The organism is Kiloniella litopenaei, from assembly GCF_000982415.1.
GTDB lineage: Bacteria > Pseudomonadota > Alphaproteobacteria > Kiloniellales > Kiloniellaceae > Kiloniella > Kiloniella litopenaei.
Window position 1 is genome coordinate 229,693 of sequence record NZ_LANI01000002.1, and the last position, 57,671, is coordinate 287,363.

General features: G+C 46.7%; 52 protein-coding genes (2 of these 52 only partly in view). 17 read left to right on the forward strand and 35 right to left on the reverse strand.

All coding sequences use genetic code 11. The annotated features are described in order from the left end of the window. The 3 genes in view from WH95_RS02705 to WH95_RS02715 are tightly spaced (at most 18 nt apart) and all read right to left on the reverse strand, a layout consistent with a single transcriptional unit that may run on beyond the window. Positions 1-1,101 carry the 5' portion of a hypothetical protein gene (locus WH95_RS02705; protein ID WP_052741740.1) on the reverse strand. 204 nt of this gene lie to the left of the window's left edge, so 1,101 of the gene's 1,305 nt are visible here — the first part of the coding sequence; the start codon lies at positions 1,099-1,101; the stop codon falls past the left edge of the window. 12 nt (positions 1,102-1,113) lie between these two features. Then, positions 1,114-1,935, reverse strand: coding sequence for an outer membrane lipoprotein-sorting protein (locus tag WH95_RS02710; protein WP_046502620.1), 822 nt, complete (start codon positions 1,933-1,935; stop codon positions 1,114-1,116). Positions 1,936-1,953: 18 nt separating this feature from the next. Beyond that, positions 1,954-4,296 carry an efflux RND transporter permease subunit gene (locus WH95_RS02715; RefSeq protein ID WP_052741741.1) on the reverse strand — a complete coding sequence of 781 codons (2,343 nt, stop codon included), beginning with the start codon at positions 4,294-4,296 and terminating at the stop codon, positions 1,954-1,956. Positions 4,297-4,563: 267 nt separating this feature from the next. On the opposite strand from WH95_RS02715, the gene WH95_RS21240 reads away from it, so the two are divergent. Together WH95_RS21240 and WH95_RS02725 are read left to right on the forward strand one after the other, a co-directional pair. Then, entirely contained in the window at positions 4,564-5,313 is a 750-nt protein-coding gene (locus tag WH95_RS21240; protein WP_046502624.1) for a TetR/AcrR family transcriptional regulator, read from the forward strand. Between the two features lie 429 nt (positions 5,314-5,742). Next, positions 5,743-6,645, forward strand: coding sequence for a hypothetical protein (locus WH95_RS02725; protein ID WP_052741742.1), 903 nt, complete (start codon positions 5,743-5,745; stop codon positions 6,643-6,645). A gap of 138 nt (positions 6,646-6,783) precedes the next feature. Here WH95_RS02725 and amaB read toward each other — a convergent pair whose 3' ends face one another. Next, positions 6,784-8,289 (reverse strand): L-piperidine-6-carboxylate dehydrogenase, encoded by a 1,506-nt coding sequence (gene amaB / locus WH95_RS02730; RefSeq protein WP_046502626.1) that lies wholly within the window; start codon positions 8,287-8,289, stop codon positions 6,784-6,786. 365 nt (positions 8,290-8,654) lie between these two features. Between amaB and WH95_RS02735 the strand changes: the two genes are divergently transcribed. Then, a complete protein-coding gene (locus WH95_RS02735) occupies positions 8,655-9,188 on the forward strand; it encodes a hypothetical protein (RefSeq protein ID WP_046502629.1) in 534 nt (177 codons plus the stop codon). A 121-nt stretch (positions 9,189-9,309) separates the two neighbouring features. Here the strand turns inward: WH95_RS02735 and WH95_RS02740 are convergent, their stop codons facing one another. The 3 genes from WH95_RS02740 to WH95_RS02750 form a co-directional block, all read right to left on the reverse strand. Then, a complete protein-coding gene (locus tag WH95_RS02740; RefSeq protein WP_046502631.1) occupies positions 9,310-10,083 on the reverse strand; it encodes an ABC transporter ATP-binding protein in 774 nt (257 codons plus the stop codon). Beyond that, the gene (locus WH95_RS02745) at positions 10,080-11,225 is read right to left on the reverse strand and encodes a FecCD family ABC transporter permease (protein ID WP_082113951.1); all 1,146 of its coding nucleotides are present in this window, start codon (positions 11,223-11,225) and stop codon (positions 10,080-10,082) included. Before WH95_RS02745 ends, WH95_RS02740 begins: the two co-directional genes overlap by 4 nt. A 122-nt stretch (positions 11,226-11,347) precedes the next feature. After that, positions 11,348-12,505 carry an ABC transporter substrate-binding protein gene (locus WH95_RS02750; RefSeq protein ID WP_113771979.1) on the reverse strand — a complete coding sequence of 386 codons (1,158 nt, stop codon included), beginning with the start codon at positions 12,503-12,505 and terminating at the stop codon, positions 11,348-11,350. A 269-nt stretch (positions 12,506-12,774) separates the two neighbouring features. Between WH95_RS02750 and WH95_RS02755 the strand changes: the two genes are divergently transcribed. Continuing rightward, on the forward strand, positions 12,775-13,659 hold the full coding sequence (locus tag WH95_RS02755) for a DMT family transporter (RefSeq protein ID WP_046502633.1): 885 nt from the start codon (positions 12,775-12,777) through the stop codon (positions 13,657-13,659). Positions 13,660-13,671: 12 nt separating this feature from the next. Here WH95_RS02755 and WH95_RS02760 read toward each other — a convergent pair whose 3' ends face one another. From WH95_RS02760 to WH95_RS02815, 12 genes are all read right to left on the reverse strand, one after another. Continuing rightward, complete coding sequence (locus WH95_RS02760) at positions 13,672-14,406, reverse strand: substrate-binding periplasmic protein (protein WP_046502635.1); 735 nt, start codon at positions 14,404-14,406, stop codon at positions 13,672-13,674. 243 nt (positions 14,407-14,649) lie between these two features. After that, positions 14,650-15,348: a substrate-binding periplasmic protein gene (locus WH95_RS02765; RefSeq protein ID WP_157845871.1), complete on the reverse strand. Its 699-nt coding sequence runs from the start codon at positions 15,346-15,348 to the stop codon at positions 14,650-14,652. A 157-nt stretch (positions 15,349-15,505) separates the two neighbouring features. Further along, on the reverse strand, positions 15,506-17,446 hold the full coding sequence (locus WH95_RS20380) for a methyl-accepting chemotaxis protein (RefSeq protein WP_052741743.1): 1,941 nt from the start codon (positions 17,444-17,446) through the stop codon (positions 15,506-15,508). 73 nt (positions 17,447-17,519) lie between these two features. Continuing rightward, the gene (locus WH95_RS02775) at positions 17,520-17,933 is read right to left on the reverse strand and encodes a rhodanese-like domain-containing protein (protein WP_052741744.1); all 414 of its coding nucleotides are present in this window, start codon (positions 17,931-17,933) and stop codon (positions 17,520-17,522) included. Between the two features lie 656 nt (positions 17,934-18,589). Beyond that, the gene (gene ppdK, locus WH95_RS02780) at positions 18,590-21,250 is read right to left on the reverse strand and encodes a pyruvate, phosphate dikinase (RefSeq protein WP_046502639.1); all 2,661 of its coding nucleotides are present in this window, start codon (positions 21,248-21,250) and stop codon (positions 18,590-18,592) included. An 8-nt stretch (positions 21,251-21,258) separates the two neighbouring features. After that, a complete protein-coding gene (gene glyS / locus WH95_RS02785) occupies positions 21,259-23,412 on the reverse strand; it encodes a glycine--tRNA ligase subunit beta (RefSeq protein WP_046502642.1) in 2,154 nt (717 codons plus the stop codon). Between the two features lie 4 nt (positions 23,413-23,416). Continuing rightward, complete coding sequence (locus tag WH95_RS02790; RefSeq protein ID WP_245622930.1) at positions 23,417-24,436, reverse strand: glycine--tRNA ligase subunit alpha; 1,020 nt, start codon at positions 24,434-24,436, stop codon at positions 23,417-23,419. A 92-nt stretch (positions 24,437-24,528) separates the two neighbouring features. Continuing rightward, the gene (locus WH95_RS02795; protein WP_046502645.1) at positions 24,529-24,780 is read right to left on the reverse strand and encodes a hypothetical protein; all 252 of its coding nucleotides are present in this window, start codon (positions 24,778-24,780) and stop codon (positions 24,529-24,531) included. Positions 24,781-24,887: 107 nt separating this feature from the next. Beyond that, on the reverse strand, positions 24,888-25,784 hold the full coding sequence (locus WH95_RS02800; protein ID WP_046502648.1) for a S49 family peptidase: 897 nt from the start codon (positions 25,782-25,784) through the stop codon (positions 24,888-24,890). Positions 25,785-25,892: 108 nt separating this feature from the next. Continuing rightward, complete coding sequence (locus WH95_RS02805; protein WP_046502650.1) at positions 25,893-26,663, reverse strand: tRNA1(Val) (adenine(37)-N6)-methyltransferase; 771 nt, start codon at positions 26,661-26,663, stop codon at positions 25,893-25,895. Next, positions 26,663-26,971, reverse strand: a complete 309-nt coding sequence (locus tag WH95_RS02810; RefSeq protein ID WP_342667114.1) for a putative signal transducing protein — start codon at positions 26,969-26,971, stop codon at positions 26,663-26,665. Before WH95_RS02810 ends, WH95_RS02805 begins: the two co-directional genes overlap by 1 nt. A gap of 42 nt (positions 26,972-27,013) precedes the next feature. After that, positions 27,014-27,955 carry a LysR family transcriptional regulator gene (locus WH95_RS02815; RefSeq protein ID WP_046502653.1) on the reverse strand — a complete coding sequence of 314 codons (942 nt, stop codon included), beginning with the start codon at positions 27,953-27,955 and terminating at the stop codon, positions 27,014-27,016. A 158-nt stretch (positions 27,956-28,113) separates the two neighbouring features. Between WH95_RS02815 and WH95_RS02820 the strand changes: the two genes are divergently transcribed. The 6 genes from WH95_RS02820 (at position 28,114) to WH95_RS02845 (ending at position 35,042) form a co-directional block, all read left to right on the forward strand. Beyond that, positions 28,114-28,818: a glutathione S-transferase family protein gene (locus WH95_RS02820; RefSeq protein ID WP_204247679.1), complete on the forward strand. Its 705-nt coding sequence runs from the start codon at positions 28,114-28,116 to the stop codon at positions 28,816-28,818. A 415-nt stretch (positions 28,819-29,233) separates the two neighbouring features. Beyond that, on the forward strand, positions 29,234-30,265 hold the full coding sequence (locus tag WH95_RS02825) for a polyprenyl synthetase family protein (RefSeq protein ID WP_046502657.1): 1,032 nt from the start codon (positions 29,234-29,236) through the stop codon (positions 30,263-30,265). 320 nt (positions 30,266-30,585) lie between these two features. Beyond that, a complete protein-coding gene (locus tag WH95_RS02830; protein WP_046502659.1) occupies positions 30,586-31,203 on the forward strand; it encodes a LysE family translocator in 618 nt (205 codons plus the stop codon). A gap of 153 nt (positions 31,204-31,356) precedes the next feature. Then, complete coding sequence (locus WH95_RS02835; RefSeq protein ID WP_046502661.1) at positions 31,357-32,013, forward strand: hypothetical protein; 657 nt, start codon at positions 31,357-31,359, stop codon at positions 32,011-32,013. 319 nt (positions 32,014-32,332) lie between these two features. Then, positions 32,333-33,226, forward strand: coding sequence for a DMT family transporter (locus WH95_RS02840; RefSeq protein WP_046502663.1), 894 nt, complete (start codon positions 32,333-32,335; stop codon positions 33,224-33,226). Between the two features lie 112 nt (positions 33,227-33,338). Continuing rightward, a complete protein-coding gene (locus tag WH95_RS02845; protein ID WP_046502665.1) occupies positions 33,339-35,042 on the forward strand; it encodes a methyl-accepting chemotaxis protein in 1,704 nt (567 codons plus the stop codon). Between the two features lie 183 nt (positions 35,043-35,225). Here the strand turns inward: WH95_RS02845 and WH95_RS02850 are convergent, their stop codons facing one another. The 5 genes from WH95_RS02850 to WH95_RS02870 all read right to left on the reverse strand — a co-directional run bounded on the left by WH95_RS02850 (position 35,226) and on the right by WH95_RS02870 (position 39,698). Beyond that, positions 35,226-35,468, reverse strand: coding sequence for a hypothetical protein (locus WH95_RS02850; RefSeq protein WP_046502667.1), 243 nt, complete (start codon positions 35,466-35,468; stop codon positions 35,226-35,228). 367 nt (positions 35,469-35,835) lie between these two features. Next, positions 35,836-36,945 carry a DUF2336 domain-containing protein gene (locus tag WH95_RS02855; protein ID WP_046502669.1) on the reverse strand — a complete coding sequence of 370 codons (1,110 nt, stop codon included), beginning with the start codon at positions 36,943-36,945 and terminating at the stop codon, positions 35,836-35,838. A 258-nt stretch (positions 36,946-37,203) separates the two neighbouring features. Continuing rightward, the gene (locus WH95_RS02860) at positions 37,204-38,040 is read right to left on the reverse strand and encodes a substrate-binding periplasmic protein (RefSeq protein WP_046502672.1); all 837 of its coding nucleotides are present in this window, start codon (positions 38,038-38,040) and stop codon (positions 37,204-37,206) included. A 206-nt stretch (positions 38,041-38,246) separates the two neighbouring features. Further along, on the reverse strand, positions 38,247-38,936 hold the full coding sequence (locus WH95_RS02865; RefSeq protein WP_082113953.1) for a class I SAM-dependent methyltransferase: 690 nt from the start codon (positions 38,934-38,936) through the stop codon (positions 38,247-38,249). A gap of 228 nt (positions 38,937-39,164) precedes the next feature. Continuing rightward, complete coding sequence (locus WH95_RS02870; protein WP_052741745.1) at positions 39,165-39,698, reverse strand: DUF302 domain-containing protein; 534 nt, start codon at positions 39,696-39,698, stop codon at positions 39,165-39,167. Between the two features lie 450 nt (positions 39,699-40,148). Here WH95_RS02870 and WH95_RS02875 point away from each other — a divergent pair, with 450 nt between their 5' ends. Continuing rightward, on the forward strand, positions 40,149-40,667 hold the full coding sequence (locus WH95_RS02875; RefSeq protein WP_046503296.1) for an adenine phosphoribosyltransferase: 519 nt from the start codon (positions 40,149-40,151) through the stop codon (positions 40,665-40,667). Between the two features lie 18 nt (positions 40,668-40,685). On the opposite strand, the gene WH95_RS02880 is transcribed toward WH95_RS02875, so the two are convergent. From WH95_RS02880 to WH95_RS20385, 6 genes are all read right to left on the reverse strand, one after another. Continuing rightward, on the reverse strand, positions 40,686-41,237 hold the full coding sequence (locus WH95_RS02880) for an MOSC domain-containing protein (protein WP_046502674.1): 552 nt from the start codon (positions 41,235-41,237) through the stop codon (positions 40,686-40,688). Positions 41,238-41,284: 47 nt separating this feature from the next. Then, positions 41,285-42,529 (reverse strand): amidase, encoded by a 1,245-nt coding sequence (locus WH95_RS02885; protein ID WP_046502676.1) that lies wholly within the window; start codon positions 42,527-42,529, stop codon positions 41,285-41,287. A 111-nt stretch (positions 42,530-42,640) separates the two neighbouring features. Continuing rightward, positions 42,641-43,018, reverse strand: a complete 378-nt coding sequence (locus WH95_RS02890; protein ID WP_046502678.1) for a hypothetical protein — start codon at positions 43,016-43,018, stop codon at positions 42,641-42,643. 140 nt (positions 43,019-43,158) lie between these two features. Beyond that, on the reverse strand, positions 43,159-43,749 hold the full coding sequence (locus WH95_RS02895) for a hypothetical protein (RefSeq protein ID WP_046502681.1): 591 nt from the start codon (positions 43,747-43,749) through the stop codon (positions 43,159-43,161). 158 nt (positions 43,750-43,907) lie between these two features. Next, positions 43,908-44,624: a GcrA family cell cycle regulator gene (locus WH95_RS02900; RefSeq protein ID WP_052741746.1), complete on the reverse strand. Its 717-nt coding sequence runs from the start codon at positions 44,622-44,624 to the stop codon at positions 43,908-43,910. 361 nt (positions 44,625-44,985) lie between these two features. Further along, positions 44,986-46,059 carry an ankyrin repeat domain-containing protein gene (locus WH95_RS20385; RefSeq protein ID WP_162199371.1) on the reverse strand — a complete coding sequence of 358 codons (1,074 nt, stop codon included), beginning with the start codon at positions 46,057-46,059 and terminating at the stop codon, positions 44,986-44,988. 221 nt (positions 46,060-46,280) lie between these two features. Here WH95_RS20385 and WH95_RS02910 point away from each other — a divergent pair, with 221 nt between their 5' ends. Further along, positions 46,281-46,706, forward strand: coding sequence for a hypothetical protein (locus WH95_RS02910; RefSeq protein ID WP_046502683.1), 426 nt, complete (start codon positions 46,281-46,283; stop codon positions 46,704-46,706). 16 nt (positions 46,707-46,722) lie between these two features. Continuing rightward, positions 46,723-47,631 carry a glutamate racemase gene (locus WH95_RS02915; protein WP_157845872.1) on the forward strand — a complete coding sequence of 303 codons (909 nt, stop codon included), beginning with the start codon at positions 46,723-46,725 and terminating at the stop codon, positions 47,629-47,631. A gap of 51 nt (positions 47,632-47,682) precedes the next feature. On the opposite strand, the gene WH95_RS02920 is transcribed toward WH95_RS02915, so the two are convergent. The 3 genes from WH95_RS02920 to ada form a co-directional block, all read right to left on the reverse strand. After that, positions 47,683-49,407 carry a methyl-accepting chemotaxis protein gene (locus tag WH95_RS02920; protein WP_046502687.1) on the reverse strand — a complete coding sequence of 575 codons (1,725 nt, stop codon included), beginning with the start codon at positions 49,405-49,407 and terminating at the stop codon, positions 47,683-47,685. A 228-nt stretch (positions 49,408-49,635) separates the two neighbouring features. After that, a complete protein-coding gene (locus tag WH95_RS02925) occupies positions 49,636-50,388 on the reverse strand; it encodes a 2OG-Fe(II) oxygenase (protein WP_082113954.1) in 753 nt (250 codons plus the stop codon). Then, positions 50,385-51,464 (reverse strand): bifunctional DNA-binding transcriptional regulator/O6-methylguanine-DNA methyltransferase Ada, encoded by a 1,080-nt coding sequence (gene ada / locus WH95_RS02930; RefSeq protein ID WP_113771972.1) that lies wholly within the window; start codon positions 51,462-51,464, stop codon positions 50,385-50,387. The genes WH95_RS02925 and ada overlap by 4 nt, the downstream gene beginning before the upstream one ends. A 242-nt stretch (positions 51,465-51,706) precedes the next feature. Between ada and WH95_RS02935 the strand changes: the two genes are divergently transcribed. Next, the gene (locus WH95_RS02935; RefSeq protein ID WP_046502692.1) at positions 51,707-52,471 is read left to right on the forward strand and encodes an SDR family oxidoreductase; all 765 of its coding nucleotides are present in this window, start codon (positions 51,707-51,709) and stop codon (positions 52,469-52,471) included. A gap of 67 nt (positions 52,472-52,538) precedes the next feature. On the opposite strand, the gene WH95_RS02940 is transcribed toward WH95_RS02935, so the two are convergent. Further along, entirely contained in the window at positions 52,539-52,958 is a 420-nt protein-coding gene (locus WH95_RS02940; protein WP_046502695.1) for a DoxX family protein, read from the reverse strand. 98 nt (positions 52,959-53,056) lie between these two features. Here WH95_RS02940 and WH95_RS02945 point away from each other — a divergent pair, with 98 nt between their 5' ends. Continuing rightward, a complete protein-coding gene (locus WH95_RS02945; RefSeq protein WP_046502697.1) occupies positions 53,057-53,503 on the forward strand; it encodes a MarR family winged helix-turn-helix transcriptional regulator in 447 nt (148 codons plus the stop codon). A 129-nt stretch (positions 53,504-53,632) separates the two neighbouring features. Here WH95_RS02945 and WH95_RS02950 read toward each other — a convergent pair whose 3' ends face one another. After that, entirely contained in the window at positions 53,633-55,642 is a 2,010-nt protein-coding gene (locus tag WH95_RS02950) for a bifunctional metallophosphatase/5'-nucleotidase (RefSeq protein WP_204247683.1), read from the reverse strand. A gap of 396 nt (positions 55,643-56,038) precedes the next feature. On the opposite strand from WH95_RS02950, the gene WH95_RS02955 reads away from it, so the two are divergent. Further along, positions 56,039-56,665, forward strand: a complete 627-nt coding sequence (locus WH95_RS02955; RefSeq protein WP_046502700.1) for a helix-turn-helix domain-containing protein — start codon at positions 56,039-56,041, stop codon at positions 56,663-56,665. Positions 56,666-56,782: 117 nt separating this feature from the next. Then, positions 56,783-57,671, forward strand: partial view of a GcvT family protein gene (locus WH95_RS02960; protein WP_046502703.1) — the 5' end (the start) only. The gene runs 1,598 nt beyond the window's last position; only the first 889 of its 2,487 coding nucleotides appear in the window; the start codon lies at positions 56,783-56,785; its stop codon lies off the right edge, out of view.

The window sequence follows — 57,671 nt, forward strand, 5'->3', positions numbered from 1 at the left end:
AACATCGTTAAGGGTTATACGCGCACCAACAAAAATATCATCATCCAGCACAGTACCCGGTGCTTCGTCTTCATCCCTTCCGTCATAATGATATTCTGCCAGTAAACCTAAATCCCCGGAATCCCCAATGATCCCAAAAAAGGTATATTCAACACCACCGGAAAAGGCGACAAAGTCATCCCCCTGTCCGCGACGATAAATCCCCTCGCCTTTCCAGAGCCATTCATCAAAAGTGGCCTGAACATCAATTGAGCTCTGATTAATGATATCGTAAAAAGGGACAAGCTTTGGCTGGCCATTACGATCAGATCGCACAACGAACCTTGGTTCACGGCTGGTCCCATAGAAATGAGCAAGGCCAAGATCCCAATCACCCAGGACTGTTGAATAGCGTAGCGCAAAATCCGGATGGAATTCTTCCATGTCAGATTCATATTCTGCACTATCCGTATCAACGGTTATAGAAGACCGAAGCCTGCCTTTGCGTCCCGGGAAAGTTCGTTCACGAAAATAGGGCATCGCAAAGATATTGAAATCACCCCAATCATTCTGGATCCCCAGATTGACCATAGGTTGACCCAGCTTGTCTTCGCCATCAACATCTTCGACAGCATCAGTCTGATTGATTATATCGACCAGGTGTCGAGATTCTGTTACACCCCAAAAAACTTTATCAAAACCAACCTTTAGATCCCACCCATCATCAATATGTTGATATTTTAGCTCTCGAATATCCCCATGACGACGTTCGTCATCTTGCGCATCAAGTCGCAGGAAGGGTTTAAAATCAATACGATCATCCCCATCATTCCATTCCACCAGAAATTCGGGTTCCAGAACAACGGATGGGTTCAAATGCTGATCCCTCTGTCCGCTATGCAAAGCTGAATCAGGAAATACCCTGAGGTCCAAACTCGCCGAACCAGAGTATTCCCAGTAGAATTCACTTTCGTCTTCCTCAGACACGTCCTGTGCATTTGCCTTGCTGGCAGATACAGCGGAAATAATAGATGCCCCCAATGCGACGGCCCCGGTTACAATAACCAGGGCTGTCAACTTGACCAGCTTCACTTTTGTAAAAAGTATGAAACGCGATCTCATCTCTGAACTTTCTTATCTCACACGCTTGAGTGTATTCTTGGTAAGCTCGCTATCTTTGAGACCCTTTTGGAATTCTATCTTTGAGAAAACCAAACGTGTCTTTTTGCCTGTCTGATGGTTTTCCATATACATGTCATATGGACGCCAGTATTTATCCAGATGTTGTTTGAAATCTGACGACGTCAGGGTTTTAAGCAGCTCCCCTTTACGATCATAGTAATCAATTTTCTGCTGACGATATTCGGACAGATCGTACCAGGTGATCATCTTGGTATAACCAGAATTCTCATAGGTGGGAATCTGCTCAACAACAGCACACTGTAACTCGCCACAAGGCTCATCACGCAGCCATTTATAGGTATATTTCTTCAACTCCTGCGCAGACAAATCTTCATACGCAAATTCCGATCCCAAAAAAGGCCCAGATTTGTTTTTTGAAGAAATACGTTTCACACGCTTCACAGCAGGCAAATACATCCATTGATCATCTGGATCAAAGATCTTGGCAAAGCTGAGGAAAGCAGTTCCCTTGACGTCCCGTGGTTTATCAAAAATTGTCAAACTTTTATCACCAACGTCATGCCCCGGAACTTCCAGCGTTTTTTGACGCATTTCACGGATAGATTTATCACCATGACGGTTTTCCAGCTGCATTTCCATATAGGATTCAGTATCGCCAAATCCCCAATCACGACGATCCCACTCTTCGGCGATTGCCGTCCCCTTTGCAACAGCCTCTGTATCATCAGCCAGTGCAGCGCCCGAAAGCGCTGTACCGGAAGTGAAAGCCACAAGTGAAAGCGAGAAAATGGTCGATAGTAATTTTTTACTCATTATAAAAACTCCAACTTCTTATTCTGCAGGCGCAGCAGGTGCTGTGCTGGCGGCTGTTGCCTTTTCGCCGTCAAACAACATCAACAATGGCGGTAACAGTAGGAAATCAATGAACAATGCCAATGCAATTGTTATAGCCGTCAGCAAGCCCATGTCTGCATTCACCGAGAAGGTCGACAGAGACAGAATGGCAAACCCGGCAACCAGTACAGCCGTTGTAATCCACAGTGCACTTCCCACGGTTTTGAAGCCATAACGCACCGCATCGGCCGATGTTTCACCCCGTTCTTTACGGGCACGGTTGTATTTGCTGAGGAAGTGAACAGTCGCATCAACGATCAATCCCAGTGAGGTCGCGGCAATAACAGACACCGCCAAGCCGACCTGGCCAACAAACAGTCCCCAGACACCAAAGGCCATGATGGCAGGTACCATATTCGGGATAAGACTGATCAGCCCCAGTTTCACGCTGCGTAAAGCAAAGACCAGAGATAAGGATATCAAGACAAAGGCCAACGCCGTACCGCTCAACATTGATTTGATATTACGATCAGCAAGGTGGGCAAACATCACTGATGCACCAGACCCGTCAGCTTCCATATACCCCGGAGCATTATCCCGCAGCCACTGGGTTGATTCCAACGCTATTTCACGCATGTCATTGGATGAAACATTATCCAGTGTCACGGTCATACGTGATGCAGATTTGTCGATGTTGATCTGGCTGTTAAGGTCCAAACCATAAGGCAGGGACATTTCGTACAATAACAAATATTGGGCCGCCAGATCGCGTTCTTCCGGCAGTTTGTACCAACGTTCATCATCACCATGCATGGATTTGTTCAGGCGCTTTAGAATGTCCGTGATTGAATTTACATGCACGACTTCTGGTTTGGTTCGCAACCAGTTTGCGAAATCTTCCAGATGTGCCAAGTAAACAGGACTGGAAACGCCACCTGATTCTTCGGCATTGATTGAAAATTCAACCTGATAGACACCGGTCAGATTATCGCGTGTAAAGTCACTATCAACGCGGAAAGGAACGGTCGTATCAAAGTATTCGATAAAACGGTCATCAAGCTCGATCTTTGAAATGAATGATGACGTACCGACCACGATGAGCCCCATACCTAACAACAGCTTTGTTCTGTGACCGATAACAAACTCGCCCAGACGTTCCATCACAGATGATTTCCCTGTGGCCACAGGCTTAACCCGAACGGGCATCACCGCAATAAAAGCCGGCAGGAAGGCAATAGAAATTAACCAGGCCGCGATAACACCGATAGCTGCGATATTCCCAAGGTCATGAAAGGGAGGGGCTTCGGAAAAGTTTAAACTCAAAAAACCGATTACCGTTGTCAAAGACGTCAGGAAAACGGGCTGCATATTCACCCGCAAGCTTTCAATAATGGCATCTCGTTTTGCTGTGCCATGTCGCATTTCATGGAACATAGTCACCAGAATATGAACACAGTCAGCAATGGCGATCGTTAAAATAATTGTCGGGGCCATTGCTGATGGTGGCGTCATTTTGATACCCGCAAATCCCGCAGCCCCCATGGCAACCATTGTTGAGAAAATAGTGACCAACAACGTTCCCAAAGTACCTGTAAAGGAGCGCAGGAAAGTAACCAGAAAAATAATGATCACAAGGAACATCAAAGGCGTAAGGGTGCTCATGTCTGCCATGGATGCAGCCGGGAAAGCGTTACTCAACGGCGCCAGACCGGTAATTGCAACCTCTAGTTCCGGATTAGCCGCTTCTATATTCGCGGCCATGTTTTCGGCATACTTAACGGCCTGATCAAGTGCAACCGCATCATCCGGCGGCAGTTGCAACGTAATTTGCACGCCCGTTGTTGTGCTGTCTTCGGAAATTATGCGCTTTGCCAAGGCTGGTTCGCTTAATGCGATTTGCTCAATCCGGTCCAACCCGGCTTGGCTTAATCCGCCTGTTTCTTCCACAAGATCTGCAACCGTTAAATCGTCTTCGACCGCTTCGGTGTGCTGAAAGTTTGTGATGGAATCAACGCGGATGGAATAAGGGATTTGCCAGGATTCTTCGGTCAGATCCTGGACCACTTCCAACCATTGTGTTGTAAAGACCTTGCCATTATTTGGCTTAAGAACAAAAAGAATATTATCTGTTTTAGTATAGATATCCTGCAAACTTTCGAATGCATTCAATTGGGGGTTATCGTCGCCAAAAAAGACGCGGTAATCACTTGTAAAGGAAAGAAAACGTCCACCCGATGCGACACCCAGTGTCGCCAAAATTGTGACCAGGAGGACGAGCCAGCGCCAACGAATTATGCCTTTTGCATAACTGACTGACAGGCGGTCCATAAAATTGCTCATTTGCCAAGCTCCGAATAGATATCGCTTCCTTCAGGGCAAGTCACGGTTCGTGTAATTTTAGACCGGAGAATAACCTCTCAAAACCACATGCATTTCATTGAATCCAAAATAAATCCAATAAAGAAGCCGCTTTTGCTTTGGAAATCGGACGTTTTTCCGGTATTACCTTACTTGAAACATGGACATCACTGAAGTAAACTAGTCGGTGTAGTTTACTTATTTATAATTCAATGTAAACTACACGGTGTAGTTTATTTGGAGTCGAATTTGGCAAAAGATAATTGTATCCTAGGCGGACTGGGGCGTAGAGCCTCTAAAAAAGAAATAAAAACGGATCAAGACTCGGTTCAAAACCCATCTGTTTGGGACCGGGACCAATGTCTGTTTGCTTCTCTTGGTCAAAAATTGAGCCGTTCGGAAAAGAAAAGAAACGACATTCGAAACGCCGCCAGCGAGATTTTTATCACCCAGGGGTTCGAAGCGGCGAGCATGGACAAAATCGCTGCCCTTGCCGGGGTTTCCAAACGAACAGTCTATAGCCATTTTGGATCAAAAGAAGAACTGTTCGCCCACGTTATTACGAACTTTTGTGACCTGAAACGCGAAGAGCTCGATGTCAAACCAGACCACGAACTCCCCTTGAAAGAATGTCTTGTAAAGCTTGGAACAAAGTTCCTCCATATGCTTCACTATCACGGCAGCGTTTCATTGTTCCGCATTTTGATTTCACAGGCAGAAACAGACCCGTCTCATGGTATAGAGTTCATGAATACGGGTCCAAAAATCTCGCGGGAACTACTTGCCACATATTTGGAAGAGAAAATCGCCGCCGGAGAAATTGCTGTTGATGACCCACTAGAAGCAGCACAGAGTTTTTATTCCATGCTTTTTGGCGCGCGCTATTTAACCTGTCTTGTGACTGGTGCCCCCCCACCCTCGCCCGAAGAAATCGACACGATTGTGGATAGCACGGTAGAACGTTTTATATACGGATTAAAAGTTACCAAAGAACCATAAGAATAACAGGTTACCCCATAGAAACTGGATCAATTATAACGTCCATGATTTTCTACGCTGACCACATAAACCATTTATTCCGGCTCTGGTAATAACACCAAGCAAAGCTTTTGGCAAAGAACGGAACGTTTCCTAACCGGGCAGTAACAAAATCATCACTGCCAGGCCGGATACCCCGCAACTGGAACGGGACTTCACAATAGAAATCCAATCGTCTATTGTATATTTTCATTTCTGATCATGGCCTTGATATAGCACATTGAATAACGGGCATATCTTAGCAAGTGTGATTAATTAAAAAGATACGCCGGACCTTTCCCTACCCAAACACTGTAAAATCTGATCAACCGACACGATTTAACCCATTTTTGTATCGCTTCTAACCGTAAGCTAAACTTGTTGAAGAGCTATACAAAAAGAGAAATATTGATGAAAAAAAGAAACCCTAAGAAAATACAAAAGTGGCTCGCCAAGTATCCCTCGTTAAATGAGCTTCGTACAGAATTTCCTGAACAATGGATCGCCGTCCAGCAAGCTATTTCCCAGGCCGCACAAGATCGGGATGTCACAACACTCCAACAAGGGATGATTCCCCAAAAAAAGGCCTCTAAAGAACTGCCCCCAGAATTAGAGAACTATATCTGCCAACGCATGTTTCAGCTTGTCGTAAAGAACCAGGGTTTGTCAGACGTTACAGGTGTTAAACATGGAAAGGTCAGCTTTAACTGGTTCAACGGTTATATCATCCAAAAGCTATTGTTTCTTGATGACCTGGAAAGAAAACCCGCCTCCCTTTTCTGGTTCCGTTTGTTTTGGCCTCTTATCTGGCAAAAAAACTACCTGATGCCTTTGGTTGAGCCCAAAGGAATTTACTGTTTCTATTCACGCGCCTTTATTGACGAGCTTGTTAAGATTATCGGCTCTCAGTCCTGTCTTGAAATAGCAGCAGGAGACGGAACTCTTTCTGGTTTTTTGCAAGATCAGGGCGTCAGAATAACAGCAACAGACAATCGCAGTTGGGATCACAGTATCGAATACCCGAAATCCGTAATTAATATGGATGCAAAAAAAGCGCTTAAAACCTACAATCCAGAAGTTGTTATTTGTTCGTGGCCTCCAGCGAACAACAACTTTGAGGCAGACGTTTTTAAAACAAATACTGTAAACACCTATATTGTTATTGGGTCTCAGTTAAAATCAGCTTCGGGTAACTGGAATAGCTACAAGGATCAGAACCTGTTCAGCTTTGAAGAGGACAAACATTTAAGTAGCTTGATTATCCCCCCCGAATTAAGTTCCGCTGTCTATATTTTTAGGCGCAAAGCAAAATAAATCGGCAGTTGTGAACACGATCCAAGCACCCAAGAGGTAAAGCAACAGGCCCTGAACGGGCCTGTGCCTATGTTGTGAACATTTGTCTATGCAGCGAATGTTTCCCGCAATCAACATACATCTCAATCGATATTAACCTCAGTTGATATCAAAGGTGATACCCTGTGCCAACGGCAATTCACGTGAATAGTTCACCGTATTGGTTTGACGTCGCATATAGGCTTTCCAAGCGTCGGAACCACTTTCGCGGCCACCGCCCGTTTCTTTTTCACCACCAAAAGCACCGCCGATTTCAGCACCACTTGGGCCGATATTAACATTTGCGATACCGCAATCAGACCCAACATCTGAAAGGAACTGTTCAGCCTCGCGCACATCGGTTGTGAAGGCACAGGATGACAAGCCTTGAGGAACATCATTCTGCATCTCTATTGCCGCATCAAAATCATCATATTTCATGACATATAGAATGGGGGCAAAGGTCTCCGTTTTGACCACGTCATGCTGTTCTGGCATTTCAACAACTGCCGGACGTGCATAAAACCCATTGGGGAAAGCCTCTTCCTGCTCTCGATCACCGCCATGTACAACACCGCCAGATTTTTTTGCCGCCGCCAGAGCACTTTGCATGTTGTCAAAAGATCCCTGATCAATCAACGGGCCGACCAGGGTTCCCTGGGCTAGTGGATCACCGACGCTCACAGTTTCATAAGCAGCAATAACGCGGGGAACAAGCTGATCATAAATGTCTTTGTGCACAATTAGACGGCGCAGCGATGTACAGCGTTGTCCCGCCGTTCCCACAGCAGAGAAAAGAATAGCACGTACAGCCATATCCAGATCTGCGCTAGGCGAGACAATCATCGCATTGTTCCCCCCAAGCTCCAGAATGGAACGCCCAAAACGTGCGGCGACTTTCGGCCCGACCTGACGCCCCATTGCTGTACTGCCCGTTGCAGAAACAATGGGAACATCTTCACTACTGACCAAAACATCACCGACATCGCGACCACCAACAATCACATGATGCAAATCCTGCGGGGCATCATCGCCAAAACGTTCAACCGCCCGTTCAAATATCTTTTGACATGCCAAGGCTGTCAGGGGCGTTTTTTCGGACGGCTTCCAGATAACAGAATTCCCGCACACAAGTGCAAGGGCTGTGTTCCAGGACCAGACAGCAACCGGAAAGTTAAAGGCTGAAATGACGCCGCACACACCGACAGGGTGCCAGGTTTCGCGCATATGATGTCCCGGTCTTTCCGACGCAATTGTCAAACCATAGAGCTGGCGGGAAAGGCCAACAGCAAAGTCACAGATATCTATCATCTCTTGAACTTCGCCCAGACCCTCTTCGTAGATTTTACCACATTCCAGTGTCACCAACCGACCCAGATCTTCTTTGGATGCCCGCAATTCCTCGCCCAATAATCGCACCAGTTCTCCCCTGCGTGGCGCAGGGACTTGGCGCCAGCTCTTGAACGCAGCCTTAGAGGACGCGATAACTTGATCAACCTTATCAGCCGGAATTTCCTGAACCATCCCGATTTCTGCGCCATCAATTGGCGACGTAACCCGAAGACTACCACCAGATGTCATTTCCTTTGTCAGCCCCAGACGTTCCAGAATATCTGAATAACTCATACCAGTCTCCACCACATGAACAGCTTAAATAAATAATGAAATTGTATATTTTCTAAAATATTAAATTAATCATATCAGAAAGTGGTGCAATAGAGGAATAATTCTAACCCTATAACAAAAACTCATGAAGTAGAGCGCAATCGAAAAACTTTAGGGGTATCAAGGAATTCAAGGACAACCAACTTTATCTATATGATTTTTAATCATATATTTCTAACCACACGCTCTACTTTTGATATAAATATTTATTTAAAAAATTAGCTTTTTTGTATAGTTTATGAAAGGATACGTGAAAGCTGCTTACCAAGTATTGTCCTTCTTTTCCTGCCAATCAAATCCCATCCCAAAACATCACAGGTATCCACTTGAAGACTTCAGGCAAACATTCAGATACTTCAGTACCATTAACGAATAATATTGGTGTAAATGCCCCTTCAAGCAATACAGGTGAAGCCGAAGAAAAATACTCAACACCCTTTTTATACAGTGCTGATAATCCCCCCGCCCCTAAACCACCACGGGTCGAATGCTATCTGGATCGGGAAAACCATATCCGGCATATGGTTTATATCGGGACATTACATCATGAACAACTTGTCCCTGAAGTTGTTGAAATCTGGAAAAGCATCGAACATCTGGAACGATATAATAACCTTATTGACCTACGGTTCCACAAAGGCGATGTCGGCTGGCATACAGTGAAAGAAATAGGAAACCAATGGGATATCTTTTTCAATGGCAATGCGCCACGTATTCGCACCGCCTTTATTTCTCGTGACTTTACCTTCAATCTTTTGATCAAAGCGATGCAAGCGCTCGCCCCTGAACATACCTTTCAGGTCTTTAAGACGAAACAACAAGCCCTGGACTGGCTATCAAAGGCACCGCCCGAGCAATGAAAAACAAGCACAATTCTGCCTACCGTTTCATGGCTTGTTGGACAGAGAATTATGCCCTCAGTTCTCTGTAGTGATATTACCTGTATAGATACAAGTAGCCTTGCTTGATAAATACCGGTCCTTACGCGGACAAACGGGCATCCACATACAAAGTGTCACGACTGGTGCGCTCTAGGTTTGTGTGCACACGATAGGTATCATCAATCTCCTGACGTGACAAAACATCTTCGGGCTTGCCATCTGCCAAGACTTTTCCCTCTTTAATAAGCACCAGTCGATCACAGAATTGCGCCGCCAAATTCAAATCATGAAGCGCAGCAATGACAATCATATTCTTGTCTTGCATAAAGGAGCGGATTGTCGAAAGAATTGAAAGCTGATGGTGCAGGTCCAACGCCGAAGTCGGTTCATCCAAAAGCACAAGCCTTGGCTCCCTAACCAGTGTCTGTGCAACAGACACCATTTGGGCCTGACCTCCACTGAGGTTTGAGATCCCGCGATCGGCAAGATGCGATAGATCCAAGGCTTGCAAGACAGAAGACACCTGTTGCAGGTCACTGTCTTTCACCCGCCATCCCGTCGTCTGTTTCAAAGCCAGCAAGACACATTCAAACACCGTAAGAACAGCGTTACAGCCATAGGATTGCGGCATATAGGCCACCACTTTGGAACGTTGTCCCCGGCTGGCACGTCTTAAGTCCCGACCGTCTAGTGTAATTTCGCCCTCTGTTGTCTTTACAGCCCCGGCAATAGATTTGAAAAGGGTCGATTTACCTGATGCATTCGGGCCAATAAGGCCGACGAATTCCCCGCCAGATACTGTTGAGACAGAAACATCCTTCAAAATCTGTTTGTTACCATACCCGGCACAAAGCCCCGAGATTTCAAGCGTCATGATAAGCGTTCCTTTCGGGTACTGAGGATAAGAGAGATAAACACGGGAACACCAATCAGGGCCGTAATAATGCCAATCGGATAGATAATACCGGGTGTAATCATCTTGCTTATGATAGATGTCAAAGAAAGTGTCAGTGCCCCCACCAAGGCAGACAGGGGAATAAAAAAGCGCTGGTCTTCGCCAACAATCAGGCGGGCAATATGGGGACCGACCAAACCAACAAAACCGACCGTCCCGACGAAGGCAACCGCTGTTGCCGCAAGAAGAGAGATCACAATCAACATCTCTACACGCAATCGAGCGACATCAATGCCCAGACTGATAGCCGTATCATCCCCCATTCGCAAGGCCGTCAACTGCCATGTACGATAAAAGCTATAGGGCAGCGCAAAGCATAACAAGATCGCACCCAAAGATATCTTTTCCCAGCTCGCCCGTGATAAGGAACCCATCATCCAGAATACAATACGGGCTAGCTCATCTTCAGAAGCCATATATTGCATCATGGCAAGGGCTGCGTTAAAGGCAAAAAAGATGGCAATTCCGAATAGTATCATCGTTTCGGTTCCCACCCCCTTTATACGGGTAGCAACCAGAATGAAGATGCATGTCATCAAGGCAAAAACAAAGGCATTGAATGTTACCAGCAAAGGCCCAAGATTAGGGACAATGCTCCAGCCAACAACAATGGCGAGCGCAGCACCAAACGACGCCGCAGATGACACCCCCAGTGTAAAGGGTTCAGCCAAAGGATTATTTAAAACCGTTTGCATCTGCGCACCCGCAAGCGCCAAAATGGCCCCCACAAGTACCGCCGTAAGCGCAATCGGCAAACGATAATCCCAGATAATGACCTCTAGCTTTATGCCATGTGCCTTGGCATCCCACAGGGTTTCAAAAACCACAGAAAGAGGAAAGTCCCCCGGCCCATTGGCAACGTCAAAGATAAAGCTGACAAAAAGCAAAAGAGTAACACCAAGCAAAATGAGATAACGTTGCCGAAGTTGACGTCGATACCCCAATTGAACAGGCACATCGGCGATAGAATTAGCAACAGTATTCACCTGTTCCGTATAACTGATTTGTTCTGTTGTCCCCGCCTTGTCAGCACTTTCAACCTTATCTGCACCAAAGGACATTACTGGTCTTTCTGTATATATTCTGAAATTAAAACGTGATCAGTAGAAAAAGCAAAATACCCGCGAGATGTGCCCCCTGAACATCAGGACGGACAACAACCTCGCGGGCTTCATTTCAGGTGTTACTGTGTTGCTGGTAATGAGCCCCAGAACACACCGCTATAGTCAATCGGGAGAAACTTGTCGTGTAACTCGACAAAGGTCGCTTCCGGATCGAGATCCGCAAATTTCTCTGGATAGAACCATTTGGCAAAAGTTTGTAACGCCACGAAATGATAAGGGCTGTTATAGAACTGGTGATAAATTGAATGGAACCGCCCGGACTTAACCGCTTTTAGCTCGCTCCAACCCTTACGACCTGCCAGGGCAACCAATCTTTGATTAACTGCGTCCTTATCAGCTTCATAGCCAAACAGAACCGCCATGGTGCCTGGTTGAGCTTTGGACCAGTTTGCTCCGGTTCCCAAAATCACATCGGGATCATCGGTAAAAATAACCTCTGGATTAACTTTACCACGAAGGCCCGGGAATTTTTTAGTTCCCCAATTCAAGCCCCCAGCAAGGTCGACTAGGCGACCAAGGTTGGCACTACCGTAGGTGCTACAGCATTTGTCAGGATTATAACCAGCAGCATTTTCGATAAAGACAACGGGCTTGTCTTCGTCTTTGATTGCTTCAACACGTGAAAACACAGTCATCATGTTTTTCAAATAATAATCGACGAATTCATCAGCATTATCCCGTTCGTCAAAAATACGTCCCAGAATTTGTAAACTAGGAACAGTATGCTGTGTTGGACGTTGACGGAAATCGAGGAAGACAACGGGAATACCAGCTTTATCAAGCTTATCCAGAATACCGCTTTCCTGTGCCTTTAAAAGGTTGCCCAAGTTCAGGAAGACAACATCAGTATCCAGTGAAATCACCGTTTCAAGACTATATTCAGCGGCATAGGGACTGCCCAGATTTTCAATTTTCTCTACTTCGGGAAAGCGTGCTTTATATTTTTGATAAGCATCAGGATCGTAATTGATCAGGTCATCTTTCCAGCCAACCACACGTTTGAAAGGATTTTCGCGGTCCAGAACAGCGATGGAATAAATCATACGCCCTTCGCCAAGAACAACCTTTTCTGGGTTCTTTTCTACTTCGACAGTACGTCCAGCAATATCCGTAATCGTTACCTTGTCAGCCAAAGCGGCATGCGGGACCACAGCAAGACCGACGGTCATAGCCAAAGTTGCAGCAAAACCGGTTGCCGCAGCTTTTAAATTTGTCATTTTCATTTGATTTCCTCCAACGGGGTCAAATTCCGTATTCAGTGACGGGGAAAAATAGGAATAATTTTTCAACCCAGAGCATCGAATGAAGGCAGAATACTTAAAATAAATGAGAATGCAAATGATTCGCATTTATTTATTTTCTTAAGAAAAAACAATTGGCAAAAAAGTCGGATAATGGCTAATCAAATATCGTATTTTGCCTATATCCAACGACATTTCAGCCTGATACTGTGCTGTCCAATCTCTCTTTTCCGGATCACCCCGTCATGAATACAAATAAGAAACCACTTTGGTTAATACTCGCGCCTGTTGCCTTTACAATATTGTGGGCGGGTGGCTATGGCATTGCCAAGGTCGGATTGCAATACGCCGAACCAATGACGTTGCTTTCCATGCGCTTTTCAACAGTGGTGATTTTACTATTTCCTTTTTTCCTTATCTTTAGGCCTGCCCTGCCCAAGCACCCGAAAGAATGGGGGCATCTGGTTGTTGTCGGCGTGCTGGTCCAGGCAGTCTATTTCGGTTTTTGCTGGTGGGCTTTCAGGTCCGGTGTATCGGCTGGTGTATTGGCAATCTTTATGTCATTACAACCCATACTCGTCGCCATACTGGCGCCCAAACTGGCACAGGAAAAGGTTAGTTGGCTGCGTTGGCTTGGGTTGTTGCTTGGTCTGACGGGCGTTTTCATTGTTATTATTGCCCGATCAGATATTGAGCCACCAACCCTGATCGGTGTCAGTTTCAGCGTTATGGGGCTTTTGGGTATCACCAGTGGTGTTCTTTATGAAAAGCGTTTTGGTGGCGGCCATCATCCGATCGTTGCCAACATGGTTCAATACGCTGCTGGATTTGCCGTGGTTGCCCCTATTGCCCTGATCTTTGAAACGATGGAAGTCACCTGGACAATGGAATTTTTTGCCGCCCTTGCTTATTTGGCAATCGGCAATTCAATTCTGGCGATCAGCTTGCTCCTTGCGATGATCCGCGCTGGTGAAGTATCGCGCGTATCCTCATTAATGTTTCTTGTCCCCCCACTTGCGGCCTTGTTTGGTTGGGTATTGCTTGGCGAAGAAATGCCATTGTTTGCCTGGGTCGGAATGGCCGTGGCTGCAATCGGGGTCTTGATCGTATCAAAAAACAAGACAGTGTAACTTGACCCGTCTTTAATTCGATTTGGTGCGTACATACTTGAAAGCATCAATATAGAGCTTATCAAGTTCGCCGCTTTTACGAAGTGCCTCTATTTCTTTATTGAGGGCGGGTGCCAAATCGGCATGACGTTTATGTAGATAGTGAAATAAAGATACTATTTTAAGTGCGGGGCCATGTGTTCTGATATTCCGGTTAGGAAAGTTCTTTAGAACCTCAAGCCCGCCAATTAGGTCAGTTGCAATAACAACATCCACATTTCCGGCATCCAGTTGTTCAAACAACTCGCCGACTGAATTAAACATTTTTGGGTTTAGCCCTTGCGTCATTTCTTCTGAAATAAGGACCCCCTTTTCAATTCCTATCCTCTTTTCTTTCCAACTATCCATGGTTGGCAAAAAATCAGCATCATGGTTCGTATAAACACGAAACCGCAGATCAACATGGGGGAAAGACAGTTGAACAAGGTTTGGATAGTCCGATGCCAATCCCGGCCGACGCATATTCTCCGCATCTGTTACGCCGGCATTTGCCTTTTCCAGTGATTCTCGCCCCTGATAATCGGCAAAGGAAATCTGATATCCGATCCGTGCGTATATTTTCTCGAGAACATAAGAAATGGCAAGATCACCATCCCCATGGCCCAAGCGGGAAATGACAAGTTTCTTTTCTTCGTCAGCCAGAGCACTGGTATGAAAAAAGCAAACAGCAAGGACCGACAGACAAAAGGACCGAAAACTTTGCGCCATATTACTCTTCCCGCTTTCAAACTGTTTGAGCCTGACTTTGTTCGGCGCACCTTAACGGCAATGCCGCGCCCCGATACCCGAATAAATCAAACATGCGTTCGAACAATCTAGCCAAGAGATATTAATAGATCATTATCCGCGTGCGGTTAAGTTCTGTTACTTTTTTGAGGATCAAACAAATATAGCAAACCAAATCATACCCAATTTTAGATTGTGGGTGGCGATCTGTCCGAATGAAGCTAACTAGTCGCTCGTCTTGGTTTTAGAACGAAGAACTTGAAATCCTTCTACATAGAGTTTTTCCAGACCACCATGTTTACGAAGCCGTGCTATTTCCTTGTTAAGCAAGGGCACAAGGGCCTCATGACGCTTATGAAGATAATGATACAGAGAAATTGTTTTCAGGATGGCTCCGTGAGTTTTTATTTGTTCGCCCTGATGATGCAGAAAAACTTCCAAACCACCAATTAGGTCTGTTGCAATGGCAACATCAATCTGACCGAGGTTTAATTCTTCAAAAAGTTCACCAACAGAATCATACGCAACAGTGTTTAAATCCTTTGTCATTTCTTCTGAGACAATGACCCCTTTTACAATACCAATTTTCGTTTTTTTCCAACTGTCAGTCTCTGGCAAAAAAACATTGTTGCCTTTGATATAGATACGAAAGTTGATATCAACATGCGGTTGGGACAGCTGGATCAAATTAGGATAAATACGTTCCAATCCGGCCCGGCGCATGTTCTCACCATCGGTTTCACCCGCGTTTGCTTTTTCGACAGATTTTTTACCGGGGTAATCCACAAAAGCTATTTCATAGCCAACCTGCTTGTAGATTTGTTCTAACACATAGGAAACAACTTTATCACCATCGGCATTTTTGAAACGTGAAATAAGCAGCTTGTTCTCTGCGGCAAAAGCTGCATCTGAACATAACACCACCCATAAAAAGCACATAGAAACAATGTGTTTCGATCCTAAGGCTATGTATTTTCTTGTCCAAAACAGTACAAATCAATGGCCCCTGGATATCGATAGTTTAATTCGCCAAAGTCGTTATTCTCAATATGTTTGCTACACAACTATAAAAGCCCCTCCTCTACGCCGATTGCGTCTGACGTACGTCCTTTAAAAAATTCTCCACAGCCTCTTGAACCGTTTGAGTATTATCAGACACAATGTTAACAGCTGTGACAACTTTACCAGCTTCTTCACGCGTTTTATTCGCGGCAGTACTAACCTGTTGTATATTGTTGTTAACTTCGGCTGTTCCACCAGAAGCTTGTTCAATATTACGGGCTATTTCCTGGGTTGCAGCGCCTTGTTGTTCAACAGCCGAGGCAATCGCGGTTGAAACTTCTTTGACATTGCTGACGATAGCCGCAATCTCGCTGATACCATCAACTGCCGTTGTAGAAGCGTTTTGAATAGAAGCAATCTGATCTGTTATCTGTTCTGTCGCTTTTGCTGTTTGAGATGCCAGATTTTTCACCTCTCCAGCAACAACGGCAAAGCCTTTGCCAGCCTCTCCCGCACGGGCCGCTTCAATGGTCGCATTTAATGCCAACAAATTGGTTTGTTCAGCAATTGATGTGATTAAATCCAGAACTTTACTAATTTCCTCAGTCGCGACCGCAAGTTGCTTAATATTATCTTCGGTCTTATTAGCTTTCGCAGAAGCATCATCGGCGATCTCAACCGATCCTTGTACCTGTCGATTAATTTCAGAAATTGAAGCATTTAGCTCTTCTGCTGCTGCAGACACTGTCGATACATTGGTCGACGCATCCCCCGCCGAAGTCGCCACAGATTTAGCGAAGCGTCCCGTCTCATCGGATAGCTCACCAAGACTAGACGCAGTTGAACGCATATTCTCGATTTCAGATCCCATTGATTTAATCGCAATACCAATGACGTCATCAAAGTCTTTAATTAATTCATCATTTTTGGCGGCCAGTTCAATCTGTCTTGCTTGCCTATCCTGTTCAGCAGCAGCTAATTGTTCCGATTTAATCATACTTTCGCGAAACAGCACAACTGCTTCTGTGATATTACCGATCTCATCCTTACGAACGGCCTCTGGAATATCAAACTCGCGTTCGCCCTTCATAAGCCTGTGCATAATATTAACAATCGCTGTCAAAGGACGTAGTGAGCGACGTAAATACCAATAAATACTGAACACTAATACCGTTATCATTACAATAAGAACGGCGAGCATTATTTGTCGAATAATTAGCGCTTCAGCGTATGTTTCGGTCACATCAGAAAACGTAACCCATGTGCCTGCTAATGTTCCATCAACAAAACTCAGAGGACGATAAATAACCTCATAGGTAAAATCATCCAGAGAAATTATTTCTGTACCAGTTTGTTTTTTAATATCCAGCTTGTTAACTGCTTGCTCCCATATGCCTTGCGTTGTTTGACTGTAAAGAGATCCATCAGTTTTCAAGAAAATACTGTCGATTAGAGTATCCGTTTTTAATTCGCTAAAAACACTATTTATGTTTTTTTGCAAGATGCCAATACCAATAGGCTTCCCTCGTAAGCTCACCCCACTGGCAACAGAAACATATAGCTGTCCAGATTTATCTTGATCCAGGCCCCTTACAATTTTCCCCGTCTCAATAGCTTCATTTACCAAAAGTGATGCTGTTTGTTGGCCAATGAAACTTTCACCCTGAGAAGAATACCGAAGAATACCGTCCATATCCGTAATTTGAAGACCATCTACTAATCCCCCCGCACTAAAAGCAGTAAATGTCGTCTCTACTGATTCCGGCACTTTATCCCACTGCTTTTTGGAAAGAGCTTTTTTTAACTCTTTATTACGGGCAAGCTTTGGTAAAGCTTCGGCCATTGCCTGTTCGCGGACCGCTTTTGTCTTGTTAAGCAACAAGTTTTGAGACGACATGGCAACATCATCGTACCGTTTTTCAGATGCAGAAAGCGCAATGTACCCTGCCCCCAACATAACAAGCACAACAGATAACATAGCCGCAATAGCAGCAATCAAGACCCTGACGCGCAACAACATACTTATACCCCCGACAAATCATTTACTCATACACGTGAAGAGGTGAGTCGCCTCACCTCTTACATATTCAGATTTATTCAACAGGGTTACCCGCAGCCTTCCATGCAGGAAAGCCATCCCGGTAATAGTAAACATTTGAAAAACCCCACTCGACAGCTTTTGCTGCGGCTTGGGAAGAACGCAAACATTTTTCGCCGTTGCAGTAAATAACAACTTTAGCGTCTTTTTCCACTTCAGCTGTCAGGGTTTCATCACTAAAAACTTTTTTAAGTTCAATATGAATTGCATCCGGCACACGACCAGCTTCCCAATCAGAATCTTTCCTTACATCAACAAAATAAACGCCTTCATCAAAAAGGGCTTTCGCCTCAGCAGTGTTAACCGTTGTTGCACCAGAAACATCTGTCGGAGATACCTCGTCTGCCGATACCGACGTTGTAAGAAAAATTGAAAAAACGATTGTTAAAATACGAGAAACATATTTCATTTTAATCTCCAAATTGATCACACACACTCAATCGAGCACAAGCACTTAACCAAGTGCAGCAAACGGCACTTGGAAATAATCCAGATTATTTTCTATGAAACATTATTATTTTGATGATTATCTATTCAGACCAGAACAGACCGTACTTTTCTTTATACACCAGTAACCACGACAACAGTTACAACACAAAAATAATTACTCAGCTCCATATCCTAACTCTGGACCTAAATTACTTATAAGTTGTTTTTCTTTCTAACTCGTTAACTGATGCAATAGCTAAATCAGGGTGCCAATGTTATCTTTTTTATCCACATTAATCTGCACCTAATCAGGTTTTCTTTCGTAATTTAAACCAATGCAATTACGAAAATGTCGTAGGTATATACTCAAAGAAATGTAAAAAAATCACCTATAACGTGTATAAAACCAAGAGCAACCTGGTGATTACATGAAAAAGAAAAGAGAAAATTAATCCTCTTAATAAAAACTATATTTACATCGGCGCTTTAAGTCAGAATAAGAACGCTAAACAACATAGCTATATTGAGCCTTTTATCCCCTAAAATCTCAAACTTATTACAGGACGGGACATCCACCCAAACAAAAAGGGCGGCCACAGCCACCCTTTTCTAACTGCTTTTCTATAAGCAATATTATTATTTTTTAATCGCCGCCTGTGCTGCGGCAAGACGGGCGATTGGCACGCGGAACGGTGAACAGGAAACGTAGTTCAATCCGACCTGCTGACAGAAGTTGATGGATGCCGGATCACCGCCGTGTTCACCACAGATACCAAGCTTGATATCTCCGCGGGTCTTGCGACCACGTTCTGCTGCGATTTCAACCAGCTCACCCACACCTTCCTGGTCAAGAGAAATGAAAGGATCCTGTTCGATGATGCCATTGCGCTCGTAAGCACCAAGGAAGTTCCCCGCATCATCGCGCGACAGACCAAAGGTTGTTTGCGTCAGGTCATTGGTTCCGAAAGAGAAAAACTCGGCTTCTTCCGCAATATCCCCGGCACGTAACGCGGCACGCGGTAGCTCGATCATCGTCCCCACAAGGTACGTCATCTCAACACCTTCCGCAGCCATTACCTCTTTGGCAACGCGGTCAACCAAAGCCTTAAGGATCTCAAGCTCTTTCTTCATACCAACCAGCGGGATCATCACCTCTGGCTCAACTGTCTGACCTTCGGTCTTTGAAACCTGCGCTGCGGCTTCAAAAATAGCACGGGCCTGCATTTCATAAATTTCCGGATAGGAAATCCCCAAACGACAACCACGGTGCCCCAGCATCGGGTTGGTTTCAGACATCTTTGCAGCACGGGCGTGCAGCTTTTCAATCGGCACACCAGCCGCATCGGCCACGTCCTGCATTTCTTCCTCGCCGTGCGGCAGAAATTCATGCAGTGGTGGATCAAGCAAACGAATTGTTACCGGAAGTCCTGCCATAATCTTGAAGATCTCAACAAAGTCTTCACGCTGCATCGGCAGAATTTTATCCAGTGCTTTACGACGCCCGGCCTCATCATCCGACAGAATCATTTCACGCACAGCAACAATACGATCCGCATCAAAGAACATGTGCTCGGTACGACAAAGACCAATACCCTCTGCGCCAAAGCTACGCGCAGTACGGCAATCATTCGGCGTCTCGGCGTTGGTACGTACCTTCATAGACCGGATACTGTCTGCCCATTCCATCAGGGTCGAAAAGTTGCCAGACATTTCAGGCTGGATCGTCGGAATTTCCCCCGACATTACCTCACCATTACTGCCGTCGATGGTGATAATATCCCCGGCTTTCAGGGTTTCACCGCGAACGATCATGGTTTCGTTTTTGTAATCCATCCGCAGATCACCCGCACCGGATACACAGGGGCGGCCCATGCCGCGCGCAACCACAGCCGCGTGAGACGTCATCCCGCCACGAGAGGTCAGAATACCTTTGGCTGCGTGCATCCCGTGAATATCTTCCGGTGATGTTTCTGTACGACAAAGAATAACGTCCTTACCGGACTGCGCCATCTTCTCGGCCTCATCCGCAGAGAAAACAATCTGCCCGGATGCCGCACCAGGTGATGCCGGCAAGCCGTGACCGATAACATTACGTTCGGCTTTGGGGTCAAGTGTCGGGTGCAATAGCTGATCAAGGGCAGCAGGTTCAACACGGCCAACCGCCTCTTCTTTTGTGATCAAGCCCTCGTCAACCATATCCACGGCGATCTGAAGCGCCGCAGCCGTTGTGCGCTTCCCGGCACGGGTTTGCAGCATAAAGAGCTTGTTGGACTGAACGGTAAATTCAATGTCCTGCATATCGCGATAGTGCTTTTCCAGAATATGGCGCACTTCATCAAGCTGCTTGAATACCTCTGGCATTGTCTCTTCCATGGATGGAAGGTCAGAGTTCTGCTCTTCTTTGCCTTTGATGGTCAGGTTCTGTGGTGTGCGGATACCGGCAACCACATCTTCGCCCTGTGCGTTGATCAGGTATTCACCATAAAAAGCATTCTCACCAGTGGACGGGTTACGGGTAAAGGCAACCCCTGTGGAACAGTCATCACCCATGTTACCAAAGACCATGGCCTGTACGTTAACCGCTGTTCCCCATGCCGCGGGAATATCGTTCAGTTTACGATAGGTGGTCGCCCGGGCGTTCATCCAGGAACCGAATACAGCAGATACCGCGCCCCAAAGCTGTTCTTTTGGATCTTGCGGGAAAGGTTTGCCGTATTCTTCTTCGACAATCTTCTTGTACTGGACAATAATACCTTTCCAGTCTTCAGCAGAAAGTTCTGTATCCAGGATCAGGCCGTTATCTTCCTTGTGAAGTTCCAGAACTTCTTCGAAGAAGTGGTGATCAACTTCGAGAACAACATCACTGTACATCTGGATAAAGCGGCGATAGCTGTCATAGGCAAAGCGTTCATCACCCGATACCTTGGCCAGACCTTCGACAGTAATGTCGTTGAGGCCAAGGTTAAGGACAGTGTCCATCATCCCCGGCATGGACGCACGGGCACCGGAACGAACAGAGACAAGCAGAGGGTTCGCGTTGTCACCGAACTTTACGCCGACGATATCTTCTATCTGGCCAAGGGCTTCATCAACCTGACCGGAAAGATCATCCGGATAGTTTCGATCATTATCATAATAGGCCGTACAGACTTCGGTAGAGATGGTAAAACCGGGCGGGACTGGAAGCCCCAGCGATGACATCTCGGCAAGGTTCGCGCCCTTGCCGCCGAGGAGTTCCTTCATGTCGGCTTTGCCGTCAGCCTTGCCATTCCCGAAACTGTAGACCCATTTGGTCATGTTCTCATCTATCCTTCTATTCGTGAGAAGTCCGCAACCTGCCCCAGGATCACACCAATCCGAGATAGCAAGCACAGACGGTTTTTTCGTAAGGCCGGATCATCGTCGTTCACCGTTACCTTATCAAAAAACGCATCCATCGGTGGTCGAAGTCCGGCAAGTGCCGCCATCGCCCCGGTGAAATCTTCACGTTCCAGTGCCTTTGTGGCTTCCTGGGAAGCTCCTTCCAGAGCTTCGTGCAACGCCTGTTCTTCAGACTGTTGCAACAACACAGTATCGACTGTCGCATCGAATACCGTTTTATCTTTTTTCTCTTCGATCCGAACGATGTTCGCCGCCCGACGATAAGCGGCCAGAAGGTTGGCCCCGTCATCGGTTTTCAGCAATCCGGCAAGTGCATCAACACGGGCCAGCAAACGAACCAGATCGTCTTCGTCCCCAAGGGCAAAGACAGCCGTAATCAGATCGTGACGGACCCCTTTATCCTTCAAGGCGACCTTGAGGCGATCAGCAATAAAGGACATGAGGGTATCAGTGATACCATTCACATTGTCTTTAAAAGCAGAATCGAAGAACGTAATGCCAGCTCCCATATGGGGATCTTGACCTAATGGCTTTGCAGCACTAGCCCCGGTCTTTTGATAAGCTATACAAGCTTCTGAGATCTGCTGCCTCAAATTAATCTGCAAGCCATTTTCAGTAATTAGTCGAATAATGCTCAATGCCGCACGGCGCAGAGCAAAGGGATCTTTGGACCCGGTTGGCAGTTCATCAATACCGAAGAAACCAACCAAGGTATCCAGCTTGTCAGCCAAGGCCACAGCAACGGAAACCGGTGCTGATGGACAGGCGTCAGAAGGGCCAAGCGGTGAATAGTGTTCGGCGATAGCTTCTGCCACTTCCGGGGCTTCACCATCATGTAAGGCATAGTAACGGCCCATGATACCCTGTAGTTCAGGAAACTCATAGACCATGCCAGTGCTCAGATCAGCCTTGGCGAGCTCTGCGGCTCTGCGTGCCTGTTTAGCATCACAGCCCACCTGTTCTGATAGAGCTTCAGCAAGATCCTGTACACGGGAAATCTTTTCAGCCAGTGTTCCAAGCTTGGCCTGGAAAACGATAGAAGATAGCCCTTCTACACGACTTTCCAGTTTGTCTTTTTTATCCTGATCCCAGAAGAACTCGGCATCTGAAAGACGGGATGCCAAAACGCGTTCGTTACCTGCAATAATCGTCTTGCCTTCGTCTGTCGCTTCGGTGTTTGCCGCAAAGACAAACCGATTAGCCAACTTGCCGTCCCCATCAAGGACAGAGAAATACTTCTGGTGCTCTTTCATAGAAGTCGAAAGGACTTCGTGTGGCACCGTCATAAAGCGATCAGCAATACGCCCCATCAACAAAACAGGCCATTCCACCAGCCCCGTGACTTCATTCAAAAGTCCCTGATCATCTTTCAGGCTTAGTCCCTCGGCAGTACACAGCGCCTTGGCCTGGGTCTCGATCAGATCACGGCGTTCGTTTTCATCCACAAGAACCTTGGCAAGGCGCAGCTTATGCAGGTAATCATCCAGGTTTTTAACTTCGAACCAATCTGGTGCCAGAAAACGATGACCACGGGTTTTGTTACCAAAGTCCAGCGTCTGATTGCCAAAATCAAATGATCCCTTGAGGGTTTCACCCTTGAAAACAGCCAAAATGGAATGTAGCGGGCGGACCCAGCGGAAAGAGTTCTTGGACCACTTCATGGACTTGGGCCATGGGAAGACCTTGATGGTCTCTACAACAATCTCGGAAAGAACCTCGGTGGTGTTTCGTCCCTTGATTTCATTGACCACAAAGTAGAAATCGCCCTTGGGCGTATTTCTGACTTCGGCCTGATCAATCGACGTCAGGCTGTTGGCCTTCATAAAACCTTCGAGTGCCTTTTCATGCGCACCGACCTTGGGGCCTTTTTTCTCTTCGCTGACATCAGGCTGTTTTTCGGGCAAGCCATCAACGACCAGTGCCAAACGACGCGGTGTCACAAAAGAGCGCGCGTCAACATAGGCAAGACCGGCCGATTTTAGCTGATCGCATACAATTTTCTTAAGATCAGCCGCTGCCTTTACCTGCATGCGCGCCGGGATTTCTTCGGAATGAAGTTCAAGTAGAAATTCAGACATATCCTTAAACCTCTTCCAACTGGGTTTTATTCCAGGCTTCACAACACGCTTTTGCAAGATCCCGCACACGCCCGATATAGGCCTGGCGTTCGGTCACGGAAATAACCCCGCGTGCATCCAACAGGTTAAAGAGGTGGCTGGCCTTAAGACATTGGTCATAGGCTGGCAAGGGCAACAGGTTACCTTTGGCTTTACCGTTCTTCTCGGCATTGGCTTCGCCAAACTTCAAGATCCGGGCACACTCGGCCTCAGCTTCCTTAAAGTGATCAAAAAGCTCATCTGTCGACGCAACTTCAAAATTATAGGTCGAAAATTCGACTTCGTTCTGATGGAAAACATCGCCATAGGTTTTACCGCCTTCTTCGGCGGGAACCCCGTCCCAATCAAGGTCGTATACATTTTCAACGCCCTGAACATACATGAACAGGCGCTCAAGACCATAGGTGAGTTCCAGAGGAACCGGATTACATTCAATGCCACCAACCTGTTGGAAATAGGTAAACTGGCTGACTTCCATGCCATCACACCACACTTCCCAACCAAGACCCCAGGCACCCAGCGTCGGGCTTTCCCAGTCATCTTCAACAAAACGAAGATCATGTTTGGATGAATCAATGCCAATGGCATCCAATGAACCCAGATATAGTTCCTGCGAGTTTGCAGGGGATGGTTTCATAATCACCTGAAACTGGTAATAGTGCTGCAGACGATTTGGGTTATCCCCATAACGACCATCGGTGGGACGCCGACATGGCTGTACATAGGCTGCGCGCCACGTATCTGGCCCCAAAGACCGAAGGGTTGTTGCCGGATGGAATGTTCCCGCCCCAACTTCCACGTCATAGGGCTGAAGAATAACGCAGCCCTGACGCGCCCAATAATCCTGAAGCTTAAGAATGAGGCGTTGCACACACCTTTCAGGGTCAACAATGACCTTGGTCTTGGGTGCGACAGACGGTGTAACGTCGGACTTTTTTGCGTCAGACTTCTGAACGTCAGACTGGGACATATTGCTATTTGTCATTTTGCTGCAGTGCGAAATTTGAATGAACTTATAATGACCAGCATTTGGAATCAACAGCCACAATGCCGGAGTCGAGATATTTTTTGTCGCTTCTAGCCGTTGCCCCCGCAAGAGCATTTACTCTTGGCTGGAATATAGGCCTTGCACGCCGGACACTGAACCATATCCAGTGATCCGTTATCATCTTGATTTCCTTGATTTTGGCTAGGTGTATGCCCGCCGTTTCTCTTCGTGCCATTCCCACGGGATTGCTCTCGCCGACCAGCAGCTTTGAAAAACAGATAAACCCCGGCAATAACCAACCCGAGTATTAGCAACTTACCTATAGAGGGTATTCCGAACATACTATCCTAACCATACCGCGTATTGCGGTCTTTCTTGTCATGGGAATCCGAAAGCTTACTATTCCGAATTCCCTTCTTTGCTTCGGGCTATTTACAGTCCCAACAACCTATAGACCGTAACGGTCCCAGTGCGCGCGTTCTTCAACAGCCGCCATCATACCACCAGCAATATCAGCTGCATTCACGCCACCCAGGCCAGCTAATCCGGCACCTTTCATAAGCGCATCGCCGCCGCCGAGGCCCAACACACCTTTTAACCAGCTTTTTTTACCTTCCACCTTGATCAACTTCACCTTGTCACCATACTCAAAGCGCATGATCTGGTGCATTGATCCCAGACCGTCAATCAGGCCGTATTCTTTGGCTGTCACACCCGTCCAGAACTCACCGGAGAAAATCTCTTTTTCATCGGCTTTGAGCTTGCCAGTCCGGCGTCCACGAACCCAATCCATAAAGTTTTCATGGATTTGGGTCAGAATACCCTTGAGGCGTTTGACGTCTTTTGGATTTTCTTTTTCAAAGGGATCAAGTGTTGATTTCAGGTCACCCGCCGTACGAACACGCCGTTCGATCCCATACTTCTTGATCAACTCGGGAAAACCAAAGCCAGACGAGATCACGCCAATTGATCCAATCACAGATGATTCCATGGCGTAGATTTCATCCGCAGCGCAAGCAAGCCAATAACCACCGGATGCAGCCACATCCTCGCAGAAGGCCCAAACCTTAACTTCATGTTTATCCGCAAGATCCCGGATCATTCGACCAATCAAATCAGATTGAACAGGTGACCCGCCCGGGGAATTGATCGACAGCGCCACAGCCTTGATATCATCCATCTTGAAAGCTTCCGTCAACTGATCTTCAACAGAAGCAAGTGTAAGACCGGATCGCATTGGCCCTGCGGCCCCGATCACACCATTCAATGAAACCACGGCAACCTTTGCAGGTGGATTGCGAAAACGTTCGACAGGTAGTTTAGCTAACAGCTTTTTCAGCTTCATAATGCGCCTTGTTAAAATTGTTCCAAAAACTTGTAACTGTTGAAAAGAAATCCCACAACCATGAACAGCCCGACTTTATGGACCAAAAGCAAAAAATCTTTTCGCATCCTAAAGTGGGAGCGCCAGCCCCCTTCGTAAAGCCCCATCGATAATATCGGTATAAGAGCCATCTGTTTCATGCAGTTTATGCCCGGCTGTTATCATCATAGGCTTTGATATGCCTCGACGGGCGCGTACAATCACACGCTTGGCTGGTTGTCCTTCATAAGGCCACAAGGGACACACTTCAATTGCCCCGGCTTTTTTTTCTCTAAAAACTGACAGAATTTCATCCAGACGGTCCGCCCGATGAATAATGGTTACCGCGCCTTTGTGCTTGACCAACTTTAGCGCCGCCAACATCCAGTCACGCAAAGTCGCTTCGCCTTCGTGATTGGCAAGCAATTTAATCGGATCAGGCGAACCGTGCGATGTTCCCTTGGGCATAAAGGGCGGATTGCACATAACCTGATCAAATGATCCTAAAGGCAACTCTTCTGGCAAATGTAACAGATCACCATTAACCAAAGACCAGCGCTCTTCCAACTTATTTGCCCGTTTATTCTTTTGTGCAATTTGAAACAGTACGGCCTGCAGTTCCAGCCCTGTGACCTTAGCAGTTTGTTCACGCCCCATTAAACAAAGGCCCGCGGTACCAACACCACTGCCCAAATCCAGGATTTTCTCTCCGGGTTTCACATCAACAGTCGCCGCCAAAAGAACCGCATCAATACCCGCGCGATATCCCTTCGCAGGTTGGAAAACTGTTACCTTACCACCAATAAATTCATCTTCGGTCAGGGGTAACTCACTAAGAAGATCTTGGGAAAGGTTGGTCATCAGGCGCCTTCCTCTATCTCGCCCGCATCACTAAGGACACGGCGCGCACACAGTGCGTCTTCTTCCAGAACCATAACTCTCCGCTGGATAGCTCCGATCGATCCTTCGATAATCGAAGCATGCTGATCAAGCACGACACATTCTATTCCCGCATCAGACAGCAAGGCCTCTAACCAGGAAAGTTTGACAATATCGTTGGTTCGATAAATTTCGATCACACCCGTCAGTCCGCTTAGACCCTGTTCACCCAAAACCCGGTACTTTTCACAATACATACTTAACAGCAATAATTGTGACAGATTATTCACCGCAGGAAACTATCGCTCTAACAAGCCCTCGGCAAGGGAAGATCACCTATGATCTTCGGCATGCTTTAAGTTCCCCTCAAGAAGATGCTTCTTTTTGTGAATTTCTGTGCCCAGAAAATCCATACAAGCCCGAATGCGCCCAACCTTGCGTAAAGCCGGGTGGGTTAAAAGCCAGAGCTCATTATCAAATCCCTCTAATGGCGCTTTCAGGGCCAACAAGGTCGGATCAATAGCCGCCATAAAACAAGGAAGAATGGCAATACCACCGCCATTACGCACCGCATCGGCAACTGCCAACAGGCTGTTGTATCTGGTTTTCACCTGTCCATAGAGATTATTATTCTGTAACCACTTATAAATCCTTAGATGAGCCAGGCTTTCATCTGGCCCGATCCAGTTTATTTCCCGTAACTTGTCCAGGTTATCAATTTCTTTGGCTCCGTCGAGCAGATATTGATGATCCTGAACCCGTCCATAAATACCGACCCGGATATCAGCCAGCTTTCGCCCAACCATATTATCCGGGCTTATTTTACTGGGTCGGATCGCAATCTCTGCTTCGCGCTTGTTCAGGTTAACCAGTTCATTGGAACATCCAATTTCCAGTTCAATATCGGGATATGCCTGTTGCAGATCGGCAAAGATGGGGGAAAGAAAATTGATCAATAATGTGTCCGTGGTCGTTATTCGAACCAAGCCACGGGGTTGCAGCTCTTGCCCCAGAATTTGACGTTCCAGCACCACCAGGTCCTGATCAAATTGTTCAATCCGGCGGGTTAATGCTTCGCCCGCAGTCGTTAAAACGTACCCGTCCCTGTTCCGTTCGAACAACTTGGCCTCTAGCCTTTCTTCGATATGGTTTATATGGCGAAAAACAGTTGCATGGCTAATCCCCAATTGACGTGCAGCCCCTGAAAGTGACCCGGCCTGTGCCACGGCCAAAACCGTTCTTAAATCACGCCAATACTCGCCCTGTTCATTCATGCAAAGATAGTTTTCATTTTCGACTAATTGAACCACACAAATGAACAAATTAAATCATAACAAGCGCAAGGACAATTGCCTTCTATTTTATAATACCAATGGATCGTCAACCACGGGTGCTTCTGGTCCAATGAAATCCTTCCCCGTGACAGGAGAAAATGATGACAAACAACGAAAAAAATAAATTCAACAATGGTCAAATCGATCTGGTCAGTTTTGCTCTTTGTCCCTATGTACAGCGGGCAATCATCATTCTGGATGAAAAAAAGATCCCTCACAATCGCACCTACATTGACCTTTCCGACAAACCTGATTGGTTCAAAGCAATCTCTCCGCTTGGCAAGGTGCCACTTTTGCAGACAGAACAAGGGGTTTTATTTGAATCAGCTGTCATCGGTGAATATCTGGACGAAGTCACGACAGGATCACTACACCCCACCGACCCCTTTGAAAAAGCCAGACACCGATCATGGATTGAATTTGGATCAACAATCCTTGCCTCTATTGCGGGGCTTTACAGCGCCCCGGACGCAAAAACCTTTCGGGAAAAACGCGCTGTCATTATCGGTAAATTCGAACAGCTTGAGGCACAATTGGGGGATACAGACTTTTTTGCCTCGAACGATTTTCAATTCATTGATGCCGTGTATGGTCCAATATTTCGTTACTTTGATACTTTTGAGCTTTTTATCTCTGACAACTTTTTCCCAAGTACGCCGCGGGTAAAGAAATATCGTGCCACATTATCCCGGCGCCCCTCGGTGATCCAGGCCGTTCCAGAAAATTACCAGTCACGTCTAATCGACTTTCTGATCAAAAAAGATTCCTATCTTTCACAGAAAATCGAACAAAAGGCAGCCTGAAAGATTTCCCGATTAAAACAGCTGATACCAAAAGACATCCGGGCCCAAAGACCCCGGAACCAAAAACGAGCACCAAAAACGGGAACCCAAAACAGGAATCAGGAATATACCGATCAGCCAAAAGCAGAGAACAACTACACGGGTAATTACGCATGGGAAGGCAGGCACCGGTAATCAGAACAATTATGCGGTTGCTTCATGAACTATTTCAACACCACCAATATATGTCCTGCGTATAACAGATGCGCCGAGCGTGAGAAATTTTTTCTGTTTCTTATGGTCACACCCTTATAAAAATACCGTTATCCGGTTTACTCCCCCAGCGGGTTCCTATAAGAACGACCTATCGGGAATAACAGTCCGAAAGTCACCAAAGGTTGACCTGATGGACACAGGGAATATTTAGGGGAAGAACGTGGCCATTGCTGCGGATGTAAAGTCAGATCAGAAAGGCTCGAATACCGGGTCTCCAAACGGTATGGAAGTCCTCATGGATCTCGTATCCGATGACTTGCAGGCTGTGAATGCCTTGATCATGAAACACATGCAATCCAACGTGGTTCTCATTCCGCAATTGGCTGGCCATTTGATTGCTGCTGGCGGCAAAAGATTGCGCCCCCTGTTAACCCTGGCCTCTTCCAGACTATGTGGTTATCAGGGTGACCGTCATTATGGTCTGGCCGCCTGTATTGAATTCATTCACACGGCAACGCTTTTGCACGACGATGTGGTGGATGAAAGTGATCTACGCCGCGGACGTGATACGGCAAACGCCATTTTTGGTAACAAGCCAAGCGTCCTCGTCGGTGACTTTCTTTTCAGCCGTGCTTTCCAGTTAATGTCTCGCGACAGCTCTCTCGAAGTTATTCGCATTCTCTCTGATGCTTCTGCGATAATTGCCGAAGGCGAAGTGCAGCAGTTGATGACCACAAACGATCTGGAAACAGATCGTGACGCCTATCTCGAAGTTATCAGTGGCAAGACAGCCGTTCTTTTCGCGGCATCCTGTCAGCTGGGTGCCGTGGTTGCAGAACGTCCAAAAGCAGAAGAACAGGCATTGGAAAATTATGGGCAGTATCTCGGTATTGCTTTCCAGCTTGTTGATGACATTCTTGATTATTCAGCCAAACAAGCCGCGTTGGGCAAAACAGTCGGGGATGATTTCCGCGAAGGGAAAATGACCCTGCCAATCATTTTGGCCTATGAGAAAGCCAACGATGAAGAGAAGGCTTTCTGGAAACGCGTCATTGAAAAGCTTGATCAGAATGATGACGATCTTGATACTGCTATTGCCTTGCTCAACAAGTACAATGCACTTGAAGACAGCATGGCAACAGCGCGTGACTATGTTGAAAAAGCTATTGCAGAGCTAGAGATCTTCCCGGATAGCCCTGAAAAGTCAGCTCTTATCGGCGCAGTACAGTTCTCGATTGCCCGAGAATTCTAGGATTTGAATTCTAGGATTTACAGGATCACATTGAAGCTGGGATCTTATTGAAAACTGTTTGGGCTTTGTTGTATTCATACCGAAATCTGGGCATTCAAGGCCCACACCAATCAGCACTTGCACATTAAATCACTTCCCCCCGAATAGTATTCGTTCGCACATCGGAAGGCTGCGGGTTGATGCTTTTTATTGCCATACAAAAACAGAGCCTATACTTTAATACCTCATTTTGATTGATCGGACCCTTTCCAGACGTTTACCCGATCAAAAACAAGCAGCTAGATCGCAGTGTTTGTTTTATCTGTATAAGGTAAAAATTTATGACGCTTGAATTTTTGTTAACCTCTATTGTAATCATTTTAATTCCTGGCACCGGGGTTTTATATACCATTGCGACAGGTCTGGCCGCCGGGCGCACCGCCAGCATCGCGGCTGCTTTCGGCTGTACATTGGGCATTATCCCCGCGCTCGCAGCTGCTGTTTTTGGTCTCGCGGCCATCCTCCACACAAGTGCGCTCTTGTTTCAGGCCGTTAAATTCGCTGGCGTGGCCTATCTGCTTTATCTTGCATACCAAACATTTAAGGATAATGGCCCGGTTTCTTTGGAACAAAATGATCGCTTACCTGTCAGTGCGAAAAAAATTATCTCTACTGGCGCTCTAATTAATGCACTAAACCCGAAGCTTTCTATTTTCTTCCTCGCTTTCTTGCCCCAGTTTGTAGAGGCAAAATCAGCGACATGGATGATGGATACTTTTGTATTAGGTCTGGCCTTCATGGTCATGACTTTTATCGTCTTTATCGGGTACGGGGTCTTCGCTGCATTCATAGGCAATTTTGCCCTGAAAAGTGAACGTTTCATGCGCTGGTTCCGCAGAACAACAGCCGCGGCCTTTGCCGGTTTTGGTTTCAGACTGGCCTTTAGCGACAATAGCTAACCACCATTTTCCGAGGCCATAAGCCGGATGGCATCTTAGCAAGAGTGGTTAAGATCTGTTAACACTCTATCAATCAGGATGATTTATGCTGCTCTGCGTGAGTGTTCGGCCAAATAAAGCGAGGCCAAGGGGAGTAGTGCGGTTCGAAAGAGCATGAATAAATTCAAAACCACAAAGGCGGTTAGCCGCTTAAGCATCATACTTGCCATTTTGGTTCCGCTGGTTTTCATCGGCGTTGTCATGTTGAAAAACCAGAAGATCCCGGCTGGCTTTGAAATTATAAAGTTTGGCGGCATCATGCTTGCCATTGCCATCGCCGTATGGATTTCTGTGCGAATTACAGCCCTGCTTGCAACCATTCTTGGCGATTGGCTTGATGGCATGCTGTCAAAGGTCCTGGGGAACAAAAAAACCGACAAGGATGAGAACGAAAGCACAGCAGGCAATCACGCCGGCAAAGTCATTGATGCTGAAATAGTGGACGAAGAAACCGCTGATGGAGTTTGGCGAAACGGTGATACAGGTGGTAAGGCAGAGCCAGATTGGGCCAAGGCAACCATGGACCCACATGCCGCGCTTTCATCAAACCAACAGTCGCTGCCAAAGCAAAAACGCGTTCTGGCCCCACCGTCAAAAACCACAAAGACCATTATGGTTGTGATTGCCTTTGTTGTGATCTTTGGATTAATAAGCAATCTTTTTGATGATGAATGGCTGACCCTGTTGGCACCTATTCCCGGCCTGTGGGCTATTATCAGCTTATGGCGGATCTGGGACCCCAAAAAGGTGGATACCCCTCCCCAGAACTAATGCCCCCTTACTCTCCCGAACTGGTTTACCATCTCTCTTTCGGGACATTACTCGTACTTGTAGCGTACATAACATACAGGTCACTGACGTTATCTACGTGGGGTTCATTTTATTCATCCGGGCTTCCCAAAGACCATTAGGAATATACGATCGCCAATCCTTGGCTGGATTAGAAAAACTAATCATTCAAAATAGTTTTTATCGGCTTGCCAGATTTCACAATCCCTTTAAAGTCGCAAAAGGTCTGGACATAGTTCAAGTATAACGAAGCAAGACCCAAAGAAGTATCCAACACAATTCCTCTATAACAGGACACCCTATGTTTCTCGTTGAAATTGCGGCCCTCTCTGCTGCTACTTGTTGGGCCATTGGCAGTATTGTATCCGTGATGCCCGTCGAGCGCCTTGGAACCATCGGGTTTAATCGTGTTCGCATGATTATTGTCTTTGCCATGCTTGGCAGTTACGTCACTGTTTTCGGGGGCTGGGAAACAATTCAAAAAGACCAGATTGCCGAAATAATGCTATCTGGTTTTATTGGTATCTTACTGGGTGATACCGCTCTTTTTGCCACAATGAACAGGCTTGGCCCCCGTCGTACAGCCATTCTCTTTTCGACAAATGCCCCCATGAGCACGCTATTGGGTTGGATCTTTCTGGATGAAGCCCTCCCCCCCATGGCACTTTTTGGCACCATCCTTGTTATTGGCGGGGTTATTCTTGCCATTGTTTATGGAAAACGCCGTGATCAACTTCACAAATGGGAAGCGGTCAAAGGTCCCTTGATTGTTGGGGTTGGCATCGGTTTGATCGCTGCACTGGGTCAATCTGTCGGTTCACTGATTGCAAAGCCGGTGATGGCATCCGGGGCAGACCCCTTTGCGGTTTCCGCCATGCGGGTCGGCATTACCGCCATTGGTCTGATCATCCTCTGCTCTGCCCCTGTTCAGGCTTTTAAGCTCAAAACCAAGCTTGATAGCCAGATCATTACCCACATTGTTGTATCTGGCTTTCTGGGTATGTTTGTCGGAATGACATTAATCCTTTATGCGCTGGCACGCGGGGATGTCGGTATTGTTGCGACCTTGTCCGCCACAACCCCGGTTATCATGCTACCCCTGATGTGGTTTAGAACCAAAGAACGTCCGGCAATTGGGGCCTGGATTGGCGCAATGATTGTTGTTCTCGGGACAGGCTTAATCTTTCTGGGATAGACGATTCCCCTACGCTAAGGTAGAATAAAACAAGACTAATTTAGCGAAAAGATATTTTTAATCTTTTCGGCATACGCTTGTATTCCTGACCTCATATGAACCGGGAAGACAGATGAATATAATAAAAAAAGCGGGGTTCCGTATCGGGCACAGATTAATCGCATTGATTATCTTTGCCTCACTGGGCCTACTTATCGTCGGTGGCGTTTCTCTTAGCAGTTTACGAAGCGATCTGTTTCAACAAAAACAGACCGAACTGAAACACATCATAGAAGCAGCCATCAGTTTGTCCGACGGCTACTATAAACGTGCGCAAGACGGCCAGATGTCGGAAGAAGAAGCCAAAAAAGCTGCCTTAACGGCCATCAACGGTATCCGCTATGGCGATGGCGATTATCTCTGGGTTAATGATAAAGACTCTGTGATGATCATGCACCCGATCAAGCCCGCATTGGAAGGCAAGGATCTCAGCAAACTGGAAGATAAAAACGGCAAGCTTATCTTTCCTGCCTTCGTCAATACTGTAAATAATTCAGAAACAGGTGGTGGTTTTGTTGATTACCTCTGGCCCAAGCCTGGATCTGAAAACCCCGTTGAAAAATTGTCTTATGTTCAGAAGTATACCAACTGGGGCTGGATTATCGGCACAGGCGTTTATATGGACGACTTTGATGCGGCGCTGTTAGAGCGCACTCAGCTTCTTATTGGTATCATGCTGGCCATATTGGCCGTTACCATTGTCATTTCTGTTGCAGTCACCCGCAGCATAACATCACCCTTGGGTAAAATGACCCAGGCTATGATGGACCTTGCCCACGGTAAAACGGATGCCGAGGTTCCACAGCCAAAATTCAATGACGAAATCAAAGACATGGCATCTGCGATGGAGGTCTTTCACGCCAACGCTGTTGAACGTGAACGCTTGCAAACGGAACAGGAAGAACAACAACGCCGTGCCAATGATGAAAAACAGGCTATGTTGGCCGAACTTGCCAGTAACTTTGAACAGTCCGTTGGTGCCCTGACCCAACAGGTTGCAAACAGTGCCGTTCAATCCAGTGCCGGCGCACAGGAAATGGCGGCAATTGCCGGTGAAACCAGTAGCGAAGCAAGTGCCATTGTCGAGGTCTGTCACGTGGCCTCAAAAAGCGTTAATGCCGTTACCAATGCTTCGCAACTGTTAACCAACTCTATTGAAGAAATTGACACACGGGTACGCGAGTCTTCCACGGTCGCAACCGAAGCTGTTAGCCAGATCAAGAAGACAAATGAAGAGGTCGAGGGCCTTTCAGAAGCTGCCCGGAAAATTGGCGATGTGGTTGGTTTGATTTCCGACATTGCAGAACAAACAAACCTGCTGGCCCTGAACGCCACTATTGAGGCCGCCCGCGCAGGCGAAGCAGGCAAAGGCTTTGCCGTTGTGGCGTCCGAGGTAAAATCCCTGGCGACACAGACTGCAAAAGCAACCGAGGAAATTTCTGAACAGATCACCTCTATGCAATCAGCCACAGGAACTGCTGTTGGTGCAATCAAGGGTATTCAAGATATTATTACCAAAATCGATGAAATATCTGGTACAATATCCGAAGCAGTCGAACGCCAGAACCAAGCGACGCAGGATATTGCCCAAAATGTGCAAGAAGCGTCATACAGCACAGGGCAGGTTACAGATACCGTTGATCGCGTTCGAAGCACTGCCGAAAATGCGAATGCTGCGGCTCAGGCTGTGGAAGGTATGATTACCCAAATGACCGATAACGCAGACCAGTTAGGTAAAGAAGTAGAAGCCTTTTTAAGCAAGGTTAGGGTCGCTTGATCTCCATCCCCTAACTTTTGTTTAATGGACAGGCCCCGATAAATCCCCCCATCGGGGCCTGTTCTTTTTATTCCAGTATCACTTTTCTTTTTTTATACGCTTTTGTTGCCGTACTTCTATTTTCTTGTACGACAAGATCCATCAATGTTCCCGAACATGAAAGTTCCACATTAACACCCCGCATTAACGCCCCATTGATCTGTTTGCTGACATATGCGCAACAAAATCCTGTCCCCCCAACAGCCCGACCAAATGCGGCACCATCAGAACAATTACAATCAATGCTGCAAACTGTATTGCGGTTGGCGAAACCCAACGAATTGTGCCCGGAACCCTTGGCCTTTTTGCCCACCAACCCGCAAGTAATATCACCACGAGACCTGTGAACATTATGATAAGGGTCAGGAATAAATCAGGTCCGGGCATATTAATATCTTTGAACGGCGTTAAACTCTACCCGTTCGATTTATTCCCCCTGTCACAGTTTTACAAGACCTCGGCAGTCAAAGAACAATGAATGCCCTTAAAATCTGTGAAAAAACCACGAGAAACAAGAAGAACCAGAAAACCCATAAGGCATGCGACTTGGATTTGGATTTTGAATAGATAATGTGTCAATTAAGGAAATGAAGCACATAAAATAAGCGGCCTGTTTACAAGGCCGCTTATTGCTACAAACGTTCGAACACGATACGAAGTGATATATCTTTTTGACTAACTTAAACTCTCTACGAGCGAAAGTCCTTACGAGTCAGTCCTTACTGGCTTCAATTTTCCTTACTGGCCGTATAACTCAGGCCGAGTATTGCTGAAGTTTCGTGACCAGATACTCCACTTCGTTTGGACTTAGCTCTTCGTCAGGCAGCTCAAACACAGTCAGCAAACGTTCCAACAGGCGGCTGGCAAAGACTTCACGATCATTCCCCTCACCACTGTATTCCATTTCCCGATAAAGCCGTATAGCCGCCTTCACAAAAGGGAAATACGCCATCAACATGCCAGCTTTTTTATAAAGGGACTTAAGGCCGAGTTGTCCTTCGTCATGGATAAGTGCCTGCGCATTGGTCAGGGTAATACCCGCCAGCTCTGCCATTGCCGTTTCAAAGAACATCATATCACCGGAACAAAGGGCGCGTAGCACCAATGATGGTGTTAGCTTTCCGCCTTTGTGAAGCTGTTTGACCAGCTTTTCCAATTCTTCCTGACTTGATCCTTCTTTCAAAAGGGATACCGTCGCACGTTCACGAACCTGAAGAATAAGGTTAGACGCCTGATCATAATCCAGTTCATGTCGACTAACGATATAGTGCCTCAGGCGATCCGAAAGGGAATTCATCAAACGCTCAGAAACAGAAGCTGGCAATGAGGGACGCCTGGAAAGAGAGCCCGCAACGATCTCGCTTTCTTTATATTCGTTCATCACCCGGCCATAACCCTGTTCGGTTATCGTTGCCCCTTCGTTTGCAACCAGTTTTGCAACGGCATTTTCATTCCCGGTGTCAATCACAGCGTCTGAAACAGCCTCGGACACACTGGGGCGTAAAGCAATAGCTTCCTGTTTCGCTGCGCTTTCTGACTTTAGAATGTTAATCAAATCTTCGTCTGAAAAAACATCCGAAAACTTCAACACAGGCAGCGAGACGGATTCAACATCTGCAGCCATGGCAAGCGCTACATCTTTCGGAAGATCATCAGCAACCTTGAGAGAGTTGGCCAAGGCTTCCCGAACAACAATTTCGGCATCTTTAACCAAAGCCCGGAAAATATCTTCCGCAACCGCTTTTTCTTCATCGGTAAATTCTTTCGCTTCAAAGTGTGAAGCAACTTTAACTGTGGTCTCTGCCCTCACCTCTGGCGAGGAATCTGCCAATAATTTAGCTACATCTTGTTGCGTAAGACTCATGGTTCTCCAGCTTCTTTCAAACCGTTGGTTACTCATCCGGCATGGATTCATAACATTTCAAGGAACATTATGGTCACAGCCAGTTAATTCATGCTTAATAAAAAAATAAAATACTGTGATTTTTTTATATACCCGCAACAAAATAAAAACCTGTCATTACGAGATTTAATTATTATTAATCAATACCTTACAACCTAATTACCAAAAAAAAAGCATCGTGTTATAAAAATCGAGAAAGTATTTATATAAAAAAATGCATTAAAACGAAGTCGGTAATGCACCGTTCCAATCGGGCAATCCATAAGACTTCATAATCTCTGGAATGCGCCCGGCCTGGACCAATTCCCCCATCTTTTGGTCAAAATATTCCATCGCCTTTAACACAAATTCCCTTTTTTCAAGATCCGGGGTAAAGGCCATATAGACATTGGCTTTAGAGACACAGCCAGCAGATACAATCTTATCTGCATAACCCTCTTTTCGAAGCGCATATATTGTGGAGTTATAAGTAAAAAGAAAGCTGTTTAAACGTCCGCCATCAACCATGCGAAAGCTTAATGGCAAGTATCGGGGGCCATAGGTTAAAAAGTGAAAGCCTTCTTTATTTTCAGCAATATAATCGTTAAGTTCTTCAATTGATGTATCGTGTGCAATACCTATCATTTGTCCCTTTAAAGAGGCTTTCCCCTGATAGGTCCACGCAGCCCCACGTGATGTGAAAAAGCACATCTTTTGCGCCCCGACCTCTTCCTTTGGATACAAAAGATCCGGGGCTTCGGCACGCGCAGGTGATAACAGGGCGTGCACTTCTCCGGTCCGTGTCATGTGAATTGATCTTGACCAAGGATAGGTCACCACCTCTAGATCAAATGGACTATCTGCGAAAATTTCTTTTACAGTGTCCATGATATACCCCTCTTGCTCGCCCTCTGGACACAGCTGTGGGCACCAGTCAATAGACGCAACCACCAACTTTTCAGTACCACCATCGGCAAAGACATCATCGGAATAAAGACCGACGACACCTGTGAAAAGTATAAGCGCCAAAAAGGGTTTGATGATTGGCAAAGATTTGAAAAATGACAGAACAGGCATCAGTAAAAATATCCCCTAAATGAGGACAAAAACCAACTCTCGTAAGAAAATAACAAGAAGCTCATCAACCATATCATAATACTATAATAACAGATAATAATGGCGATAGGAAATTATCCTGATTTTCGGAAACCAGGCAAACCAGAATTTTAAAATAGCAAAATTCAGGGATAAAAATTTATCCCGACATCTTCACCCCAAGGTCTTCACCCCAACATAAACACATCATACCGCGTTGATTTGCCCATCAACTGGTGGGAAGGTTTCTTGATATTTGGCAAGGGATCTCCCTTGGCTGGCCATTTCAAAACAACACGTTTTTTTGCAACCTCCAAGGCCACTTTAACCAGATCTTCGGCATCTGGATCAGCCCCGACAAACTGACGAAGCACACGCATCTCTTTTTTTACCAACGCCTTGGTTTTACGTGGCGGGTGCATTGGATCGACAACAATAACATCGGCCGATAGCTCTGGCAGCAACTCTTTTGCATCCCCAAAAAGCAACGTCATTCTGGAAACAATATCGGCAACCTGTCCCCCTGCACAGCTTGCACGTTCCAGCCCTTCGCGCAACATCCCGTGAACATCGGCAGAGCGTTCTATCAAGGTAACTTCTGCCCCCAATGAAGCCAAAAGAAAGGCGTCACGTCCAAATCCGGCTGTCGCATCTATAACAGTGGGTGTTCGGCCTTTGGTAAAGCCTGCTGCTTTGGGAAGGGCTTGTCCTCTGCCACCACCAAATTTCAAACGATGCCCGACCGCGCCCCCGGTAAAATCACAAATCAAATGATCCTTGGACAAGGATTGGTCCTCAGTTTTGTTCGGCCCGTTTCTATCCTGCCCGTTTTTATCCTGGCCGTTTTCGTCCTGAGTATCTTTAGAGTAGCGCTTCATTACCATCCTTCGAGAACCATTGGCTTTGAAAACCAACGGCTTTGAGAACCAACGACCTTCGAGGACCAGCGAGGTGCAGTCGAGGCGAGATTAGAGAGTTGATCAAGGATATCTCTCTAAACCATCAAATCATAGGGGTAAAGCCATAACGGTCACCATCCTTGCCCCTCTGGATATCGCAAATTTTCACCAGAACAGTACAAAGATTATCAATTTTTAAAGGCAGGGTTATTCGGTTGCCCTCTTGGCAATTGCTTCGAATATATCGTCCAGTTCTTTTGCCATAGCATCCAGATCAGCAGAGTTATAGGGTGCAAAGACAGCGGTTGGTTTACGATAGGTCAGAACAGATGTGCCATCACCGCTTTCTGTCAGGTAAAATCGGATCGGTGCTTCTATTCCCGCGGGTACTGACGCCGTCAACATACGTCTGGCAAAATCATTTCGGTATACACCAACAACCATGTTTCCCGGAATAGTAATCCCCGCGTTGGCTGCACCAGCAGATGCACTCGCACGGGTGACAAGCCCCATTTTGTTTTCTTTGATAGAAGCCTTTAAATCATCAGCAAGAGCTTTGAATGATTTTTCTGTTTTCACAACAACCATTCCTTCATAGGGATAGCCCTGATCCGCCTGCACCTCTGACATCACACCAGACACAAACAAAGACGACGAAACAACACTTCCGAACAAAAACACTGTTAATAAAGGGAGTGATTTCAATAAAAGTCCGATTAAACTGTAACGCCGTCTGATCATATGATTTCTCCTGCCTTAAAAACTAAGAATTTAAAACACTGAATAAGCCTGAAAAAAATAAGTGAATATTTAAGTAGGAAGCCCGACACACCGTCACAAGATATTTGTTTCCGATAGCTGCTATTTACGCGACATGGCCGCCCATATATGCTTGATAGCACCATAAGTGTGATTGTATGACAACACGCCTCACCACTTCGTGATGAACGAATACGCTGTTTTCCCTCCAATCCTCTGGCACCAACCATCTGGCACCAGCCAACGGGATGACTGGTTTACAGAGTGAAATGGCAGTTTTTCTACAAAATCAGGAAAAGTCTTTATTGCAGAATCATTGCAAGTCCGGTCCAAGTTCTGCATAAACATCAGTGTCATTTATAGGGCAGAGATCACAACAGCTATCTACGCCCAAATAATACCAGCAAATAAGGGACAATAGAGACAATGAGCATCAATCTAAAAGATCACATCCGGGAAGTACCTGACTATCCAAAACCCGGTATTCTTTTTTATGATATCTCTACTCTGTTAGCCCACGCAGAAGCCTGGCATGAAACCATAGAACAACTGGCTCTTGTCATAGAAAAAGAAAAACCCGATGTTCTCGCCGGCATTGAATCCCGTGGTTTCCTTCTCGCGGCACCGCTGGCAATGCGTCTGGGCATGGGTTTTATGATGATCCGCAAGAAAGGAAAATTGCCGGGCAAAACCATTCCCTATACTTATGACCTGGAATATGGCACCGACACCATCGAAATACAGGAAGACGCGATCAAACCCGGCCAGCGCGTTGTCATGCTTGATGATCTACTGGCCACTGGCGGAACAATGGAAGCCGCCGTTGCCCTGATGAAACAGGCAGGCGCCGACGTCAGACGCATTGCCTGTATTATTGAACTGAACTTTCTCAAAGGCCGGGAAAAGCTTGGCGACATTCCTGTCACGTCTCTTATCCAGTATGACGACTAAATAATACTCGGGAAAGCCTTAAACTCTTTCCAATGGCTTGTGTGGTAGCGGGGGCAGTTCAACAATAATTCTGTCCCCGGCCTGAACAATCCCACCTTCGAGGACCACCGCCATAACACCCGCTTTACGAACAAGATTGTTATTTTCATCCCGCTCAAGCACAGCCTGTGTTAACCCGGCCTGATAATCATCAAGCTGCTTACAGGGGTTGCGAAGCCCCGTCACCCAAATTACAGCCTCTGTTCCCAAACGCAAAATTGTTCCCACAGGTAATTTCAGCAAATCAATCCCCTGTGTCGTAATGTTTTCCCCCATAACGCCCGGCCCGACCTTAAAACCAGCAGCAAGTAACTCTGCATGCAATTCTGAATGAATCAAATGCACCTGGCGCAAATTCGGGGTACTCGGGCCCTTTGCCACACGTGAACGATGCTTAACCGTCACCCCACAGTGGGCATCGCCTTTTATCCCCTGTCCTGCGATCAATTCCAAAACATCCGTGGTCTGCTTCGAAAACCTGTGCTCAGAACACAAACTGGTGGCAATAACCGTAGGCTTGGTCAAAGACATAATAATCCTCTTTTATTCAGATAGCTAAAAGGCGGAACAGATCTTGATCAAAAAGGGGAAAGGCTTTGCTGTTCATCTTCCGTAGAACAAAAGCTTTCAGCAAAGGCGAGAAGTTCCAGATCTGATCCATGAGGTCCCATTAAGGAAAGACCAAGTGGACAGCCATCAACGGTTGCCAATGGCATCGTAATCTGGGGATTTCCCGCTAAACCAGACGCAGAAGTCAGCGAAAGAATTTTCGATCTGTGCGCATTCAAGACATCAGGATCTTCATTAATTCGGGGGGCGATGCCGGGGGCAGAGGGTAAACACACAATGCTCTTGTTTGGTATCAGAGCTTTCATTCTTGCTTTGAACAAGGCTCTTTTTTCAAGGGCATCGCTTGCCTGTTCATCCGTAATGGTTTTTCGCCAATCCATACGCTGTTGAATTTCCGGTCCCATTTTCGGCTTCACCCGATCAAGCCAAGCACCGTGGGTATCCATGACTTCACGCCCCTGTGCAATCTGGAAAAGAGTAGCCAGCCCCTGTAGTCCCTGCGATGCCTGAGCATCAAAGCCAATTGCATGATAGTTTTCAGGATTCAAAGTAATATATTCTGCCTTGCCTAGTCGTTGTTCAAGACGTTCCAAATGCGGTTTCAGCGCAGCACGAGACTTTTCATCCAGCATGTCAAAGGCATCAACAGCCACCAGAAGCTTCTCTGGCATTGCCTCCTGATCGGCTTTGGCATCCATCAACACCTCGCCGACGAGATTAAGTAACCAGGCATCGCGGGCAAACCAGCCCACGGTATCAAAACTGTCCGCAAGAGGAAGAACGCCTTCTTTACTTATCCGGTCATGGGTCGGGCGCAGGCCAAACAAACCGCAATAGCTGCCCGGGATGCGAATAGATCCCCCCGTATCTGACCCCAACGCAAAATCAACTAAACCACCAGCCACCGCCGAAGCTGAACCGCTGGATGATCCACCGGGAATGCGACCGGGCGCTTCGGGATTGGCCGGGGTGCCATAGTGATAGTTTTGCCCATCAAGGCTGCTGGCAAATTCATCTGTAATGGTCTTGCCAATGATCATCGCCCCGGCATCCAGCAGCTTTTGCACAACGGCAGCATGCTTCTTCGAAGGTCTGCGGCGGCTTTGCCAGTCTGGATTGCCGTAGCCCGTTACATAGCCCTCGAGGTCATAGATATCCTTGACCGCAAAACCAAAACCCTTCAAAGGCCCCTTCTCGGCCCCTTCAAAGGTCATATTGCCACCGGGAACAAAAGCACCAAGGCTATCAAACATTCCAACCGTTCCTTTTATACTCAATCTCTGCTTAAATGAGTTACCTATGAAAGAACGATACTGCAAGCCACGTCTGTTCGAATGTTCTAATAATAGCCAGAGCCAAGTGTTTTATATCTGTTTGGAATCTTCGTTTTCTTCAGGTGCCGGGTTTTCGTCCAAATCTTCCCAGTCGTCCTTTTGTTTCCGACGAATAATAATATCGCCGTTTTCGGTAATAACGGGCATTTCGTATTGCGGGATGGAATCAATGACAAGGCTGAGAGATTTCATCATCAGCTCAAGGCTTTCACGCGCCAACTCGCCGGGATTTTCTTCGTCCTGTGCCCAGCTTTGTTGCGTTAATGCAGCTGAAAGCGCAAGGCCACTTAAAACGGCCAGGCTCAGAGAAAACTTTCTAAGTTTCACTTTAAAATTAGCGCCCCGAAAATAAGTATCCGGCTTTTGAATTTTCTGTGTCACAAGACCGTCCTCTTTGTGCTGTGTCATCTTGGATCAAGACCTGCATCACAAGCAGGGTACAACCCACAAATCTGTATATCACCTATATAACCATATAATTCTGGCGAAAGTCTGGCAGTATTGGGATTTATACTTAGCAATTGCTGTTCAAGCTGTTGGACGCTTGCTTAATCCAGAACCTTTTTCAACTCTGCATCCAGCCGGACAATATCGTCATCCATCTTGCCCAGAATTTCCGTTCGCGCTTCTTTCGCCACTAAAGCCATATTTTTAATTGCTTTTTTTGCCAGCGCATTTGATTGAGTTTGTTGAAAGAGAACCGTTTTATTCTGTTCAACTGCACTGTAAAAACGACGAATAGACGTCAGTGTTTCTGGGGCAAGCTCAAAGGTTGTCGATGAATTCCGCATCGTCAGCCAAATAACATCTTCCAGTTTATAACTCTCGCGCGGGGCAAAGCGGCTGTCGTGCCATAACATTGGGCCATCTTTATAAGAAATAACCCATTGTTCTACCTTGGTAATATTATCAGAAACTTCTGCACGAAGCGATATTTCCAGATTTCGTGCATCTGACAGTCTTTGATAGCGATCAAAGTTAACCGCAATTTCAAACCCTGCAAAACTTGCCAGATACACCCCCAGCATCGTGGACAAAAGAATAACGGCCTGTGTGAACCAAAATTCCAGATTAGGCTTACCACCAATACTCAAAAAACGAAACGGCTTTACAATCGCCCGGCCAGAAATAAAACGCATAAAACAATAACCTAACTACAGCACTGGATTAACAAGCGCTGTCTATAAACCCTTCGCGGAAAGTTTATGCAACCATCACAAAAAACCGCGCCATAAAAAACAACACCATAAAAAAGGGTGCCTATAGCACCCTTTTGTTTCATATAAGAAAAACAATCTTATGCAGGCTTGTTACCCGTCACACTAGGCTTGGCGGCCTCGCCTTCACTCGCCTTATCATTTTCATTATTGGAACTATTACTGCTGTTGCGGCTGCTTTTTGTAATATAAGCGCGCGCGCAGTGTTCTGCACAATAAGGCTTACCGGGCACAGCTGGCGCACCACAGAAATGGAAATCAGCATCCCCGGGATCGCCAAAAGGCCAAAGACACTTTGGTCCCCGACGTTTTTCCATTGCCCCACTGAACAGCTTGCGATCAGCGGCATCCATGCTCGCTTTACGACGCGCTTTAGCAGGCAGAGAAGCAGCCTTGATTTCAGCGGCCGTTGGCTGTTGTGTAGCAGGAGCAGCCGCAGGTCTTGGTGCAGCAACACGCGCAGCCGGGGCAACAGGTGCTTTTGGTTTCGGCGGAACAGGTGCAGCTACGGGTTTGGCAGCAACCGGTGCAGCAGGTTTTGCCGCAGGTTTTGGTGCCGCAGGTGCTGCTGGCTTTGCTGCTTTTGGCGCTGCTTTTTTAGCCGGAGCCTCTTTTTTGGTACCGTCGCTTTTTGCGCTTCGTTTGATAGGCGAAGGCCGCGCAGCCAGTTTCATCCGGTGCGCTTTACCAACCACAGCGTTTTTGGAAACGCCCAGCATTTTTCCTATTTGTGAAGCACTATGGCCTTCTGCCCATAGTTTTTTCAGAAGCTCGATACGCTCTTCCGTCCAGTTCATCTAGACTGCCTTAAAGTGTAAATTAAAATCAAATATGAAGCGAAAACCAAGACACTTGTTAGCATACTCAGCTACCGCGAATGACGGGCTACCTTATAGATTTAGGCAACCTGAGTCGAGTCTCTGATTTGAAATATCTTTCGATAAATCGCCGATAACACCAAATTTTGGGTAAATTCTCTCAAACTTCCCACATTAATTGATGTCGTTATCTCTTAACGCTTCAAACGGTGTGAGGAGCTAAACATCTAAGCCGATATTGTCAATAAAAGAGTTCTACACTCCCCATGTATCACCCCCCCCCAAAAACGTTGGATAAAAATCAACGAACACAGCACCAGGCTATCAAAGTTTATGACACCTATTCATCAGAAACTGAGGCAGCCTCAAAAGGAGTATCCATTTCTTCGGCTTGAAGGGGTGGTTCCTCACCAGAAACTTTGTCTTCAAGCGTATCGAGCAAAAGCTTACGAACAAGCCCGGTCTGTTTTTGGCCACTGTCTTTTTGAAATTTTTTCACAGCTGCCGATGTCTTCGGCCCTGTTTTACCATCCGCACTACCTTCCAGATAGCCCAGGGCAATCAATAGCTCTTGCGCTTCTTTAATCTGTGCTTCCGGTAGCTCCAGCGTCGAAAAGTAACGGGCGATGGTGACATGCCCAGCCTGTTCAGCCATATACTCGGCTGTTTCGCCAACAGTATCTTCCTGTTCAATATCAGCGCCGGATTTGACCATAAATTCGACCAATGGTTTATTTCCAGCAACAGACGCAGCCATTAAAGCCGTCATCCCCAGAGGATCAGCAATATTCAGATCAGCACCAGCCTCAATCAAAGTCGTGGATGTAACCCGATGGTTATTCAACGCGGCAAGCATCAAAGCGGTCCAGCCGTCTTTATCCCTTTTGTTAAGGTCAAATCCAGCTTCAATCATTTCCTTGATTGTCTTAACGGTACCTTTTTCCGCCGCTTTAAACCAACGCAGGGCCTTTTTTTCTTCGGCGGTCAACTCTGTGACTTCCGGTCCGTTCCTCACATCAATCGGTTCCCAACTCGCAACCAGTTTTTGGGCCAGTGTCAGTTCTTCTTTAGAAAAATCTTCGACAAGATCCTGTTGCTCTTTAGCAGCAACTTTTATCTGCTGTTGCGCCGCTAGGGTAAAATAAAGCGAGGCAACAACCTTGTCTTTGTTGGTTCCCTTACCCTCGCGATAAAGACGCGCGAGTTCAAGCTGTGAGTTTGCTTCACCCTGGTCAGCACTGGTGTGCCAATACCTAAAAGCAGTTGAATAGTCTCCAGCATCAAAGGCTTTCTTTCCCTCTGCAAAATCAGCAAAGGCAGCTTTTGAATTTATCCCCCCCAGGATAATTGCAAAGAGCAACATAAAGAAAAACGTACCGATAAACGACAAACGGCCGAAAATTGGCTTTCGCATAAACAACACCGTGATATATTCCGCAAACAACATCCCTGTAACAGGGATAATACCGGGATCCCCCAACTCAGGTCGCACTTTATCCCGAAAAGTTAGCTACAACTTATGGCCCAAATTTCAATGGCCCACGGGATAATCGGGCCTATATAGTACAAAAGTACATGGTAAGTATATAACCAAACACTTCTATTTTTTACACAGGAATTGAGTTCAAAGCAACCATGCGAACAAACAAATGGATCATCAGCGGCTTTGCCCTAGCCGTCACCTTTATCGCCGTCGTATCACTCTCATTATTTTTTTTATTTCCCTCCTTATTTCTTGGGGAAAAACCCGCCTTTGATCAGCGGCAATTTATCCGAGCTGCTGTCGGAAATTATGGCTCGTTGAAAGACAAGGGGATTGGACAGGTCGAAATTCTTTCTGACCGTGAAGTACGGTTCCTCATTACCGGGGCATCAGAAGACAATGCCCTTTCACAAGAAGCACTGGACAGTAACCTGAAAAGCTTTTGTTCTCTTTTACTTGAGGAAGTCGCGAAAAGCCCGACAGAAGTAGCACCAGAAACAGAATTTACACTTAGCTACCACCATCGCCAAATTGCTGCCATAAGCGGTGTCTATAGCTGTAAAAATGTTTCAAGCTGATAAAAACAGACAAAAATTGTCTTCACCCATCGGTGTCTTTGATTCCGGATCAGGCGGCCTAACTGTTTTACACGCACTAGAGGCCGCCTTGCCAACCCATGATTTTCTCTATTTTGGGGATCATCAGCGGGCACCTTATGGGGATAAAGCAGGCCCGGATGTTTATGAAATGACACGACAGGCAGTGCAATTCCTGTTTGATCAGGGGTGCAACCTCGTCATTCTTGCCTGTAATACCGCATCTGCCATTGCCTTGCGTAAACTGCAACAGGAATGGTTGCCCTCTTATGCCCCGAACAAACGCATACTCGGTGTGCTTGTGCCCATGGTGGAAACCATCACTGACCGCCCCTGGATAAGATGGGAACAGCATCCACAACAATATCTGCAAGGAACTGTGGGTATCTTTGCCACAGAAGCGACAGTAAAAAGTAAAACCTATCTCGTAGAGATTGGTAAACGTGCACCGCAGCTCGATGTTATCCAACAAGCCTGCCCGGAACTGGTCCCCGCGCTTGAGGCAAAAAAAGGTTCTTCAACAACAGATCTATTGGTCGAGGGTTATGTCAGCCAGCTAGTTAAAGAAAACAACAAAGTCCCCAACTGGATTATGTTGGGCTGTACTCATTATCCTCTACTCAGAAATGCTTTTGAAAAAGCGGCATCAAAGGTTATCGGCAACATTATGGGCCAAGGCGTTCCCATTCTCTGCCAGCCCTCAATCTGTGCTGATAGCTTAAAAGATTATTTAACAAGACATCCCGGTTTAATTGTGCCCCCACCTGAACAACGGGGGACGACACGCTATTTTACTTCTGGCTGTACAGAACATGTTGAGAAAACAACGGCTATTTTTAATAGCCTTCACCCGGACGGTTCGACAGGTAAGACCACCTGGATCAAACAGGATATTTCTGGATACTAATCATGGGAAATGGCACCTGTACTTATCAATCATACGTGTTGAATAGATACCTCATGGCGCATACCCCATGCGCAAGTTACCCCACTGCTGTCCCTTAACCATAATGGGCGTGCTCAAATCTTTCATCAGAACAAATTTGCCACCACCCATATCGCGCAGATAGCTTTGTAACAAATAATCTTTGGTATTTGCCCCGGCAGAGGCCCCTGTTCTGTCTGTGAAAATCCGTCTGTTTCGACAGTTACCCGCATTCCAGACTGGGTCATCAGGTTTTTGCGGATTATTATAGATCAGGTTGTGCGTCGGCAGGTAACCATTCACATCAACCGCCGCACAAAAAGCAACCTTGTCATGAAAATCAAGCACAGGCTCTTGAGCGTCGGGAAGAACGCGATCAGTAAAGTTCAGATACTTTGTTGTATGCTGTTGCGGGTCACTGTTCTCAACAGGCTGGTAGTCCCGATCAAACAGGTCATCTAACGATATCTCGCCCGCATCAATGGCTGCATCAAAACGTAAGCCGATTTCTTTTGCGGTGCTGATCCCCTTTGCAATGAAGGGCTGATCCATTGCAATCACACTATCCAGACACATCTGCGCTACTTTTTGACTATCTTGATCAAAAACAACTTTGGTCCCTGAAAGAACTATCGCATCAACGGTTCCCTTCAGCTTGCCATAGGGGTTTACCTCTATCTCGACCATGGCACCTTGTTCCACTGGCTCATTGAGCTTACAGAGCAATGCCCCCTGTTTTGTAAAATCACGAAGTGTAACCGGCCCTCGATTGCCCTGGCAGTTTATAACCCCATCCATATCATAGGGAATACGTTGCAGCTTCTCGCCATCCCCCGCGTGTGTTTCTTTCACCGCAGTCTCTAGCCGTAGGTTCAATGCTTCGAGCAAATCACGCATTTTGTTTGCGTTGGTTTCCTGCGTCCCCGTCAAATCACGTACATGGTTCACTTCTGAAACGACGGCAGCCATTGAATCAGTTACTTGTCTTGTGCTGACGGCCGCCAGTTGGGCGTTTTTACCAATTTCATTGATTGCCGCGACCTGTTCCTGAACACGATCCGACACTTCGGATGAAAAATCTTCGACTGAATTGATAACAGACGTGATATTCGCAATCACCTCGACCACCTGTCCAGTCACCGTTTGGATCTCACTAATCTGATTGGTGATGTCTTTTGTCGCACCTGCGGTTTGTTGCGCCAAACTTTTCACCTCACTGGCCACCACGGCAAATCCCTTGCCAGCATCCCCCGCCCGTGCCGCTTCGATCGTTGCATTCAGGGCAAGAAGGTTTGTTTGCCCCGCAATTCCCTCGATCAGCTTGACAACATCGCCAATTTTTTCAGAGGCCTGCGCCAATACCTGAATGGTATCCGTTGCGCCTTTGGCTTCTTCGGCTGCCCCCTTTGCCCCTTCGGCTGTTTTCGCAACGTGCTCACCAACCAAAGCTATAGATGCGTTCATTTCTTCGGTTGCTGCCGCTACGGCATCAACATTTTGCGTCGCTGTATTCGCATCATTTTCCAATTGATTTGCCTGGGCACCTACACTGTCCAGGGCATTTCGCGTTGCGGCACTGGCATCCTGCATTGCATCGCCAGCCAACTTGGCTTGCGACATTGTCCCTTCAAATTCCCCCTGCAGAGCATCCCCAAGGGTGTGAAGATCACGCCGCAAAGCATATGCCTGTCGTTCGGCTTTTATCAGGCTGTCAGTATCCTCGCCTGTATCAATATTGTCCCTGACTGCGTTGTCCATCTGTGGCAAAGCCCCCTTTTTTATGAGGTCTGAAATCGCCCCATTATCACTGTTTGCACAGATAAAATGTCCCGCATTTTGGTTAACAAAAGGTTTGTTAAAAATAAGGCTTTCTATCTCAATGTCTTAGAATAGGGCCGCGTTTCAAAAGGATGAATCATTCCCATAATTTATCAACTTTTCAGGGTGATAAAATTTGTGCAATAGCCAGCTTAAGTATCCTGGCATCTATTGAGCATCGTGAAAAATAATACCCAGTGTATGTCGATGACCCGACCTGACTTCACTCACACCATGGCGCATATTCACCCGATAGGTTCCCCGTGTTCCCTGTTTGGGGCGGTTCCGAACCGGAAAAACAACCGCATCGCCTTGATCAAGTGGAACAACAACAGCACGCGATTGCATCCGGGGGCGCTGTTCAGTCAGAACAAATTCCCCCCCGGTAAAATCCTGTCCGGGTTTCGATAGCAAACACGCCACTTGCAGCGGAAAAAGCAACTCGCCGTAAACATCTTGGTGTAGGCAGTTATAATCCCCGGCACCATATTTCAATAACAATGGTGTTGCTTTGGTTTGCCCCGCTGCGTGACACAGATCGAGATACTGTTGATGTGTTGGGGGAAACCGTTGATCCATGTTCATCAACGCGTTCCATTTATTTCCGATCTCGGCCAGAGGTTCATAAAGTCGGGCACGCAAGCTGGCAATCAGATCAGGCAAGGGATAGTCATAATACTTGTATTCCCCCTGACCAAAACCGTGCCGAGACATCACGACACGGGACCGATAAATATCCTGAGCGTTGTATTCCCCAGCTAACGCACGACAATCAGATTGAGAGATCACCCCCTTGAGGACGGCATAACCATTTTGATCAAGGCTATGCGCAATCTCAGTTCCGGAAATACGACCCGAATTTATGACAGCATTTTCATCACCAGAAACGCCAGCCTCACAGCCCTTTTCATCGCCTGTCATTGTGCCGCCACCGCTTCACAGTCCAGTAACTGTTGTTTGCGCTCTACCCCCCAACGATAGCCGGATAGGGCACCATCGCTACGCACCACGCGATGACACGGAATAGCAACAGCAATATGATTTGCGGCACAGGCCGAGGCAACAGCCCGGACAGCCTTGGGCGAACCAATTTTCTCGGCCACTTCCGCATAGCTCAACCGACTTCCCACAGGAATGTCGATCAAGGCCTTCCACACCCGCTGTTGAAAAGCAGTACCCCGAATATCCAGCGGCAAATCAAGACCAATTGACGGATCATCAACAAAACCGACAACCTGTGCCACCCACTGTTCAAAGGTTTCGTCACCGCCTTTGAGGATGGCTTTGGAAAAACGGTCCTGCAAATCCTGTATCATGACTTCCGGATCATCGCCGAGAAGAATAGAACAGATCCCCTTGTCACTGGCCGCGACCAAAATAGAACCAAGAGAACATTCCCCAAGGGCAAAGCGGATTTCTGTATCCTTTCCCCCTTTGCGATAGCTGGTTGGCTTCATCCCCAACAGCTTTTCAGTGTTGGCATAAAAACGACCATTGGAATTAAAGCCCGCATCATAAATGGCTTCGGTAACCGTCTCGCTTTTGCTTAATCCCCTGCGTACCCGATTACTCCGATGTGCATTGCTATAAGCCTTTGGTGTAACACCTGTAATAGCCTTGAAAGTCCGGTGAAAATAAAAGCGGCTCATCCCGACCGCTTTGGCCAAGGTATCCAGATCCGGTGCTTCTTCGGCCTCTTCAATCAAACGACAAGCCTTTTGAATGGCCAGCGCCTGACGCTCTTCTTTTTTCATTTCATTGGGGCGGCATCGCTTACACGGGCGATAGCCTGCTTTTTCAGCCTCGGCACAACTTTCATGAAAGCTGACATTTTTTCGCAACGCCAAGCGCGCAGCACAGGAAGGTCTGCAATAAACGCCCGTGGTCAAAACGGCATAGTAAAACACATCATCCGCCGCCGGATTGCGATCTACAATAGCCTGATATCGTTCATCATCGCTTTCAAATTTTGGCAAGATAGCCACCTGAGCTTTCATTTGCTTTGCTCCTGTCATCCAACTTGTAGCACAACATTTTGTCGGTTTCTAAAAGCTATCCTAAAGATCATAAACTCAAACTCTGATTCTTGCTTTTGAATTCTATTTTTAAATTCCCAATAAGTAATGATTTGTAAAAAATGATCTTTTTGGAATTACCGAACAAGAAGCGGAGTTTCCCAAACGTTCGCCCCCTCGATACTGGCTTCTCATCTTTCAACAGAAACCAACGAGGAATCACAATGGGTAAATTAGAAAATCGCGTTGCCATTATTACAGGCGCAAGTTCCGGTATTGGCTATGCAGCGGCAAAGCTGTTTGCCGAAGAAGGCGCAAAGGTTGTTGTCGGTGCGAGACGCCAACAGGAACTGGACCAGCTTATCGAAGAAATCCGTGTTGCAGGGGGACAGGTTATTGCCGTTGCCGGGGACGTTACCGATGAAAACTATGCCAAAGCGTTGGTCGAGGTCGCTACAGGAACCTATGGAAAACTGGATATTGCCTTTAACAATGCCGGAACGCTGGGCGCCATGGGTGACACACCAACGTTGGGTTTGGATGGGTGGATGGAAACCATCAATACCAATCTGACATCTGCATTTTTAAGTGCCAAACATCAAATCCCGGCCTTGCTTGAAAGTGATCATGGGTCTTTGATTTTCACATCAACCTTTGTCGGACTGACCATTGGCATGCCCGGTATGGCCCCCTATGCAGCTTCAAAGGCAGGGATCAACGGAATGATGCAATGTCTAGCAGCAGAATACGGCCCTCAGGGGTTACGCGTAAACAGCCTTATTCCCGGTGGAACAGATACCCCCATGGGGCGCTCTGTTGCTTCAAACGAGGAAATGGAAGAATTTGTCAAAAGTCTTCATGGGCTGAAACGTATCGCTGATCCAATCGAAATAGCCAAGGCCGCCCTGTTTCTGGCGTCTGATGATGCAAGCTTTGTAACTGGTAGCACAATGATGGTTGAGGGGGGTGTTTCGGTCAACAAAACATAACCCTCATTTGCAAGAGGAGGGCAAATGCCCTCCTTTACAATTCAAAAATCAACAGACGATCTCTGAATTAAGAAACCATATTTGGCAAAGCTCTGGATCGGCTTAACGCAAAGCGTCCATCCCCTAGCGTAAATTGAGCAAAAGACAACAGAATTAAATAAACCGGGTATTCCCAGCCGCCATTAGGATAGGAAAAAACCCATCCGTTGCCCGCATGCACCCATACTGCCCCAAAAAGAATTGGCAGCAATGCCAAAGCAACCCACCGTGCCTGTATCCCCAAAACAAGCATCGAACCGCCTATTAACTCGGCTGTAAAGACCGCATAGGCAATCCAGCCCGGAAAACCGATTGTTTCAAAAAAATCCGCTGTCCCGGCCAATCCGAAGATATAGAATTTCAAGACAACCCCGTGCGCCAAATACATAACACCAAGCGCGACCCGAAGCACAAAGATGGTAAACTCTGTTAAATCATTCTGTGACATTGTAACATCCCTATATACATGCAATTGCATTTATATATATGCACTTGCATTTAAATGTCAACCTTGATGCATTTGCATCTACATGTCACAATTGATGAATGACAAAGACACCATCGCAAGAAACCGTAAAAGTCTGGGGACGGATATTTCGTATCCAGAAAAAAGCTTTGGCCTATACAGAAAAGGCCCTGAAAGCCGCACAACTTCCCCAGCTCTCATGGTACGATATTCTATTGGAACTGGACAAAGCAGGTGATCAGGGTCTGCGCCCCTTTGAACTGGAACATGATCTTTTACTTCCACAGTACGGATTATCGCGCTTGCTGGATCGCATGGAGAAAAAGGGCTTTTTACAACGGGTCCCTTGTCCAGAAGATGGCCGGGGGCACCGTATCGTCATTACCGACAAAGGGCGTGATATCCGGTTAAAGATGTGGCCTATCTATGCAAAGGCAATAGAGGATATAATCGGCCCAAATCTGTCAGAAAATGACCTGAGAACCCTTTCAGAACTTTTGGCCAAAATCGATATCCCAGAGGAATGAAATTGAACGGTGGTTATATGCAAAATTCAGTAAACCAACCCGATTACGCAGTCAGTCCTGAACAAGGTCACCCAGTTGGCTGACCTTGTTCAGGGAATCTCCTCAAGACGATATCCGTCTGAACTTATACTAGCTAAAAACGACCAGTCGCCCGTCAAGTTTGGCACCTGTTTCAGCCGATATCACCTGACTGTTGCGAATATGGGCAATAACTTCATTTCGATAAATCAGTCCGGTATGATCATAGCGAAGAGAACGCATATCAAAGCTTGGGATATCACCTGCAACCCCGCCCCCTATGGGTTTGCCATTCCAGTTTTCACCAAAACCACCAAGCGCAAGATAGGTATTCACAACCATTGTATAGTCTTTTTCCAGACACTTTTCGATTGCCTCACCTTTGAGGGTAATATTCACTGCAATTGCATCACGCGCAGAAGCACCGGGATCAATTTCATAACGAATACCAGATGAAAAATGCAAGAAACCGCGCGAGACAAATCCCTCTAGGTTGGTCCCTGCAACTTCTTCATCACGAAGCAAACGCTTGGCATTTGATTGCAGCATGTCAAATATCTGCTGGCCGCTAAGGCTGGCAATATGAATGGCATCAGCATAGGGCATGACATCATACCAGTTCTTGAAGCTCAGTAGTCCCTGTTCCACACCTGTGGAAATGCCCGTTGCATTAAATAATGAGAAATCGACCTCTCCCCCTGCAAAGCTTGCAGAACGCGCCAAGACAGCATCATTCATATAATTGGCAAGTTTATTTTCCCCCACATACCGCGACGCAATCATCTTGTCCCTACTTAGCTCTGTCGTATCAACCCGACCGATAACCTCTGCCAGTTTACTGTCCAATGCCTTGATAAGCGGTGCAATGTGCTGCTTTTCAAAATCGGCGTCGTAATCATCTTCGTTCTGTAGCGTTGGAAATTTAGGATCATCAACCGCTACGCGTTTGTCCCGGGGTTTGATTCTATGCAGGGAAACAGAACTGTACCAATCCTTACGGCCATTTTCAGCCGCAATTGACATGGCAATATCCCCCAAATATTTACCATGGGCCTCGGCCTGGGTAATCAGGACACCATCAATCAGGTTGCCTTCTTCAATTTGCTCTTCATTCAACCGGGTATGGGTATGCCCGCCAACGACAACAACCGGCTTATCTGTCAACTTGCCCGCCAGTCCAGCAATAGCAAAATCACCCTCACCAACATCGCGAACTGTCGCTGCCTTACCGGATGTATGCTGCCCAATACCATAACCACAGTGCGACAGAATAACCACAACATCCGAAATTTCGGCAACGGCTGGCAAGATGTTCTCAATCGCTTTCAACGGTCGGTCAACGGCTAGTGTCTTGTCATCTGGCTGTCCAACGCGCGTATCAATGTTGGTGGTCAAGCCAACCAGTCCGATACGTAAACCTTTGATTTCAGCAATGGCCGCCGCGACGTAATCTTCGTCTCGTTTCAGGTGTTGCGAGGAATGCACATTTGCTGACAACAAGGGAAAACGTGCGTCCGTTTGTACCGCTTTTTTCAAAAGTTCCGCGCCACGATCAAATTCATGGTTACCGATTGCGGCGATATCCAAACCAGCGGCGGAATAACTTCTGTAACCTGCATCAGCAACAAACTCATCCACACTCCACCCCATAAGCTCATCAAAGATTGATCCGGTATGATCATCCCCTGCTGAAACAAAAAGCACCGCTTCGTTTTCAGCCGCCGACGCGCGCGCCGCTTTTACCCGCTGCACGATTTGCGACAAGCGATAGGTGTCGCCCTTTTTACCATGCATTTCCGTAATGTGATTATGCATATCATTGAAATGAAGAACGCGTAGAACACGCCTTTCTCCTGGTATGAGTTTCGGCGACGGTACCGGATTTCCCTCTTCGGTAACGATCCTTTTAATCGCACCGCTTAATGGATCACCTTTGAGTAAAAATAGCTTTTCGATAGATCCCAAAGGGTTTGGCGTTGCCGGGACCAGTTGTAATTCCCCAGCCAAAGGCGCGGCATTACTGCGCGCGGTTAAAAAGGGTGAAAAACCAACAGCAGAGGCCGCAACAACACCCCCCAGAAGCAAACGACGGCGGGTCATCCCCAATTTAACATCACTCATAACTTAAAATCACTTTCACACAGAATAAATCAAACTGCGTCAAAATGATGCCGCTCTGTTACTGATCAATGACGGCAAGATGATTTTGTGGTGATGTTTAGATGAATGGGGCCATGAAATATCCAGACCAAATCACTGAATTTGAAGGCTATGATTAAAATTTCAGGTTATTTTTGATCATAAAGATGCACATAATCCCCCAGCTTTCATCACCGCTAAAAAACTCACTAAATTCAAATATTTTCAATAATTTATCGTAAAATAATCACCTTTGAAGAAATATTTTTTTGTGTAATTTTGTTTCTTTTTTTCACAAAAATGAAATTTTTACTATCTTTTTTCATTTTATACTGTCTTTATTATGCCAATCATTATTAACATAATTTGGTGTTACAGATGGCGCGGCCCAAAGTAGAAATTCTGCATAAGAACAATCCACAGAAACCAGAAACCGATGAAGAAGCCATCACCGTCGGCGGGCAGATCCGTGATCTGAGAAAAGCCAAACGGATGTCGGTGACGACACTGGCAGAGAAGATTGGCAAGTCCGTTGGTTATGTCAGCCAGATTGAGCGCGGCATTTCAGTCGTCTCCATTCCAATCCTCAATAAAATTTCGGCGGCTCTGGAAGTTTCAAACTCGTGGTTCTTCCATGGCGAAGATGTCGCCGACCCCACGGAAAAAAGTCACATCGTCCGTCACAACCACCGACGTCGCCTCAGCTTTACCGGATCAGGCATGGTCGAAGAACTGATGTCCCCGGATCTCAGTGGCGATGTAGAATTGATTATGGGGCGTTTCGCACCCGGTTCTGCCACGGGGGAAGAACAAATTTCCCGCGAAAAGGTTGAGGTTTCCGGGCATGTCATCAAGGGAAGTGTCGCGGTTGAAATTGGGGATCGCACTTACGAACTTGGCCTTGGTGACAGCTTTCGCATCAACCCCGGCGAACCCCATAAAACCTATAACAATGGCGTGGAAGAAGCAGAGGTTCTCTGGATACTCTCTCCACCCCACTATTAACACGATCTGTGATCGATACTCGTTGGGGGTTGCACTCTAGCCTATCCCCAACAGAACAAAACAATATCCCGGGGCCACACCCTTCTTATATGGCCTCTCTTGTATGGAATTAGTACGATGGCGAATAAAAAAGCTCTTCCCCAACAGGCACAGGTTGTCATTATTGGCGGTGGTGTAATCGGCTGCTCAGTAGCCTATCATCTGACCAAACTTGGCTGGAAAGATGTTCTGTTACTGGAAAGAAAACAGCTCACCTGTGGCACGACATGGCATGCCGCAGGGTTGGTGGGGCAGCTCCGTGCGACAGAGAACCTGACCAAGATGGCGAAATACACCGCCGATCTATACAAAAACCTTGCCGCTGAAACAGGACAGGAAACCGGACTGGTTCACACGGGGTCTGTTTCTGTTGCGCAAACCGAAGGTCGCTTTGAAGAACTCAAACGCGGTGCTTCCATGGCGCGAAACTTTGGTCTGGAAGTTGATGTTATTACCCCCGAACAGATTCTGGAACACTATCCCATTGCCGATGTCAGCAACCTTGTTGGCGGCGTGTATCTGCCGGGGGACGGACAAACAAACCCGATTGACACAACACAGGCCCTTGCCAAAGGTGCTCGCCTGGGTGGCGCCACGATTATCGAAGGCATCAAGGTCGAAGACATCATCACAGAACCCGGCCCAAATGGCAGTAAGGTAACGGGTGTTGTCACCGATCAAGGTGAAGTACGTGCTGAAATCGTTGTGAACTGTGGTGGAATGTGGGCGCGTGAAGTGGCTAAAAAGGTCGGTGTAAATGTACCTCTTCATGCCGCCGAGCACTATTACATCGTGACCGAGGCCATAGATGACCTGCCCAAGCTACCAACACTCCGCGACCCGGATGGCTATAACTACTACAAAGAAGATGCGGGCAAGCTGTTGATTGGCTGCTTCGAGCCAAACGCAGTGCCTTGGGGTCACAAGGGTATTCCCGACAACTTCTGTTTCGATGAGCTTCCTGAAA

Coding starts and splice junctions, on each gene's coding strand:
- WH95_RS02840 (WP_046502663.1), top strand. CDS start 32,333: ATGTTTCTCGTTGAAATTGCGGCCCTCTCTGCTGCTACTTGTTGGGCC.
- WH95_RS02865 (WP_082113953.1), bottom strand. CDS start 38,936: ATGAAGCGCTACTCTAAAGATACTCAGGACGAAAACGGCCAGGATAAA.
- WH95_RS02950 (WP_204247683.1), bottom strand. CDS start 55,642: ATGAGTGATGTTAAATTGGGGATGACCCGCCGTCGTTTGCTTCTGGGG.
- WH95_RS02760 (WP_046502635.1), bottom strand. CDS start 14,406: ATGGCGCAAAGTTTTCGGTCCTTTTGTCTGTCGGTCCTTGCTGTTTGC.
- WH95_RS02820 (WP_204247679.1), top strand. CDS start 28,114: ATGATGACAAACAACGAAAAAAATAAATTCAACAATGGTCAAATCGAT.
- WH95_RS02830 (WP_046502659.1), top strand. CDS start 30,586: ATGACGCTTGAATTTTTGTTAACCTCTATTGTAATCATTTTAATTCCT.
- WH95_RS02955 (WP_046502700.1), top strand. CDS start 56,039: ATGGCGCGGCCCAAAGTAGAAATTCTGCATAAGAACAATCCACAGAAA.
- WH95_RS02885 (WP_046502676.1), bottom strand. CDS start 42,529: ATGTTTGATAGCCTTGGTGCTTTTGTTCCCGGTGGCAATATGACCTTT.
- WH95_RS02870 (WP_052741745.1), bottom strand. CDS start 39,698: ATGATCAGACGGCGTTACAGTTTAATCGGACTTTTATTGAAATCACTC.
- WH95_RS02725 (WP_052741742.1), top strand. CDS start 5,743: ATGAAAAAAAGAAACCCTAAGAAAATACAAAAGTGGCTCGCCAAGTAT.
- WH95_RS02910 (WP_046502683.1), top strand. CDS start 46,281: ATGCGAACAAACAAATGGATCATCAGCGGCTTTGCCCTAGCCGTCACC.
- WH95_RS02835 (WP_046502661.1), top strand. CDS start 31,357: ATGAATAAATTCAAAACCACAAAGGCGGTTAGCCGCTTAAGCATCATA.
- WH95_RS02740 (WP_046502631.1), bottom strand. CDS start 10,083: ATGACGCTTGAAATCTCGGGGCTTTGTGCCGGGTATGGTAACAAACAG.
- WH95_RS02850 (WP_046502667.1), bottom strand. CDS start 35,468: ATGCCCGGACCTGATTTATTCCTGACCCTTATCATAATGTTCACAGGT.
- WH95_RS02845 (WP_046502665.1), top strand. CDS start 33,339: ATGAATATAATAAAAAAAGCGGGGTTCCGTATCGGGCACAGATTAATC.
- WH95_RS02895 (WP_046502681.1), bottom strand. CDS start 43,749: ATGCGTTTTATTTCTGGCCGGGCGATTGTAAAGCCGTTTCGTTTTTTG.
- amaB (WP_046502626.1), bottom strand. CDS start 8,289: ATGAGTTATTCAGATATTCTGGAACGTCTGGGGCTGACAAAGGAAATG.
- WH95_RS02795 (WP_046502645.1), bottom strand. CDS start 24,780: ATGTTCGGAATACCCTCTATAGGTAAGTTGCTAATACTCGGGTTGGTT.
- WH95_RS02900 (WP_052741746.1), bottom strand. CDS start 44,624: ATGAACTGGACGGAAGAGCGTATCGAGCTTCTGAAAAAACTATGGGCA.
- WH95_RS02800 (WP_046502648.1), bottom strand. CDS start 25,784: ATGAAGCTGAAAAAGCTGTTAGCTAAACTACCTGTCGAACGTTTTCGC.
- ppdK (WP_046502639.1), bottom strand. CDS start 21,250: ATGACCAAATGGGTCTACAGTTTCGGGAATGGCAAGGCTGACGGCAAA.
- WH95_RS02750 (WP_113771979.1), bottom strand. CDS start 12,505: ATGACAAATTTAAAAGCTGCGGCAACCGGTTTTGCTGCAACTTTGGCT.
- WH95_RS02775 (WP_052741744.1), bottom strand. CDS start 17,933: ATGAAATATGTTTCTCGTATTTTAACAATCGTTTTTTCAATTTTTCTT.
- WH95_RS02710 (WP_046502620.1), bottom strand. CDS start 1,935: ATGAGTAAAAAATTACTATCGACCATTTTCTCGCTTTCACTTGTGGCT.
- WH95_RS02880 (WP_046502674.1), bottom strand. CDS start 41,237: ATGTCTTTGACCAAGCCTACGGTTATTGCCACCAGTTTGTGTTCTGAG.
- WH95_RS02745 (WP_082113951.1), bottom strand. CDS start 11,225: ATGTCCTTTGGTGCAGATAAGGTTGAAAGTGCTGACAAGGCGGGGACA.
- WH95_RS02890 (WP_046502678.1), bottom strand. CDS start 43,018: ATGACACAGCACAAAGAGGACGGTCTTGTGACACAGAAAATTCAAAAG.
- WH95_RS02815 (WP_046502653.1), bottom strand. CDS start 27,955: ATGAATGAACAGGGCGAGTATTGGCGTGATTTAAGAACGGTTTTGGCC.
- WH95_RS02935 (WP_046502692.1), top strand. CDS start 51,707: ATGGGTAAATTAGAAAATCGCGTTGCCATTATTACAGGCGCAAGTTCC.
- WH95_RS02940 (WP_046502695.1), bottom strand. CDS start 52,958: ATGTCACAGAATGATTTAACAGAGTTTACCATCTTTGTGCTTCGGGTC.
- WH95_RS02920 (WP_046502687.1), bottom strand. CDS start 49,407: ATGGACAACGCAGTCAGGGACAATATTGATACAGGCGAGGATACTGAC.
- WH95_RS20385 (WP_162199371.1), bottom strand. CDS start 46,059: ATGCGAAAGCCAATTTTCGGCCGTTTGTCGTTTATCGGTACGTTTTTC.
- WH95_RS02945 (WP_046502697.1), top strand. CDS start 53,057: ATGACAAAGACACCATCGCAAGAAACCGTAAAAGTCTGGGGACGGATA.
- WH95_RS02790 (WP_245622930.1), bottom strand. CDS start 24,436: ATGACAAATAGCAATATGTCCCAGTCTGACGTTCAGAAGTCTGACGCA.
- WH95_RS02805 (WP_046502650.1), bottom strand. CDS start 26,663: ATGACCAACCTTTCCCAAGATCTTCTTAGTGAGTTACCCCTGACCGAA.
- WH95_RS02715 (WP_052741741.1), bottom strand. CDS start 4,296: ATGAGCAATTTTATGGACCGCCTGTCAGTCAGTTATGCAAAAGGCATA.
- ada (WP_113771972.1), bottom strand. CDS start 51,464: ATGAAAGCTCAGGTGGCTATCTTGCCAAAATTTGAAAGCGATGATGAA.
- WH95_RS02855 (WP_046502669.1), bottom strand. CDS start 36,945: ATGAGTCTTACGCAACAAGATGTAGCTAAATTATTGGCAGATTCCTCG.
- WH95_RS02755 (WP_046502633.1), top strand. CDS start 12,775: ATGAATACAAATAAGAAACCACTTTGGTTAATACTCGCGCCTGTTGCC.
- WH95_RS20380 (WP_052741743.1), bottom strand. CDS start 17,446: ATGTTGTTGCGCGTCAGGGTCTTGATTGCTGCTATTGCGGCTATGTTA.
- WH95_RS02925 (WP_082113954.1), bottom strand. CDS start 50,388: ATGACAGGCGATGAAAAGGGCTGTGAGGCTGGCGTTTCTGGTGATGAA.
- WH95_RS02860 (WP_046502672.1), bottom strand. CDS start 38,040: ATGCCTGTTCTGTCATTTTTCAAATCTTTGCCAATCATCAAACCCTTT.
- glyS (WP_046502642.1), bottom strand. CDS start 23,412: ATGTCTGAATTTCTACTTGAACTTCATTCCGAAGAAATCCCGGCGCGC.